A 57073-nucleotide genomic window follows, 5' to 3' on the forward strand; every position below is an offset into this window, starting at 1 on the left:
TGACGCCCGCTGGAAATACCCCGAGGAAATCAACCTGCCCGGCATGACGGCCCTTGGCCTTGGCCTTGGCACCCAGATCCACAAACGCGGGATTGAGCCTGTGATCGCGGTCGGCAACGATTACCGCGACTATTCGCTGGCGATCAAGCAGGCGCTGATCCTGGGCCTGATGCAGGCCGGCATCCGCGTCAAGGACATCGGCCCGGCGGTCTCTCCCATGGCCTATTTCGCGCAGTTCCATCTTGACGTGCCTGCCGTCGCCATGGTCACCGCCAGTCACAACCCGAATGGCTGGACCGGCGTAAAGATGGGCTTTGAGCGCCCGCTGACCCACGGCCCGGATGAAATGGCCGAGCTGCGTGATATCGTCCTCAACGGCGAAGGCGTGGCCCGCGATGGCGGCTCGTATGAATTCGTCGATGGCGTCAAGGAAGCCTACCTTGATGATCTGGTCGGCGACTTCAAGATGACCCGCAAGCTGAAGGTGGTCTGCGCCACCGGCAACGGCACCGCCTCGGCCTTTGGCCCCGAGCTGTTCGAGCGGATCGGCGTCGAGGTGGTCCCCAGCCACAACGAGCTGGACTACACCTTCCCCAACTACAACCCCAACCCCGAAGCCATGGAAATGCTGCACGACATGTCCGACAGCGTCAAAGCCTCGGGTGCGGATTTCGCGCTCGGATTTGATGGCGATGGCGACCGCTGCGGCGTGGTGGATGACGAAGGCGAAGAGATCTTTGCCGACAAGGTTGGCGTCATCATGGCGCGGGACCTCAGCAAGATCTATCCGAACGCGACCTTTGTCGCTGATGTGAAATCCACTGGCCTTTTTGCCTCGGACCCCGAGCTGCAGAAAAACGGCGTTAAAGCCGATTACTGGAAGACTGGCCACAGCCACATGAAACGGCGCGTGAAGGAAATCGGCGCCTTGGCGGGGTTTGAAAAATCCGGCCACTACTTCCTCGCCGAACCGGTGGGTCGCGGCTATGACTGCGGCATGCGCGTGGCGGTCGAGATCTGCAAACTGATGGACCGCAACCCGGACATGAAGATGTCGGATCTCCGCAAGGCGCTGCCCAAGACCTGGTCGACCCCGACAATGTCCCCCTATTGCGCCGATACCGAGAAATACGACGTGTTGGAGCGCCTTGTTGCCAAACTGGTGGCCAAGGCTGAGGCTGGCGAGAAAATCGCAGGTCGCGCCATCAAAGAAGTCGTCACCGTCAACGGCGCCCGCGTGATCCTGGACAATGGATCCTGGGGGCTGGTGCGCGCCTCTTCCAACACGCCGAACCTGGTGGTGGTTTGCGAAAGCAGCGACAGTGACGAAGAGCTGCGCGCGATCTTTGCCGATATCGATGCGGTGATCCGCACCGAACCGCTGGTCGGGGACTACGATCAGACGATCTGATCAAGTTGTTGACTGACTGAAGGTCTTTCGCCCGGGCCATGGCCCGGACGACCGCCGCGCCCAGCTTTGGTGGGCGCGGCTTTTTCATTTCAGCTCAGGAGCGCCTTCCGGCCCGGCTCAGTTACCCTGCAACAGCCGCAGCAGCTGGTCCTTGGCTTCCTGCTCAATCCGGTCCTTGATCACCTCGTTCAGGTCCTGCTCCGGCGCGATCTCGGTCTCCAGCTCCGGCGCGATCTCGGTCTCCAGCTCCTCGCTCAGCTTTTCGCGCACGCGGTCCTTGGCCTCCTGCTCGATCTCGTCGATCTGCGGCTGCAGGGCGGATTTCAGATCGGGCCGGATTTTTGGCGCGCTCCACGGTCCGGTGATGGCAACCGGGATCGACAACCCGGCGCCGCCATCCGCTCCCTGCAGGGTGGGCGTGAAACGGTAATCCAGATCCCGCGCGCCCAGACCGATCCGGCCTGCACCTTCGGCCCGGAGCCCCTTGATGATGACCAACAGATCGTTGTTCTGCAGGTTACCGTTTGCGATCGTGTAGCTGCCAGTCAACTGTTCGAACACCGTGCTGCCGCCATTACCCGAGCCGGAGCGCATCAGGTCCTCAAGGTCGAAACCGGTGAAAAAGCCTTTGCCTGCCTCCAACCAGCCCTTGCCGCTGAGCGAGCGCATGATCGCATCCACCGAATTGCCAACGCCCAGGTATTCGATCTCCCCCAGCGCGGCGCCATGCAAGCGGTCATAGCCCGCCGTCTGCCCAAGCGCCTGTTCCAGCTGGATATCGTTGAAGGACAGCTTGCCGCCCACCGACAGGCCGTTGCGGTTGTTGGCCACGACCTGCCCGGTCACCTGTCCGCCGAACATGGTGGCAGGCTGGGCCTTCAGCACCGCGCGGGCGCGGTCCAGAGTGAATGTCAGCTTGCTTTCGCCAAGGTTATACCCCGCCGCCGACAGGCTCTGGAAGGTCAGGACAGCGGTGCCGTTGAAGGCTGACAGGGCCGAGGCATCAATCTGCTCCTTGGGCCAACCATCGGGCGCACTGCCCGCGACCGATCCACTGCTCTCGACGGGCGAGTCCAGCCCCGGAAAGGACAGCGCACCAGCCGACAGCTGCGCCGTCACCTCTGGCACATCCGCCATGACAAGATCCGCAGCCCCCTGCAGGGTGTTGCCATCCAGATCCAGTGACAGATCGCGCAGCGCCAGACGCCCATCCGGCGTATAGGTGGCATCGGCGCCGACCACAGCAGCCTGCCCCAGCCCCTTGGGGAGAGAGACCTCACCACCGCCCAGCGCCGCGATGAAACCGGCGCTATCCGTGGTTTTCAGCGTCACCCGCCCCGATCCTGCCCCATCGATCCCGGCCCGGCCGTCGAACATCAGCACGCCGCCGGGCCCGCTGACAGTCCCCCCGACCGAAGACACCCGCCCGGTGAGGAATTCCGCAAATGTGCCGATCTCTGCCTTCACCTGAACCGGCGCCTCGACCGGGCGCAACGTCATCTCCATATCCACGGTACCGCCGGGATCCGGCCAGCTGAGCGCCAGATCGATGGCCTTCATCTCAACCGGCGTACCTCCATGCGGCGCATAGCGCAGCGAGGCCCCGGTCAGGGTCAACTTTTCGATCTGAACCGCCAGATCGCTGCCCTCCTGCGGGGAGGCGTCAGTCTCCGCACCCGCGGTTGCCTTGGGCGACATCACCCAGTTCCCGGTGCCATCAGCGCGGGTCGACAGGTTCAAATGCGGCAGCAAGGCGGTCACTTCGGTCACCCGTACCTTGCCGCGCAGCAGGTCAGCGGCAGCGATCCCGATGGACATCCGCGCTGCCCGCAGCATCGGCTCGGGTCCCGCCCACTCGGCATTCGACAGGGTCACGCCTTCGGTTCTGACCCCAAGCACCGGCCAGAGGCTGAAGCCCACCTCGCCCTGAAACTCAAGCTTGCGGCCGGTCTGCGCCTCGAGCTGCTGCGCCGCCAGCGCCGCGACTTTCTCTCCCGGCAGCATGAAGACCACCCCGATCAACACGGCAAGCGTCAGCAATATTGCCGAAAGAACCCGAATGATCAGCCGCATAGCACCCTCCGCTGCCTGTTTCCCCCGAGGATACAGTGCGCCCCGCAAGGCGCAATAGTCGGTTGGCCCGGACAGTGTCGCGGACAGACTTCACCATTGCCGCATCGGAAATTTCATCAGCGGACAGCCCCCGGCACAAGCCACGGAGCCTATTGAACCAAGAAACAGCCTTCAGATGTGAGCGGAGCTTACCCGTCAGCGACCAGTGCCCCCCAAAGGTCGTACTCCCCGGCCTCGTCCACTTCGACGGAGACCAGATCGCCCACCTTCAGACCTTCGGTGCCCTCGTCGATGAACAGGTTGCCGTCGATCTCGGGCGCGTCGGCCTTGGTGCGGCAGGTGGCGATGCCGTCTTCGTCGATGTCGTCCACGATGACTTGCATAGTCTGGCCGACCTTGGCCGCCAGCTTGGCCTCGGAAATCGCCTGCGCCTTTTCCATGAAGCGTTCCCAGCGCTCCTGCTTCACCTCTTCGGCCACGTGATCCGGCAGATCATTGGAGCGCGCGCCGTCGACGTTTTCGTATTTGAAACAGCCAACCCGGTCGAGTTGCGCCTCATCCATCCAGTCGAGAAGATGCTGGAACTCCGCCTCCGTCTCGCCGGGGTAGCCGACGATGAAGGTGGAGCGCAGGGTGATCTCCGGGCAGATCTCGCGCCAGGCGCGGATTTCGTCCAGCGTTTTCGCCGCCGCTGCGGGGCGTGCCATGCGTTTCAGCACATCCGGGTGGGCGTGCTGAAAGGGGATGTCTAGATAGGGCAGAAGCGCGTTGTCCGGGTCCGCCATCAACGGGATCAACTCGCGCACGTGCGGATACGGATAGACATAATGCAGCCGCACCCAAAGGTCCGATGCAGGTGCCAACTGCCCCAGCGCCCGCGACAGATCGGTGATATGGCTGCGTATCTCGCCCTCTTTCCAGGGGTTCACATCGTATTTGCGGTCGAGCCCATAGGCCGAGGTATCCTGACTGATCACCAGAAGTTCGCGCACGCCTGCATCGACCAGCTTCTCCGCCTCGCGCAGCACGGCGTGGGCGGGGCGCGAGACCAGCCGCCCGCGCATGTCCGGGATGATGCAGAACTTGCACTTGTGATTGCAGCCTTCCGAGATCTTCAGATAGCTGAAGTGCCGGGGCGTCAGGCTGACGCCGGTTGCAGGCAGCAGGTCGACAAAGGGATCGGGCGCAGGCGGCACAGCAGCGTGTACGGCATCCAGCACCTGTTCATACTGGTGTGGACCGGTGACGGCCAGAATGCGCGGATGATGTTCGCGGATATAGTCCGGCTCGGCGCCAAGGCAGCCGGTGACGATAACCTTGCCATTTTCCTTCAGCGCCTCACCGATGGCGTCCAGACTTTCGGCCTTGGCACTGTCGAGGAACCCGCAGGTATTGACGATCACCGCATCGGCGCCCGCGTAATCGGCAGAGATGCCGTATCCTTCGGCGCGCAGCCGGGTCAGGATGCGCTCACTGTCCACCAACGCCTTGGGGCAGCCGAGCGACACCATGCCAAGGGTCGGCTGGTCTTTGCGCGGGGCATCACCGAACTGGGCTTTCGGGGCGAGGTCGGGGCGGAGGTCTGGCGGATTGCTGGTCATGGCTGCGCATATAGTACGCGCGTGTGGCTTTGGGAATGGATGTTTTCAGCGGGAGCACCGCCTCTTTGGCCTTGACCAGTGAGCGCCCACAGGCATTCTCCAGCCTTGTCTGCGGCCTCAAACCTCTGCTTTTTCCTTCTCGGCCCGCAGGTGCAGCAGGACCTTGGCATTCTTGCAGCAGCCGGGTGCCTCTTCGGCTTTGTCATGGGCAGCGAGCCAGCGTTCGCAAGTCTCGATACCCTCGCAGGCCCGGCAGCGGTTGACCATATCCGCCCAGTCCTCGGAACTGATGCGGCCTGCCTCAAAGGCCTCGACCAGATCGGCCTCGGTGGTTTTGCCCATTAGCCCCAGAAGCCTCAGGTGATACAGCGCGTCCCCCAATGGATGCATGTCTTGATCCTCCCCAAAGGCTGCCAGATCAGGCAACCGGTTCGCGCAGATACCCCAGCAGATCGCGGTTGCGGCAGTAATCAGGAGTGTCTGCCGCCTCATCTGCACGCGCGGGTGAATGCAACCACTTCTGGCAGGTCTCGGGATGGGCGCAGCGGGTGCAGCGCAGCACCGCTTCGGCGATTTCATCGAAATTCAGCCGCCCCGCGATGGCCTCTTCCTGAAGATCCAGCCCAACCGCCTGCCCCATTTCATCAAAAAGGGCCGCGTGCGTCTTCAGTTTAGCTTTGTCCTTGATCCCGCAATCATCCATCGCGCGTTCTCCTGGCTGCGTGTCACGCCAGAAAATACCACAGGCCCGGCCCCGGACCTTGATGCAGGTCAATCGCGTAACGCGGGCCTAGGCGGGGTTCAGATAGGCGCGCACCGCGTCCTGAACCCGGCGAAAGCGGTCGCCGCCCAGTTTCTTGCCGCCATACCAGCGGGTGACGATGATCAGGTGATCTTGCAGCCCTTCCCGCTCCATCATCCGCAGGATCACCATCCCGGCGCCGCTCTCTCCGTCGTCGGCCTTGAGCGCGCCCGTCGGCAGCATCGCCGCCCAGGTGTTATGGGTGGCCTTGGCGTAGGCGCGGTCGGTTTTCAGTGCCGCCAGCACCGCGTCGACTTCGGCGCGTGACGTAACCCGGGCGCCGGTCACCGCATAGCGTGACCCCCGGTCGGTCAGGACCACGCCCAATTTTTTCATCTCGGGCGCTGCATCTGCAGAGTTTTCCGCCATGATCAATTCAGCCCGTAGCGGGTGATGGTCTGCTGCACCACACGCACCCGGTCCGGATTGGCCGGATGGCTGCCAAGAAATTTGTCGCCAGGATCCGGCAGGCGATAGAAGAACTGCACGCCAACGCTGGGCCGGTATCCGGCCTGATGCGTAATGATGGTGCCGAGCTGATCCGCCTCCAGTTCGAATTCCTTCGAATATCCGCGCGCACCGACAATGGCGCCCAGATCCTGTGCGTTGGAGATATCCGCCGCACTGCCTCCGGCAAGGGTGGCAAGCCCGGCTAGCAACACCGAACCCGCCACCGCATTCTGCTGCTGGCGCGCCAGATGCGCGCGGATATGGTGCGCAGCCTCGTGCGACATGACAAAGGCCAGCTCATCCGCGTTGGCGATCTGCCCCAGCATGGAGCGGGTGAAGGTGATTACCGGGCGGCCGGACTGCGACAGGCTCTGATAGGCATTCGGCGGCGCCTTGGCGTCGGGATCGATCCGGATCAGATAGTCGCAATTCATGCCACTGGTCTGCGTCCGGCAGGTGCGTTCGGCCACCGGTTCAACCCGGCTGGCGACTGTGGCAAAGGTTGCCCGAGCTTCGGCTGGCGAAAGGCCAGATACCTGTGCCCCGGGTGTTGCCGGAGCAACCGCTCCGCCGCCGGGCGGCGGGGCACCGGGAACGCCGCAGGCGCTCAAAACACTGAGTGCGCAAAGCGAGACTGTTTTCAGAATGGAGCGCATCGGCCTGTCCTTGACGTCATCGTCCGATCATAGGCCGGGACCCAACCGAGGTTCAATCGCAGACAGCCGGATTCTGCAGCCGTCAGCGGAGGTTCGCGTCACATTTCTGGTGCGCGCGCAAACACTTGCCAATCACAGCACCAAGGTGGCAACATCGGGATATGTTTACCATCGAACACGAATTCGACTCGACCGTCGTTACCCTGGTGGATGAGGGCGAGCGCCCTTTGCTGGAAGATGTGACCATCAACGCCTTTGCGGAATGCGTGACTGTGGAGCAATTCGATCCTCGCACCGACAGGGTAGAAAAGATCACCCTCTCCTACAGCCAGCTGCGCGATCTGGCCGCTGCGCTTGACCTACCCGAAGGCGTTTATCGCCTGGTTCCGGATGAGGCCACGCCGCAGGATCCCGCATCTGGTTCATGAGCCGCGATAGACGAAAACCTTGTCCCGTGATGTGGCGCCCCGGCGCAGCTCCAGAGCAGAGGGCGCAACGCCCATGGCCCGGGCCAGTAAATCCGCGACTGCGGCATTGGCCTTGCCGTTTTCCGGCGCCACGGTGACCGAGACCTTCAGCCCCGCCTCGGTCCGGGTGATCGCGTTGCGCGCCGCCTTTGGCGTGGCCCGCACCTGGATCTCCAGCCCCGCAACGGCCAGGTCCGCAAGGTCCGGTAGATCTTTCTTCTTTGGTTTTCCCATGTCGATTTGATGCCCTGCCGCCCCTCAAAACACCAGCACCAATTGCAATGCTGCAACGGTCCGAAACAAGCTGCTGTACAGCAAGCCACGATCGCTTCAAAATGCGTGAGGTTAAGTTACGCGGTTCGCACCGCCTGAGATGTGTTTGGTTGGGCCTGCGCGGCTCCTGTGTATTCGGTGTTACCTCCTATGGACAAAAAATCGATCATTCTTGATTTCCTGAATGCCGCCCTCGGAGATCCCGGTGACTTCGATTTGGGTCGGTATTTCACCGAGGAGGCGACCTTTTGCGGACCTGTCACCGGAGGCCAGATCATTCCGATGATGGAATGGGTCGAATTCAAACTCGTTGTACAGGGCTTGGTCGGACCGTCCTCCTTTGAGGTTATGAATGCGATCGAACAGGACGACTGGATCTCGATGCGCATTCGCATTTCAGCCAAGTGCCTTTCGACCGCGGAAATGATTGTCGCCTACGATTGTCTCATGGCGCGGTTTGAAGGGGACCGGATTGCTGAATACATCGGTCACATGGATTACTTCACCTTCTTCCAGGACCTTGGTTTGATCCCGCCCGGCTCGTTGCATGCCTGCCTCAGCGGCCAGCGCATGGTCTGGGAATAATTGCTGCCGCACCGCGCGCCGCGATAATCACCGAACCGCCCCTTGAAAAACACGCGCCAGCCAGCATATAAAACCTTGATGTAAAAAGGTTTCACATATGCCCGAACAGAATGCTGCCGCCCTTGATTTCCTTCTGAACCGCCGCTCCCGCCCCGCGAAGACGTTGGTCGCACCGGTCCCCAGCCGGGACGAGTTGCAGGTTCTGCTGACCGCCGCCGCCCGCACGCCCGATCACGGCAAGCTGGAGCCCTGGCGCTTCATCGTCATCGAAAAACCCGCCATGGGACGGCTTGCAGAGCTGACCACAGCCGCAGGTGAGCGGCTGGGAAAATCGCCCGAGGATATCGCCAAGGGGCGCAGCCAGTTCGAGCTTGGCCAACTGGCCGTCGCGGTGATTGAGGTGCAGACCGACAGCCCCAAGATCCCGGCCATCGAACAAACCTATTCCGCGGGCGCTGTCTGCCTTGCGCTGCTCAATGCGGCGCTGGCGGCCGGATGGGGGGCGAATTGGCTCTCAGGCTGGGTTAGCCACGACCGCCAGTTCTGCGAAGAGGCCCTGTCGCTGGCGCCGCACGAACGCATCGCCGGCTTCATCCATATTGCCACCGAAGGTACCAAGCCGCCGGAACGCCCGCGCCCGGATCTGGAGCGCATCACCAGCTGGATCAGCACATGATCTTTGACGCCTTTTTCAAGTCCCTGGCCCAGACCGGCGATCCGCGCTTTCGCAGGGTTCTTTTTCTGGGTGTCGGGCTGACCTTTGCGCTGCTGATCGCCACATATGTGCTGTTCTTCTTTCTGGTGCAGTGGCTGGTCGGCCCGCAGGTCACACTGCCCCTGTTCGGGGAGGTGACATGGCTGGACGATATCCTGTCCTTCGGGTCGATCCTTCTGATGATGGGGCTGTCGGTCTTTCTGATGGTCCCGGTCGCTTCGGCCATCACTTCGATGTTTCTGGATCAGGTGGCACAGGCGGTTGAGGACAAGCATTTCCCTCAGCTCCCCCCTGCCTCTGATCCAACGATCGTGGAGGCGCTGCGCGACACGGTCAATTTCCTTGGCGTGCTGATCGCCGCGAACCTGCTGGCGCTGGTGCTTTATCTGATGTTCCCGCCCATCGCGATGTTCATTTTCTGGGGGCTGAACGGGTTCTTTCTGGGCCGGGAATACTTCACCCTGGCCGCCGCCAGACGCATCGGAATGCCCGAGGCCCGCAAGATGCGGCGCAAGCACATGGGAACCATTTGGATCGCAGGCACGTTGATGGCGATGCCGCTGTCAGTGCCGCTGGTGAACCTGGTGATCCCGATCCTGGGCGCGGCCACCTTCACCCATATATTCCACAGCCTGTGGCGCAGGGCCTGACGGCGAACAGATCAACTGTCCGGGGGCATCCCCCCGGGCCGCGTTTTCTCAAGAGGCGCTATTTTGGATCGGGCAGCCGGTCGAACCAATCGAAATCATTCACGCTGATCACTCCGGACAGGATTATTCCTGCCACGATGGCCCAGATCACGAAGGCTGCGATGGTGGTGATCACCGCCTTCTGCTTCAGATAATGGTTTTCGGGCGCGCCGGCATGGGTGCCGGGCACGATCTCCCCCTTGTCACCTTGTGTCTCAAGCCGGATCGGAATGACGATCAGGAAGGTCATGAACCAGATCACCGCATAAAGCACCAGTCCCGATGTAATTCCCATAGCGCACCTTTATTGTATATCCGCGCGCCGACGTCCGGCGCTGGCCTCAGGTAGCCTCAAACCTGCTCCAGTTCCACCAGGCAGCCGTTGAAATCTTTGGGGTGCAGGAAAAGAACCGGCTTGCCATGGGCACCGATCTTCGGCTCGCCAGAGCCCAAAACCCGCGCACCCTGCGCCTTCAGGTGATCCCGCGCAGCCAGGATATCCTCAACCTCGTAGCAGACGTGGTGAATGCCACCAGCGGGGTTCTTTTCCAGGAAGCCATTGATGGGCGAGTCATCCCCCAGCGGGTAAAGCAGCTCAATCTTGGTGTTGGGCAGCTCTATGAAGACAACTGTGACACCATGATCGGGCTCATCCTGCGGTGCGCCGACCTTGGCGCCCAACGCATCACGGTACTGAGCCGAGGCCGCCTCAAGGTCGGGCACGGCAATCGCGACATGGTTCAAACGACCGATCATGATGTGTATTCTCCTCTCAAATCCTGTTCGACTTCCTTATGCTGAGACCAGCCAATGGGGGCAAGTGCGCCAATGCGCACGGCGCGCGCTACCGGGCGGCTGCAGAGAACACCGGGCAACCGCAGGCAATCATGGGGAAAACCCGCAGCCTTGGCATCTCCTGCATCGCGTTAACCTCTAATTAGCCTCAAATCCATAGCGTCAGTCAGTATCCCGCAAGGAGTATGAGTAATGGACGATTCGGAACTGTTTGCAGCCGCCCACCGTCTCCCGACGAAACGGCGCCCTCTTCTTGGTCTGACCATTCTGGTGGTCGAGGACAGTCGCTTTGCCTGCGAAGCGCTGCGCCTGCTCTGTTTGCGCAGCGGCGCCCGTATCCGGCGCGCCGATTGCCTGAAATCCGCCCGCCGACACCTGAAGGAATACCGCCCTTCCGTCGTGATTGCCGATGTGGGGCTACCGGATGGCTCCGGCACGGAACTGATCGCCGAGATCAATCAGGGATCACCGCGGGTTTCCGTCATCCTTGGCATTTCCGGCGACGAAAGCCTTGAAGAAGAGACGCTCAAGGCTGGCGCCGACGGCTTCCTCGCCAAGCCGATCACCTCGCTGGCGGCATTCCAGCATGCGATCCTGTCGCGCCTGCCCGCCGACCGGCAGCCCGCCAGCCTGCAGGACCTGTCGGATGAAACCATCGAGCCGGATTTCCTCGCCTTTCAGGACGATATGGCCCATGCGGCAGATGTTCTGAACGAAGACCATGAAGGCAACACGCTGGACTATCTGACGCAGTTCATTGGCGGTGTCGCACGCAGTGCAGGCGACAAGCCGCTCGCCAATGCCGCGGCAAGCCTTGCCCAGGCCCGCATGGCTGGCCGCCCCATTGGCCCGGATACAGCAATGCTGGCCGGAATGGTGCAGGAACGTCTCGAACGGAAAATCGCGATCTGACATGCTCGAAGTGATTCTGATCGGCTCGGCCACGCTGGCCATCGTGCTCTATCTGCAGGCGCGCCAAGCCGCCCGCGAAATCCGCCAGAACCGCGATCGCAACACGCGGGAACCGATGGTTATCTACCGCCACGAGCATTGACCTCTGCACGGCGAAACAGGCCCAGGACCTCGGGGCCGCTATCGCCGCCTGAAGCGGTTCTATCCTTTTGACCCGACCAGCGCGGCGCCCCCTCAGGGTCACCGCAGCAGGCCAAGATCATCCTCCATCCGCAGCCCCGGAAACACGGTTTGCTCCAATTCGGCCACCCCTACCCCGGTCAGGCCGCGCAGGATCCAGGCCGCGGGTGCACGCACGTCCGCCGTCGGCATCAGGTCACGCCGGTCATAGAGCGCGGCTTCCTCCAGCCCCGGCCAGCGCCCGTAGATCCGGCCGCCGCGGATCGCCCCGCCCGCCAGCAGCATCGCGCCACCGGTTCCGTGATCGGTGCCACCGGTGCCGTTCTCCCGCGCTGTGCGACCAAATTCCGTCATCGCGACCACCGCCGTCTTGTCCCAGACATCGGCGCCGACACCGGCCCTCAACTCCAGCACGGTGTCGGACAACCGGCCCAGCGCCGATTTCAACGCCCTGTCCTGCCGGTTGTGGGTATCCCACCCATTAATCGAAAAGGCCGCAATGCGAGTGTCGGCGCGCAATTGCTGCGCCGCATAGGCCGCAATCTTCAGATGAGCCTTGCCCCGAGCCGGTACCGGCATGGTCATTCCACCCGCCATGCCCATCTGCCCGCCCTGCATGTCAACTTGCGTGTCTTCGCCAGACAGCGGCAACCCCGGCGCCTCGCGTGACAAGTCTAGCGCCTCGGACAAGGCACCGTGAAACAGCGCATCATCCTCCATCAGCAGCCCGACCAGACGTTCGGCCTGCGGGCTCATCATCAGAGCGGCATCCGGAGACCAGTCCGCCACAGGCGCCGCACCATTCAGAAGCTTCATCTCCCCCTGCCCCAAGGCAAAAGCGGTGCGCGCCTCGATCCCGCTTTGCTGCTGCAACAAGCGGTTCAGCCAGCCATCGCGCGCCTGTTCCAGCCCCGGCGTACCCGCCTCCAGCAGGTCCTGACCGTCGAAATGGCTGCGCTTGTCCCGGTAAGGTGTCGAAACCGCGTGGACAAAGGCCAACTCCTCGGACCGCCACAGCGGCATCAGCGGCGACAGGGCCGGATGCAGGGCAAAGAACCCATCCAGATCCAAACCGCCGTGGTCCGGGCCGCCGCGCAGTTTCTGCCGCAGAGCGGGATAGGCAGGATCGCCATAGGGCTGCACCACGTCCAGCGCATCCATGCCGCCGCGCAGGATGATCACCACCAGCCGCCGGTTCCAGGGGGCCGAGGCAAAGCTGACCGGCGTCAGCAGCGGGCTGGCGGCCAGCGAACAGCCAAGCGCTGCGCCGCGTGCAAGGAAGCTTCTCCGGGAATGTCTCATGATCAATCCTCCTGCTAACGGCGCTGAAAGGCCGGGGCGCTCAGCACCAGAGCGACCCCTTCGGCCCGGGTTTCGGCTGCCGAGGCGGCAAACAGCACCTTGCCATCGGCAAAACTGCCTAGGGCTATTCCGGCAAATCCGCGTGGATCGGGAAGATCGGCCACTAGCCGCTGCGGCGCCGCAAAAGCCCAGCGCAGGCGGGCCGACAGGCCCTGCGGCGTGATCCAGGCGGCATCATCCTCGCTCCATCCATCCGGCCCGGCAGGATCTTCCCATTTCTGTCCCATCAGCGTCAGCGGCGCCGCAAAAATCCGATTGAGCTGCCCGCGCTTGAACCCCGTCACCCGGTCTGCGTCCACCGGCAGCGCCCGGCAGGCCGACGCCACGAAATCAAAGGGCGGCTTTACATTGCGCAGCTCCGGCGCCCAGGCGGCGGGATGCTCCAGCAAGGCGGCGTAGACATCCGGCAGGTAACCACCAGACTGACGGAACCGCTCTGCCACATGCTCAACCAGATCCGCGTCCGGCTGGTCCGAGGTGAAATGCACCGCCAGTTTGCGGGCAATGTGCCGGGCCGTGGCCGGATGACGCGCGAGATCGCGCAGCGCCTGCAAAACCGGCTCCAACCGCCCTTTCTCTGCGCCATAGGAGCGGCCAAGGACCTGCTCGCTGCCGGGCTCTGCCAGGCCGGGGCGGAAGTTAAACCCTTCTTTGCGATTGAAACTGAGCCCGGTAAAGAGCTCCGCCAATTGCCGCACATCCGTCTGACTATAGGGGCCATCCACCCCCAGCGTGTGCAATTCCAGCACCTCGCGGGCGAGGTTTTCATTGAGACCGGCACTGCGTTTGCGCCGCTGCGCGACAGGACTGTTCGGCCCGACCGAACTGTTCTGATCCAGATAATGCAGCATCAGCGGGCTGGTCACCACCGCGATCAGCAGATCTTCGAACCGGCCCGCAACATGGGGGCGGATCGCGGTCTCGGCATAGGGGGTTGCCAGATGCCGAAAGGCATTACGCCGCCCCTTGGCGGTGAAATGATCGGCCCAGAACAGGGTCAGCCGTTCCCGCAGGCCATCCGATGTATCGGCATAGCGCAGCAGACGCTGGGCAAAATTTTGCAAACGATCCGTTCGTTTCTGCTGCCGAAAGGTGCGGTAGCGCGCGTCCGCCGCCTCATACTCCGGCTGACCGCGCAGCTTGCGCCGTTCTCTTGCGAGCGCCTGAAACGTCACTGAATCGGCAAAGGCCGCATCAAAATCCTGCACCGGATAGGCGCGCGCCATCTCATCGGCGCCGGTCAGGCGCTGCAACATCGCCTCGGGCGATTGCGGCGGTGCCAGCCGGGGTGACAACCCGCAGCCAAACCGGATCTCGGCCAGTTCAGGATCAAACCGCATCTGTCATTGCTCCGGCCCCATTTTCATTTCGGGATCAACAGGTCTCGATCTCCATAGTAGGCCAGAACCTCCGTGGCACCCACACCCATCACTTACTGATACGCGAGGATTTGCCGGTTCCGTCGCAGCAGGAACAAAAAAGCCCGGAGACCATGCTCCGGGCTTTTTGAATTGTCTTGGCAAGGCTCTTAGGCCTTACTGATCCTGCGGAATGACGCGCAGTCCCAGTTCCATCAGCTGCTCCGACATCGGCTCGGACGGGGCCGACATCATCAGATCTTCAGCGCGCTGGTTCATCGGGAACATGATGACCTCGCGAATGTTGGCCTCATCCGCCAGCAGCATCACCATGCGGTCGATACCGGCAGCGCAGCCACCGTGCGGCGGGGCACCATATTGGAAGGCGTTGACCATGCCGCCAAAGCGCTTCTCGACCTCTTCCTTGCCATAGCCGGCAATTTCGAAAGCCTTGAACATGATTTCCGGCTTATGGTTCCGGATCGCGCCCGAGACCAGCTCGTAACCGTTGCAGGCGAGGTCATACTGATAGCCGAGCACCTTGAGCGGGTCGCCCTCCAGTGCTTCCATCCCGCCTTGCGGCATGGAGAAGGGGTTGTGCTCGAAGTCGATCTTGCCAGTTTCCTCGTCTGCCTCGTAGATCGGAAAGTCAACGATCCAGGCAAAGGCGAAACGGTCCTTGTCGATGAGACCCAGTTCTTCGCCGATGACGGTGCGGGCGCGGCCTGCAACGCTTTCAAAGGACTTGGGCTTGCCGCCCAGGAAGAAGGCCGCATCGCCCACGTCGAGACCCAGCTGCTGGCGGATCGCCTCGGTGCGCTCGGGACCGATGTTCTTGGCCAGCGGACCGGCGGCCTCATTGCCCAGAACGATCTCGCCCGCCTTGATCTTGGCGTTGACTTCCTTGACGGAAATGCCCTGCTCCTGCGCGATGGAATCCGCCGACTGCTTGCGCCAGAAGATATAGCCCATGCCCGGCAGACCTTCCTGCTGGGCGAATTTGTTCATGCGGTCGCAGAACTTGCGGCTGCCGCCCGTGGGGGCCGGGATGGCGCGCACTTCGGTGCCTTCCTGCTCCAGCAGTTTGGCGAAGATGGCAAAGCCGGAGCCGCGGAAATGTTCCGAGCAATCCTGCATCTTGATCGGGTTGCGCAGGTCCGGCTTGTCGGTACCATACCACTTGGCGGCATCTTTGTAGGAGATCTGCGGCCATTCGCTGTCGACCTTGCGACCACCGCCGAATTCCTCGAACACGCCCTGCATCACCGGCTGGATGGTGTCAAAGACATCCTGCTGGGTGACAAAGGACATTTCCATATCGAGCTGGTAGAAATCGGTGGGCGAGCGGTCAGCCCGCGGATCCTCGTCCCGGAAACAGGGCGCGATCTGGAAGTATTTGTCAAAGCCCGAGACCATCATCAGCTGCTTGAACTGCTGCGGCGCCTGCGGCAGGGCGTAGAACTTGCCGGGGTGCAGACGGGAGGGCACAAGGAAGTCGCGCGCACCTTCGGGCGACGACGCGGTGATGATCGGGGTCTGGTATTCGTTGAACCCCTTGTCCCACATGCGCTTGCGGATCGACTGGATCATGTTCGAGCGCAGAACCATGTTGTTCTGCATCTTCTCGCGGCGCAGGTCGAGGTAGCGATAGCGCAGGCGAGTTTCCTCGGGGTATTCCTGCTCGCCAAAGACCATAAGCGGCAGTTCCTCGGCTTTGCCGAGAACCTCGATATCGCGGATGAAGACTTCGATCTCGCCGGTCGGGATCTTCGGGTTCACCAGGCTTTCGTCGCGCGCCAGCACATTGCCATCGATGCGGATACACCATTCCGAACGCACTTTTTCGATCTCCGCAAAGACCGGGCTATCGGGGTCAGCCATGACCTGGGTGATGCCATAGTGGTCGCGCAGGTCGATGAACAGCAGGCCGCCGTGGTCGCGGACCCGGTGGACCCAGCCAGACAGGCGCACGGTATCGCCCACGTTGGATTTGTTCAGTTCGGCGCAGGTATGGCTGCGGTATGCGTGCATTGGCTGACCTTTCGTGTCGCGGGTCGTCTCTCGGGGCATCTGTCCGGGCGGACCATCAATCGGGATATGCGCCAAAGCGGCGCGGAATTCGTCCGGGCTGGTACACTAGGTTGCGGCTCTCTTGTCAAGCAAACAGGGCGCATTCGCCCCGTCAGATGCCCGTTTTTGCCCTCTCGCCACGTCGGCGCAAAGGCTCCCGCCCCTTCTGCACCCCATCGCTGCGCGATCCGGCCAGACGTGTTGGGCGTGGCGCCCCGCCTTCGGCGCGGCGCGGGCCGCACTTTGGCGCCACCCCAGCGCGCCGCTCGGCGCGCTGCCGGGCCCAAGGGCAAAGGGCCGCTGGCACTCGCCAGGGGCTCTGGTCCGCGGGAGCGCCCCCGCCCTTTTCAGATCAGTTTCAGACCAGCTTGGCCGGGATCAACCCGCGCAGGGAATTGCCCATATGAATGGATTGCGCCCCCTTCAGGTCCTCAAGGCTCAGCACCGCTTCGGTGCATTGGCCGCGCTCCAACAATTCCTGCCGCAGGATGCCGGGCAGAAGGCCGCAGCCGAGCGGCGGCGTCACCACCTGCCCACCTGCGAGCGTCACAAAAATATTGGTAATGGTGCCTTCGCAAACCTCAGCGCGCTGATTGAGGAAAACCAGCTCGTCGATGCCTGCCGACAGAGCTGCCCGGGCGCTGTCATAAAACGCGCGGCGGGTGGTCTTGTGCCGTAGCCACGGGTCGTCGGCATCAAGCCGGATGTCTGCGATGCCCAGCCGCCACTCTGCTGGGGGTTCCCCCAGTGGCGCAGTGGTCATGTCAAATCGCCCCTCCACGTCGAGCGTCAGCCGACAGCGCAGCGGTGTATCACTGACGATTTCTGCCAACATCGCCTCGGAATGCCCGGGTTCGAAGGGAATGCCAAACGCCGCCGCGCTGCGCCTCATCCGGGCCAGATGGCGCGGCTGGTGCCGCCCACCCTCGCCCGGATGCCAGCCCAGCGTTTCGATCAGGCGGAAAGCGGGATCACCCTTGATGGTGTCACTGATGGTGTCGCAGGTTGCGTCATCTGGGCGAACCGTGCTTTCCATAGCGCTTCCTCATATTCTGATGTGGCGGTGCTGTCCCAGACCACGCCGCCGCCCACGTTCAGTGTTGCGCGGCCGTCCTCCAGCATCACCGTACGGATTGCAACATTGAACGACGAGGCGCCATCCGGGGCGGCCCAGCCGATGGTGCCGCAGTAGATGTCACGCGGCCAGGGTTCCAGATCCGCTAGGATCTCCATCGCGCGGATCTTGGGGGCGCCGGTGATCGACCCGCAGGGGAACAACGCCGCAAAGATCTCGGCCAGCCCGGCATCCGGCCGCAATCGCGCCCGTACCAGCGACACCATCTGATGCACGGTGGCGTAGCTCTCGACCGCGAACAGTTCCGGCACATGCACCGATCCGGTCTCCGCCACGCGGCTGATGTCATTGCGCAGAAGATCAACGATCATCAGGTTCTCGGCCCGGTTCTTTTCGTCCTGACGCAGGAAGTCACGGCAGCGCGCGTCCTCCACCGGATCGTTGCTGCGCGGCTGGGTGCCTTTCATCGGGCGCGTTTCGATGAGGCCCGAGGCGTCGGTGCGGAAGAACAGCTCGGGAGAGCGCGACAGAAGGTCCGGCAGCCCGTCCTGTTCGACCAGCACACCGTGGCCGACCGCCTGCCTTGCCTGCAGCGCGGCATAAAGCGCCTCTGCGCTGCCATGGGCTTCGGCATCGATGGGAAAGGTCAGGTTGGCCTGATAGATGTCGCCCTTGCCGATGTTGCGGTTCACCTCGGCGAAGGCCTCGGCGTAGCGAACATAGCTCCAGCGTGGCGTGATATCCCCAAGCCCAGCTCCACCCGGCAGCACGCCGGGCAGCGCCCGTCCGCCCCCCCGGGCGGGCGCTTCGCTTTCCGCCCGCGGACGAGCGCTGCCCTCAATGTCCTGTTGCCGCGGCTCCTCATAGACCCCGAAACAGATCAACGGCAGCCGCCGCCCGTCCGGCATCCGGTTCGCCAGCTTTGGCTCCAGCGCATAGCCCAGCTCATACGTGGCATAGCCCGCCAGCCAATGCCCGGCCCGCCGCGCCGCGTCGAGCGCCGCCAGCGCCGCGGGCACCTGGTCTGCCTCGTCCGCACGGATCACACGCAGCGGCTGATCGAAACACGTCCCGGCCCCCGTGGGCCCCTGATCAAAGCGAATCCGCACCGGATCTGTCTCCTAAAGCTCTCGCCTCCTCATATATGCGTTCGCAATGCGCACAAAGGGGGTGGATGCGGCATTTTCCGATCCGTTTCCGATCCCCCTTGAACCTTTCGGCGCGGTCCCTATAACGCAGGACAATTTGGGCGCATGGGGGCGCCCGGTGACTCGACCCATATTCCGCACCCACAATCAAAGGAAGCTAGGCCATGCCAAAAAGAACCGACATCCAGTCGATCATGATCATTGGTGCGGGACCGATCATCATCGGCCAGGCCTGCGAATTCGATTATTCCGGCGCACAGGCCTGCAAGGCGCTGCGTGAAGAGGGCTACCGGGTCATCCTGGTGAACTCCAACCCGGCCACCATCATGACCGATCCGGGCCTCGCCGATGCGACCTATATCGAGCCGATCACGCCCGAAGTGGTGGCTAAGATCATCGAAAAAGAACGCCCCGATGCGCTGCTTCCGACCATGGGCGGGCAGACGGGTCTCAACACCTCGCTGGCGCTCGAAGAGATGGGTGTGCTTGAGAAATACGGCGTCGAAATGATCGGCGCCAAGCGCGAAGCCATTGAAATGGCAGAAGACCGCAAGCTGTTCCGCGAAGCGATGGATCGCCTTGGTCTGGAAAACCCGCGCGCCACGATCATCACCGCCCCCACCCGCGACAACGGCTCGGCCGATCTGGAAGCAGGCGTACAGCTGGCGCTTGAGGCGCTCGATGAGGTCGGCCTGCCCGCCATCATCCGCCCCGCCTTTACCCTGGGCGGCACCGGCGGCGGCGTCGCCTATAACCGCGAAGATTACATCCACTACTGCCGCTCGGGCATGGATGCTTCGCCGGTCAATCAGATCCTCGTCGATGAAAGCCTTCTGGGCTGGAAAGAGTACGAGATGGAGGTCGTCCGCGACAAGGCAGACAACGCGATCATCGTCTGCTCGATCGAGAACATCGACCCCATGGGCGTGCACACCGGTGATTCGATCACAGTGGCCCCGGCGCTGACCCTGACCGACAAGGAATACCAGATGATGCGCACCGCCTCGATCGAGGTGCTGCGCGAGATCGGCGTCGAAACCGGCGGCTCCAACGTGCAATGGGCCGTGAACCCCGACGATGGCCGCATGGTGGTGATCGAAATGAACCCGCGGGTGTCGCGCTCCTCAGCGCTGGCTTCCAAGGCGACCGGCTTCCCGATTGCAAAGATCGCCGCGAAACTGGCGGTGGGCTACACGCTGGACGAGTTGGACAACGACATCACCAAGGTGACACCGGCCTCCTTTGAGCCCTCCATCGACTATGTCGTCACCAAGATCCCGAAATTCGCCTTCGAGAAGTTCCCCGGCTCCGAGCCCTACCTCACCACCGCGATGAAATCCGTGGGTGAAACCATGGCCATCGGCCGCACCATCCACGAAAGCATGCAAAAGGCGCTGGCGTCGATGGAATCGGGTCTCACCGGTTTTGACGAGGTTGCCATCCCCGGCATGACCGTCGGCCAGTGGGACGAAGCCACCGGCGACGACAAGGCCGCCGTGATCAAGGCAATCAGCCAGCAGACCCCGGACCGGCTGCGCACCATCGCCCAGGCGATGCGCCATGGGCTGAGCGATGACGAGATCCAGAACGTCACCAAGTTCGACCCCTGGTTCCTGTCCCGCATCCGCGAGATCGTCGACGCCGAGCGCGAGGTGCGTAAAAACGGCCTGCCGATGCGCGAGGACCAGTTGCGGGCGCTGAAGATGCTCGGCTTTACCGATGCCCGCCTTGGCGCGCTGACCGGCCGGGACGAGGACAATGTGCGCCGCGCCCGTCATAATCTGGGCGTCACCGCAGTCTTCAAGCGGATCGACACCTGCGCCGCCGAATTCGAGGCGCAAACCCCCTATATGTACTCCACCTACGAAGCGCCGATGATGGGCGAGATCGAATGCGAATCCCGCCCGTCGGATCGCAAGAAGGTGGTCATCCTTGGCGGCGGTCCGAACCGGATCGGTCAGGGGATCGAGTTCGACTACTGCTGCTGTCACGCCTGTTTTGCGCTGACCGATGTTGGTTATGAAACCATCATGATCAACTGCAACCCGGAAACCGTGTCCACCGACTATGACACCTCGGACCGGCTGTATTTCGAACCGCTCACCTTCGAGCACGTGATGGAAATCCTGCGCGCCGAGCAAGAGAACGGCACCCTGCATGGTGTCATTGTGCAGTTCGGTGGCCAGACCCCGCTGAAACTGGCCAATGCACTGCAGGACGAAGGCATTCCGATCCTCGGCACCACGCCCGACGCCATCGACCTGGCCGAAGACCGCGAACGGTTCCAGGACCTGGTCAACAAGCTGGGCCTGAAACAGCCGCATAACGGCATTGCCTCCACCGACGCACAGGCGCTTGAGATCGCAGAGGAAATCGGCTTCCCGCTGGTGATCCGTCCGTCTTACGTGCTGGGCGGGCGCGCGATGGAGATCGTGCGCGACATGGATCAGCTGAAACGCTACATCGCCGAGGCGGTGGTGGTATCCGGCGACAGCCCGGTGCTGCTCGACAGCTATCTGGCCGGTGCGGTGGAACTTGACGTGGATGCGATCTGCGACGGCACCGACGTGCATGTAGCCGGCATCATGCAGCACATCGAAGAGGCCGGCGTTCACTCCGGCGACAGTGCCTGCTCGCTGCCGCCCTACTCCCTGTCCAAGGACATCATCGAAGAGATCAAGACCCAGACCTACGCACTGGCGAAGGCTCTGAACGTGGTCGGCCTGATGAACATCCAGTTTGCCATCAAGGACGGTGAGATCTTCCTGATCGAAGTGAACCCGCGTGCCAGCCGCACGGTACCCTTCGTCGCCAAGGCCACCGACAGCGCCATCGCCTCGATCGCGGCGCGCGTCATGGCGGGCGAGAAGCTCTCGGCCTTCCCGCAGCGGGCGCCTTATGAACCCGATGCAGGCTATGATGTCGATGTGCCGATGGCCGACCCGATGACTCTGGCCGATCCCGACATGCCCTGGTTCTCGGTCAAAGAGGCCGTTCTGCCCTTTGCCCGTTTCCCGGGTGTCGACACGCTGCTTGGGCCGGAAATGCGCTCCACCGGCGAAGTTATGGGCTGGGACCGCTCCTTTGCCGGCGCCTTCCTCAAGGCGCAGATGGGTGCCGGGATGGTGCTGCCGTCGGAAGGCCGTGCCTTCATCTCGATCAAGGATGCTGACAAAGGCGCCACAATGCTGGAGGCCGCGCGCACCCTGATCGAACAAGGCTTCACCCTGGTCGCCACCGGCGGCACCAAGGCATGGCTGGACGGGCACGGTGTGGCCTGCGAGGCGGTGAACAAGGTCTACGAGGGACGCCCGCACGTGGTGGACCTGCTGAAAGACGGCCATGTGCAGCTGTTGATGAACACGACCGAAGGCGCTCAGGCGGTCGAGGACAGCAAGGAAATGCGCTCGGTCGCGCTGTATGACAAGATTCCCTACTTCACCACCGCCGCCGGTGCCCATGCCGCCGCGCTGGCGATCAAGGCGCAGGCCGAAGGGGACGTTCAGGTCAAAAGCCTGCAGGGATAATCCCACGATCAGATAGAGAATTGTCAAAGCCCCGGGTTTTCCCGGGGCTTTTTCGTTCCATCCCGGACATCGGTGCCACAAGTGCTCTCCCGCCTGTTTGTGCAGGGCTGATTTGCCGGGCGATCCTGTCACCCCGCTAAGCACGGCCCGAAAATCCCGCGCAATCAGGGCGGCCGTGTTGATTCAGATCATAGCCTTTGCTGCATCGCAGCGTACCCTGTGCCAGCAATGACCGGAGCGATCCGGCGCGTTCTTTGGTGCCAGCGGCTGAGGTGTCTGCGATGAACACAGAAAACAAGGCGGTCGATGGCCAGGGAACAGACGTCCCGAACCGCCCCGCTCCCCTGCCCGAGGCCATGCCTGCAGAGGTTTCACAGCAATCGGAGCACGATCCCGCCGCCGAGATTGGCGACTTGCTCGACAAGGAAGCGCGCTCCAAACTGGCAAAGCTGACTGGGGGCCTTTCTCCGGCAGCAATCATGCGGGTTGTCGGCGATTGGTCGATCCATCTTGCCGTGTCCCCGGGCAAGCAGATGAACCTGTGGAACAAGGCCGTATCAGGGGCAGCGGACTATGGTCGCTATTTGTTTGAAACCTCTCTTGGTTCTGACGCGGTCAAACCCTGCGTCCCGCCTGCACGCCGCGACCGGCGCTTCAGCCATGACGCCTGGCAGAAGCAACCCTTCAACGCATTTCAGCAGGCGTTCCTTTTGCAGCAGGAGTGGTGGCAGGAGGCGACCACCGGCGTTCGTGGCGTCAGTTGCGAGGATGAACGCGCCGTGTCCTTCATCGCGCGCCAGATGCTTGACGCAGTCTCGCCTGCCAATTTTCCGCTGACCAATCCCGAAGTGCTGCAAAAGACCAAAGACGAAAACGGCATGAACCTGTTGCGCGGCATGGAAAATCTGCGCGACGACATGCAGGAACTGCTGCTCGGCAAACCTCTCCGCCCGGAAACGGATTTCCATGTGGGGGAAAACGTGGCGGTGACCCCGGGCAAAGTGGTTTTCCGCAACCATCTGATCGAGCTGATCCAATACGCCCCCACCACCGACAAGGTGAAGCCCGAACCCTTGCTGATCGTTCCGGCCTGGATCATGAAATACTACATCCTCGATCTGTCGCCCGAGAACTCGATGGTGAAATACCTGACCGAACAGGGCTACACGGTATTCATGATCTCCTGGCGCAATCCAGGATCCGAAGATGCGGATCTCGGACTGGACGATTACCGCAAGAAGGGACCGATGGCGGCGCTGGATGCGATTCAGGACATCACCGGCGCCAAGAAGATCCACGCGGCGGGCTATTGTCTGGGCGGCACCCTGCTCAGCCTCACCGCTGCGGCCATGGCGCGCGATGACGACGACCGGCTGGCCAGCATGACGCTCTTTGCGACCCAGGTGGATTTCACCGAAGCAGGTGAGCTGATGCTGTTCATCAACGAAAGCCAGGTCGCCTTTCTGGAAGACATGATGTGGCAGCAGGGATACCTGGATGCGGGCCAGATGTCCGGCGCCTTTCAACTGCTACGCTCGAACGATCTGGTCTGGTCGCGGCTTCAGAAGGATTACTTGATGGGGGAGCGGCCCAAGCTCAATGACATGATGGCCTGGAACGCCGATGCGACACGGATGCCTTACCGGATGCATTCGGAATATCTGCGCAAGCTGTTTCTGAACAACGAACTGGCCACCGGAAAATACGAGGTCGGCGGCCATCCGGTGTCGCTTGATGATCTGCGGTTGCCGATCTTTGCCGTCGGCACCGAAACCGATCATGTGGCGCCGTGGAAATCGGCGTTCAAAATCGACGCGCTAACCAGTTCTCCGGTCACATTCGTACTGACCAAAGGCGGGCATAATGCCGGTGTGGTTTCCGAACCCGGTCACCCCCGGCGCCACTATCACGTTCACACCAGCTGCGACCGGGACCGCTATCTGCCCCCCGACGAGTGGCGCGAGGTTGCCGAGCGCAAGGAAGGTTCCTGGTGGCCGGAATGGATGGCCTGGCTTGAAACCCGGTCGGGAGACCTCACTGCGCCCCCCGCGATGGGCGAGGCGCTTTGCCCGGCGCCAGGCACCTACGTGCTCATGGAGTGACGCCACCGCCCCCGACCGGGTTAGCGGGGGGATATTGCGGCACGGCGCGCTTTGCCCGATTGTAGCGGATAATTGATATCACGAGGCACTGATGCAGTATTTCGAGAGCAAGACCTTTGATCAGATCACCCCCGGCGACAGCGCCGAGCTGACCCGCGCTCTGCGTGATGACGATATCGGCCCCTGTGTCGACCTGCCTGAAGGCAGTAACGCGGCTGCGCCGGACGATGGGATTGCGGCGGGCGCCTGGGGCAGTACGCTGATTTCCGAATTGCTGTCCACCGAATTGCCCGGTCCCGGCACGGTCTGCCTGACTCAATCGCTGCGCTTCCTTGCCCCGGCCCGCCTTGGCGAGATGATCACCACGCGCATCACGGTGCGCGAAACCGATCCCGAAACCCGGCATGTGATGCTCGATTGCCTCTGCACCGATAGCGCCGATGCCGCCCTTGTCGAAGGCACGGCAGAGGTGATCGCACCGGACAAGCCCCTGCGCGTGCCACGCTCCGGTCGCCCCTCGGGCCAGCTGAGCAAGCCCGGCGCAGGGTTTGATGCGCTGATTGCCGCCACGCAGCCCCTTGATCCGATCGTGACCGCTGTGGTGCACCCCTGCGATGTCGCCTCGCTGGAGGGCGCGTTGGAGGCACGGGACAAGGCGCTGATCATGCCAGTTCTGATCGGTCCGGCCCCGCGCATAAAGGCGGTCGCCTCCGAGGCTGGTCTGGATCTGGCGGGGATCGAGATCGTGGATGCCCCGCACAGCCACGCTGCAGCTGACATGGCGGTCTCACTGGTGCGAACGGGCAAGGCCGAGGCCCTGATGAAAGGCGCCCTTCACACCGATGAGGTGATGTCGGCAGTCGTCAACAAGGCCACCGGCCTGCGGACCGAACGCAGGATGAGCCATGTTTTTGTTCTGGATGTGCCAAGCTACCCCAAGCCGCTGATGATTACCGATGCGGCCATCAATATCTTTCCCGACCTGCTGACCAAGGCGGATATCCTACAGAACGCCATCGATCTGGCGCAGGCGCTTGGTGTTGCCGCACCAAAGGTTGCCATCCTGTCGGCGGTTGAAACCATCACCCCCAAGATCCCCTCGACGGTCGAGGCGGCGGGCCTGTGCAAGATGGCAGAGCGCGGCCAGATCACCGGCGGGATCCTTGACGGGCCGCTGGCCTTTGACAATGCGATTTCCCGCGCGGCGGCGCAGGCCAAGGGGATTACCTCGGATGTCGCCGGGGACGCGGATATCCTGCTCGCCCCTGATCTGGAGGCCGGCAATATGATTTCCAAGCAATTGCAGTACCTCGCCGGCGCCGAAGCCGCGGGTCTGGTTCTGGGCGCGCGGGTGCCGATCATGCTGACCAGCCGGGCGGATGGCGCACTGGCACGGGTCGCCTCGGCAGCGCTGGCGCAACTGTTTGTGCGCCATCAACAGGCAAGGATCGCACCATGAGCGAAGCAATCCTCACCCTCAACGTCGGTTCCTCCTCGGTCAAATACGCGCTCTACGCTGCCGCAGGCGACGGCCCTGCCATGACCAAGGGCCATATCGACCGCATTGGCCTTGGCCCGGTCCATCATGTCGATGACATCTCAGAGCCGCTCCCCCTGCCTGCCGACGCCGATCACGAGCAGGTGCTGGATTGGCTGGTCCGCCACCTGCAGGAGCAAAGCGCGGGGTTGAAGGTCATCGCCGCCGGGCACCGGGTGGTCCATGGCGGTCAGCGTTTTGCGGATGCCACAAGGGTCACCGCCGACGTGCGGGGTGAGTTGGAGCGGCTGGCACCATTGGTTCCGGCGCATCAGCCGCATAACCTTGCCGGGATCGATGCCTTGCAACGGGCCTGGCCCGGCATCCCGCAGATCGCCTGTTTCGACACCGCCTTTCACCGCACCACGCCGCGGATCGGGCAGATCTTTGCCCTGCCCCGCGCGCTCACAGATGCGGGGGTGCTGCGCTATGGGTTTCACGGACTTTCCTACGAATTCATCGCTTCGCAGCTGCCCACCCACCTTGGGAAGCGTGCCGATGGCCGGGTTCTGGTGCTGCATCTGGGCCATGGCGCCAGCATCTGCGCCATGAAGAACCGCAAAAGCATCGCCACCACCATGGGGTTCACAGCTCTGGACGGGCTGGTGATGGGCAAACGCTGCGGCGAGCTGGACCCCGGCGTGCCGCTCTACCTGATGCGCGAAAAGGGCATGAGCCTTGAGGAGGTCGAGGCGCTATTGGGGGCGCAATCGGGGCTGCTGGGTGTCTCAGGGATCAGCGATGACATGCGCGATTTGTTGGAGAGCGACAGCCCGGATGCAAAAGAGGCGGTGGAGCTTTTTGTCTATCGCGCCTGCAAGCAGATCGGTGCGCTGGCGGCCGCAGCGCAGGGTATCGATGCCTTGGTCTTTACCGGTGGCATGGGCGAAAACGCAGCCGAGATCCGTGCCCGGATCGTTGAGGGCTGCGGCTGGCTGGGGGCCACCCTTGATACAGAGGCCAACGCCCGCAACGACACCCGCATTCACGGTGGGGACAGCACGGTCGGCGCCTATGTCATCGCCACCAATGAAGAGCGCGTTATCGCGGACCATGTCCGCACATTTCTGTCGGACGCACAGGCTGGCGCCGACGCCTGTGGACATGCAGCACAGCCGGGGATGAAAGATGTTTTCTAGCAGATGGATCATAGCCGGTATCGCGGTCCTGGCGGCCGGCGCCGGGCTTTATTACTACACCGCCAACGGCAATGGTGAGCTGCCCTATGGCATTACCTCGGGCAATGGTCGCATCGAAGCGGTTCAGGTCGATATTTCCAGCCGGATCGCCGGGCGGGTCGCCACGGTCGAGGTGAAAGAGGGTGATCTGGTCGAGACCGGCCAACTGGTCGCCACCATTGAACCCCGCGAGTTGGAGGCGCAACTGTCGCGGGCACAGGCGGAATACGCATCGGTGGAAAGCCAGGTCGCAGCCGCCGAGGCCGCCATTGCGCAGGCCGAGGCGCGGTTGCTGCTGGCCGATCAGGAGCTGGAACGCACCCGCGAGCTGGTGTCCCGCGGGGTCGCAACTGCCGAAACCCTCGACGTACGTCTCAGCGATCACAAGGTTGCCGAGGCCAACCTCACCGTGGCCAAGGCATCGCTTCTGTCGCAGCAGCGCGCGGTGGATGCGGCGCGTTTCGCCATTGAGGAAGTGCAGACCTACCTCGACGATGCCCGCCTGACGGCACCGACCCTGGGACGGGTACTCTACCGGCTGACCGAGCCCGGAGAGGTCATCGGCGCAGGCGGACGCGTCCTGACCATGGTCGATCTCACCGAGGTCTATCTGGAGTTTTTCCTGCCCGCCACCGAGGCACATCTCCTGTCTATCGGCAGCGAGGCCCGCATCCGGCTTGATATCGCCGATGTGGTGATCCCGGCCAAGGTCAGTTTTGTCTCACCAGTGTCGCAATTCACGCCCAAACAGGTCGAAACCGCCAGCGAACGGCAGGATCTGATGTTCCGGGTGCGGGTCCGGGTGCCACAACCGCTGGTCGAAGCGAACATCGACCTTGTGAAAACCGGGATCCGCGGCGTGGCCTATGTACGTCTGGCCAGCGAGACCTTGCCGGATTGGCCGGAGTTTCTGAACAACATCCCCCCCGAACTGACCGCGCAAGAGTAAGGACCCGGCCATGGAGGATCAAAGCCAGCCCGTCGTCCGCGCTGCCAATCTGATGCAGCGTTACAAGGACGTGGTCGCGCTTGCGGATGTGACGCTCGACATCCCGGCTGGCAAGGTGGTTGGCCTGATCGGGCCGGACGGGGTTGGAAAATCGACGCTGCTGGACCTGATCGCCGGTGCGCGGGTCATGCAGACCGGCACGCTGCAGGTGCTGGGCGGCGACATGCGTAAGGCGGGTCACCGGCAGCGGATCGGTCCGCGCCTTGCCTATATGCCGCAGGGGCTGGGCAAGAACCTGTATCAGGACCTGAGCGTTCAGGAGAACCTCGATTTCTTTGGCAAGCTGTTTGGACAAAGCCGCGCTGAACGCAACCGCCGGATCGCGCGGCTGACCCGGGCAACCGGGCTTTTTCCCTTTCTGGATCGCCCCGCCGGAAAACTCTCGGGGGGGATGAAACAGAAACTGGGCCTGTGCTGCGCGCTGCTGCATGATCCGGACCTGCTGATCCTGGATGAGCCCACCACCGGGGTCGACCCCCTGTCGCGGCGCCAGTTCTGGGACCTGATTGCCAAGATCCGGCAGGAACATCCCGGTATGAGCCTTCTGGTTTCGACCGCCTATATGGAGGAGGCCGAAGAATTCGACTGGCTGGTGGCGATGGATGCAGGCCTGGTTCTGGCCACCGGCACGGCAGAAGAACTGCGCGCCAGAACCGGCACCGACAGCCTAGAGGCCGCCTTTGTGCGCCTGCGGCCCGGTGGGGAGGGCCGCGAGTTGCCGGAGCTGGTCATTCCGCCGCTGCAAACCGATGGCGAGCGCCCCGCCATCGTGGCCCGCGGCCTGACCCGGAGGTTCGGCGATTTCACCGCCGTGAGCAACGTCAGTTTCGAAATCCGCCCTGGCGAAATCTTCGGCTTCCTCGGCTCCAACGGCTGCGGCAAGACCACCACCATGAAGATGCTGACCGGCCTGTTGCCGATGTCCGAAGGTGAGGCCTATCTTTTTGGTAAGCCGGTGAACGCCAAGGATCTTGCGACCCGTAAACGCGTCGGTTTCATGAGCCAGGCTTTCTCGCTCTATGGCGAACTTACGGTGGCGCAGAACCTCGCCCTGCACGCGCGGCTGTTCCAGATCCCCAGCCAGCAGGCCACGGCGCGCATCGCGGCGCTGGCCGACCGGTTCGAGCTATCGCATGTGATGGATACACGCTCTGGCGGGCTGCCGCTTGGTATCCGGCAACGTCTGTCGCTGGCGGTAGCGGTGCTGCACGAGCCGGAAATCCTGATCCTGGACGAGCCGACCTCGGGCGTCGATCCCGAGGCGCGGGACAGGTTCTGGGAGTTCCTCATCGAGTTGTCCCGCCGCGACAAGGTGACGATCTTCATCTCGACCCATTTTATGAATGAGGCGCTGCGCTGTGATCGCATCTCGCTCATGCATGCGGGCGAAGTGCTGGTCCATGACACGCCGGACAATCTGGTTGAGGCCAAGGGCGCAACCTCGCTTGAGGACGCCTTTGTGGCCTATATAGAAGACGCAACCGGAGAAGGCGAGAGCGCCGACAGCGTGGCCCTGCAGGACGGTGCTGTGCCAGACGCCCATGATCCCCCGGCCAGGCTTGGCCGGTTCAGTCTGTCCAGATTGCTGGCCTACAGCCTGCGCGAAACGGTCGAGGTCATCCGCGACCCGATCCGTCTGGCCTTTGCCTTTCTCGGATCGGTGATCCTTTTGGTGGTGCTGTCCTACGGTGTCTCGATGGATGTGGAGGATCTGACCTTTGCCGCGCTGGATCAGGACCAGTCTCCGGCCAGCCGTAGCTACTTAAGCAGTTTCACCGGGTCACGGTATTTTCTGGAACAGCCGGATCTGTTGAACCGGGAGGATCTGATCCGCCAGATGGCGGCAGGCGAGGTCAGCGTCGCCGTCGAGATCCCACCGAATTTCGGCCGTGATCTGGCACGGGGCAACACGCCCGAAGTTTCGGCCTGGCTGGATGGGGCCAATACGATGCGGGCCGGAACCGTCGAGGGCTATATCACCGGTGGGCACGCCATTTATCTGCGCGATCTGATGCTGGAGGCCGGTGTCGATCCGCAGGAACAGTCCAGTTTCACCATCGAAAACCGCTACCGCTACAATCCGACCTTTGCCAGCATCCGCTCGATGGGGCCGTCGATACCGGCCATGCTGCTGATGCTGTTTCCCGTCATCCTGATGGCCGTCAGCGTGGCGCGGGAAAAGGAGATCGGAACCATCACCAATTTCTATGTCACCCCCACCAATCGCATCGAATTCCTGGTGGGCAAGCAATTGCCCTATGTCGCTATTGCCATGTGCAATTACCTGGTCCTGACGCTGATGGTCATCTTTGTACTGGATGTGCCGCTGAAAGGCTCCTTGTCCGCGATGACGCTCGGGGCCTTGTGCTATGGCTTTGCGGTCACCGCCTATGGCCTTGTCGTGTCCTCGCTGGTCAAAACGCAGGTCGCCGCGGTTTTTGCGGCGGCGCTACTCTCGCTGATGCCGACCATGCAGTATTCCGGCATGATCCAGCCGATTTCGACCCTATCGCCCGAGGCGCAGATGATCGGCTCGGCCTGGCCTGCCTCCTATTTCATGCATCTGAGTGTCGGCGCCTATACAAAGGGGCTGGGCTGGGCGGCGCTGAGCCATGACATTGTGAAACTGAGCCTGTTTTTTCCGGTCTTCCTGGCCATTGCAGTGCTGTTGCTGCGCAAGCAGGAGAAATAACATGAAGGCGCTTCACCATATCTTCTGGCTAGGCACCAAGGAGTTACGCACGGTGCTGATGGATCCGGTGATGGCGGGGCTGATCCTCTTCGTGTTCACCTTCATGGTCTATATGGATGCCACCAGCCTACCGGAGAACGTCAATAACGCCTCTATCGCCATTGCGGACGAGGACAATTCGCAGCTGTCGCGCCAGATCGCCAACGCCTTTTACCCGCCCTATTTCCAAACCCCGATCCCCATAGATGCGGATGAGATCGGTCCCGGACTGGATCAGGCGCGGTTCCTGTTCGCGCTGGTCATCCCCCCCGATTTCGAGGCACAGCTGCGCAAAGGCAGCCAACCCGAAATCCAGCTGCATATCGATGCAACCGCAGTGATGCAGGCGGGGCTGGGCGATGGATACATTCAGGCGATCATCCAGACCGAGGTCAGCCGCTATCTGGCGGGCCGCGATCCGTCCGCCGGTGCGCCGGTCGATCTGGTGCTGCGGCGGGCCTATAACCCCAATGGCAGCCAGGTCTGGTTCAACGCCTTGAATGGCATCCTGAACTACCTGACCATGGTCGCGATCATGCTGACCGGCGCCGCCCTGATCCGCGAACGCGAACACGGTACCATCGAACATCTTCTGGTTATGCCCCTCACCGCTTTTCAGATCGCCCTGGCCAAGATCTGGGCCAATGGGCTGATCATCATCAGCGTCTTTGCCCTATCGATGCTGGTGGTGTTCGAGGGCCTGCTGCAGGTGCCAATGGTCGGCACGCATGCACTGCTTTTTGCGGGCACAGCGGTTTACCTGTTTGCAGCGGCAGCCATCGGGATTTTCCTTGGCACCATCGCCCGGACCATGGCGCAATTCGCCCTGCTGATCATGATGACGATCATGCCGATGATGATGCTCTCCGGCGGCATGACCCCGATCGAAAGCCAGCCTGATATCGTGCAGCCCTTCACCTGGCTGCTGCCCTCGCGCCACTACATGGCCTTTGCCGAGGCCGTGGTGTTCCGCGGGGCGGATCTGTCGATTGTCTGGCCCGAACTGCTGACGATGGCTTGCCTGGGCGCGGTGTTCCTGTCCGGCAGCCTGATGGCCTTTCGCCGGGCACTGGGAACCAGCGTCTGAACCGGAGGGCGTCTGTCCAGCCCCCCTGCTCCTAAACCTTGCGCCCCAATAGCGGGGCAGCGCATGTCAGCGTCCAATCACCGACAGGAGGTCGGGATTGATCACCAGATTGCGCACGCCATGGGCGTGGTCTTCGTCAAAGGTGTTGTAGTCCAGCCATCTGGCGACCGACTGGATGCTGACCTTGGCTACCTTGGGGCGCACCGCCCAGGTGACCTGAAAGGGCGATCCCTTCTCGTTATAGCCAGGCCCGGTGGTTGAACCCGCATAGACGACCGGCCGCCCGGTATCGGTTGGCATGTTTACCGCCTGGGTCAAGCCGTTTTTCTTTTGTAAGCGCGTGACTTTGGTGAAATCGAGCGCGGTCTCATCGTTGACCAGCACAAAGACCTGCGCCTCCACCCGCAGCTGCGGGTTCTTGATGGCCTCGCTAAGGCAGGAGCCAAGCGTCGGGCCGGGATCGACCCGCGCGGTGGTGTGCACGAAATGCACCTCAATCGTGTCGCCGGGCACCAGACTGCCGTGTTCGGTGGCTCCGACCTCTTCATGGTACGGCGCAAGTTCCGTCACGCTCAGCTCACCGGAATATTTGTAGCCGCTGCCATAGCCGTGACCATCGCCGTTGCCAGCATAGGTGGTGAATTCCCCGCCCCGGTGTTCAGCGCTTTCGTGGAAATGAATATTGCAGAGGTTCATTTCATTATAGGGTGGTGCGGCTTCGAAACTGACCTTGTTGCTGCCGCCCATGCTGTCGATATCGCGCGGCGCCTGCGGGCCGAACCCGGCAAACAGCGTGTTTTCCGACAGGGCCTGACGTTGCTCTGCGATCACCGCATCGGGAACCACGTGCATCTCTTCACCGTGCCCGGTCGAGGTTGCATGAACGCCGCCTGCCCACAGGAAAAAGGATGAAACGGTAACCGCACGCAAATATGCTCGTGTCATGAAGAACTCCCTCGCCGATTGCTGGACCTTCGCACGCTTCTGTTCAGAATATCATTCTTAACAAAAGTATTGAACAACGGGTTAGCGGAGCATTTTAAAGACATCATGCCGCAGCACCGTCGGCTCTCTGCGGCACGGAGAAAGGTTTGACCTGTGCGGCGCTTTGGGGTCAGCTGCCGTAATCGAGCAGCAAAACCAAAGGAGCGCCAAAATGCGCGTGATGATCACTCTTCTGACCCTGATGACACTCAGTGCCTGCGATGTGCCCTTCGTGCCGCTGATCTGACGCTGCACAACCGGTGCGATCCGCGCAGATGCAAAAAGGCCCCAGAAATATCCGGGGCCTTTTGAGTTTGGTACCCGACCGTCAGGTCAGGCTGCAGAGGCTTCCCGTTTTTCATCGCGTGCAAAGAAGATCAGGTAGAACACCGGCGCCGCCACCAGCGTCAGCACGGTGGCAAAAGCCAGACCGCCCATAATCGTGATCGCCATCGACACGAAGAAAGCATCGCTCAGCAGGGGCGCCATGCCAAGGATCGTGGTGATCGCGGCCAGCATCACCGGACGCAAACGCGACACCGACGCCTCGACAATCGCCTCGCGCAGCGGCCGCCCTTCGGCGCGCACCAGATCGATTTCCTCGACCAGGACGATGCCGTTCTTGATCAGCATGCCCGACAGGCTGAGGAGCCCAAGAAGCGCGGTAAAGGTAAAGGGCAGACCAGTGCCCAGAAGCCCGATGACCACGCCGTTGACCGACATCGGCACCAGCAACCAGATGATCACCGGCTGACGGATCGCGTTGAACAGCAGGACCGAGATCAGCACCATGATCAGCAGGGACACCGGAAGCTGCGCGCCAAGGCTCTTGTTGGCGTCGGCCGAGCTCTCGTGCTCCCCTCCCCATTCCATCCGGTAGCCCGGCGGCAGGGCGATCTCCTCGATGCTGTTCTGCACCTCCTTGAACACTGTCGCAGCAGTGACGTCCGGCGCGATATCCGCCCCCACGGTCAGGGTAAACACCCGGTCGCGGCGATGCATCAGCGTGTTCTGCACCTTGATCTCGACCCCGTCGATCATCTGTTCCAGAGGCATGAAACGGTTCGACGAGGTGGAGAAGACCAGCTGATCCATGATGTTGAACTGATCCTCCGGCGATCTGCGCAGGATGATCGGGATCTGCCGGTCGCGTTCACGGAACATGCCCGCCGTCACCCCGTCGGTGGAGAACTGCAAGGTGCCCGCGATATCCTCGCGGGTAATCCCCGCCGTCTGTGCCCGGTCTGTAGCATAGATCGGCTCCAGCACCAGTTCCTGTTCACGCCAATTGTGCCGCACGCTCAGGATACTGTCAGAGCCGTCTTTTAGCCGAACCATGGCTTCCTCCCCCAGCTGGCGCAGAACCGCCGGATCGGGACCCGAGAAACGAACCTGAACGGGATCACCGCCGCCTGGGCCAAAGACCAGACGTTTGGTGCGGAATTCCGCCTCGGGGAAATTGCTGCGCCCAAAGGCCTCAAGATCGGCCTGAAGCGCCGGGATTTCCTGCAGGCTGCTCGCGCGGATGATCAGGTGGCCATAGCTGGGGTTCGCCTTTTCCGCCGAATAGGTCAGCATGAAACGGGTCGCCCCCTGCCCCACAAAGGCTGCGGTCGATTCCACGTCGGGACGCTCGGCCAGCCAGTCTTCGACCCGTTGCAGCTGCGCCGAAGTGGTGTGGATCGAGGTGCCCTGCGGCAGTTTCAGATGCACGAAGAACAGAGGCGTGTTGGAGTCGGGAAAGAACGCCTGTTTGACCTGTCCAAAGCCTATGTAACACACGGTCGTCAGGGCGATCAGCCCTACCACCACCAGCCAGCGCAGTTTCAGTGCCAGACGCAGGCTGGCGCCATAGGCGCGGAAAATCAGCCCGCCGTATTCGTCACCACCGCCACCGGTGCCGCGTTTGAAGAAATAATGCCCCAGCAACGGCGTCACCGTCAGCGCCAGAAGCCAGCTCAGCAGCAGTGAAATGCCGATCACCGCAAACAGCGAGAAGAGGAATTCACCGGTGGAATCCGGGCTGAGGCCGATACCTGCAAAGGCCATGATCCCGATGACAGTCGCGCCCAGAAGCGGGATCTGCGTCTTGCTGGCGGCCTCATGCGCGGCCTCGCGCGAGTTCTTGCCTCGCAGCATCGAGATCTGCATGCCCTCGGCAACCACGATGGCATTGTCCACCAGCATCCCCATGGCAATGATCAGCGCGCCCAGGGAAATCCGCTCCATCTCGATGCTGAAAAGGTTCATGAACAAGAGCGTCCCGACCACGGTCAGCAGCAAGGTCACGCCAACGACAATGGCCGCGCGCATGCCCATGAACAGCGCCAGAACCACAACCACGATGGCGACGGACATCGCCAGGTTCACCAGGAAGTCATTCGAGGCTTGCTCGACCACCACGTGCTGCTGATAGATCGGCTGCAGCGACACGCCGTAGGGGATGTCACTGTCCAGCTGCGCCAGCTTGGCATCGACGTTCTTGCCCACATCCACGATGTTTTCCGACGCGATACCGGCCACCCCAAGAGTAAAGGCCTCGGCCCCGTTGTAGCGCACGATCAGATCGGGATCAGCAACCCGGCCGCGGTGGACCTTGGCCATGTCGATCACGTTGATCACCTCGCCCTGTACCCCAACAGAAAGACCGGCGATTTCCGAAACACTGTCCGATCCTTGCGGCGCCAAAAGCCGGGTGTCGGCATCGCCCGCATCCAGTTTGCCCGCCGGGCGAACCGAGTTGGAGGTGGCGATGGCATTGGCAATCGCCGTCAGTGGTACATTCAAGTTGACCGAAATCGGCAGGTCGGGTTCGACATAGATCGCTTCGTCCGGCAGGCCGGAGACATCCACATCGGCAACCCCATCAACCGTTAGCAGCTCCCGCCGCAGGAAAGTTGCCAGTTCATGCTTTTCCGCATCGCTGAACCCGTCTGCGGTGACGGCATAGAACAGGCCGAACACATCGCCGAAGGCATCGTTCACGAAGGGCTGACTGGTGCCTTCGGGCAGGGACAGGGCCGCATCGCGGATCTTCGCGCGTAGTTTGGTCCAGACTGCGGGAAGCTCGCTGCCGTCATAGGTCGATTTGATTTCAACTTCGATCAGGGATTGGCCCGGCTGGTTGATCGAGGTGATGATATCGACCTCGGCCATTTTCTGGATCGCAGACTCCAGCGGTTCAGAGACCTCCAGCGCCACCTGCTCTGCCGTGGCGCCCTGATACTGGGTCACGATGACAGCCTGTTTGATGGTAAAGGCCGGATCCTCAAGCCGTCCCAGCGACAGGAAACCCCAGATGCCCCCGAATAGGGCGATCAACATGATCAGCCATGTATAAAGCGGTTTTTCGATTGAGCCGCGTGCAATATCCATCTGCCCGCCCTCAGTTCGCGAAACCGGCAAAGCGGCGTACCGCCTGCCCGTCCGACAGGGCGGTGCCGCCCGCCAGAACCACCTCTTCACCGCCAGTCAGACCTTCGGTGACGGTGAAATCGCCATCCTGCGTCGGCGTCACAGTGACAGGCCGCCAGGCGACCGTGCCATTGTCGGCCCCGGTGGGGCTAAAGACCATCACACCAGTCTGCCCTTCGGGGGACACCACGATGGCCGTTGCCGGCAGGCGGATCGCCGCAGCACCGGTATTGACCAGCACCCGCACCGAAACCGAGGCCCCGGGCAGGATCTGCCGATCCTTAGGAGGCGCCAGACGGAAGGTCACCCGGTAGGTCTGCCCAACGCTGCTGGCCTCGGCATCGAATTCGAGGATTTCAACCGGATAGGTGGCGTCCCAGCCCGGGAAGGAGGCCGTGATATCGACCTTTTCATCTGCATTTGCCTGCTGAAACAGGATTTCAGGCACATCCACCTTGATGTGCAGTTCAGACATATCGTGCAGCCGGACGATGGGCGTCCCGGCGCTGACCGTGGTGAATTTCTCGACCTCGCGGCTGGAGACCAGCGCATCGAAGGGCGCCGTCAGCGTCGCATGCTGCAAGGCGTATTCCGCATCCCGCAGGGCGACCCCGGCCAGACCAGCCTGGGTTTCCGCATCATCGATGGACACCTGGCTGACCGTCCCGGTCAGTTTCTCCATCCGTGCCACCGTTCGGTCCGCCTGCGCCTTTTGCAGCCGGGCCTGTTCCAGTTTCAGCTCAAAAGGTTCCAGGTCCAGTTGCGCAACAAGCTGCCCTTCGGGCACCACGGTGCCCTGCGCCACCGGAAACTCCAGCACCTGACCGCCCACCTGAAAGGCAAGGTCGACGGATTGTTTCGCCGCCACCTGACCAAAGAACTGGCGCTCAACCAACACGCTGCCCGCCTGCGTTTTCAGCAGCTTGACCGGTTTGGCCGTCTCTTGCGCCGCCAGCGGCCCTGCCTGCACCAGGGCCGAGAGGGCGAGCGCGGGCAGGATCAGCCGTGACACTCGGTGGAAGATTTTCATTCTTTGTCTCCTTTCGGATCCGGGCATCCCAGCGGGGCGCCGTTTCCTGTACTCGTATCATGTATTTTTTCACATAGCGCCGCGAACTGCGCGATCTCGTCCGTTGAAAGGCCAGAGACCTGGCGGAACAGTCGGCGGGCCTCCTCGTCCAGCTGGCTTCGGACGGTGCGGCCCTGGTCGGTCAGATGCAGCAACAGCGCCCGCCGGTCGTCCGGATCGGGCAGCCGCTGCACAAGACCCATCTCCTCAAGCCGATCCGCTGCCGCGGTGACGGACGGGGGGCCAGTCAGCAACAGTTGTGCCAGCGCCCCCATGCGCCGGGGCCGGTCCAGCCGGATCAGGATCCGGCTTTCCAACCGCCCGATCCGTGGCGCCTGATCCATACGCTCAACCGCATCGTCCAGCATCCAGTAGAGCGCATAAACGCCCATCAGAGACCGGATCTCCGGCGATAGCTGCAAGGTGTCATCGGTCATAAGGCCAGGCCCGGTTGCAAAGAGGGTGTGCACCAGCGGATCGCCGTGGTGCGGGATTCGCAGCAGATTACTTCAGCGAATGAACTTTTCATGTGAAGAAGTTCACATTCCCCGAACACTGCCCCACTGTTCCTGCTTGCCCCTGCGGCAGCTTGCGGCTGACCTTGACCTTCCGCACGCAAAATGCCCAGATATACGGCACTTTGCGAACTCGGGATCCGTTACCATGCACACAGCCGCCATAACCGGCACCGGGGTCTTCACCCCGTCTCAGATCATCACCAATGCCGAGCTGGTCGTGGCGTTCAATGCCTACGCCGACCGCATGAACGAAAAGAACGCCGAGGCCATCGCAGCGGGCGAAATGGCCCCGATGCAGCACTCCTCGGAAGAGTTCATCGTCAAGGCCTCTGGCATCGAGCAGCGCTATGTGATGGACAAGACGGGAATTCTCGACCCCGAGGTCATGCACCCGCTGCTGCGCCAGCGCAGCGATGACGAACCGGGCATTATGGCGGAAATGGCCGTCGATGCGGCGACCAAGGCTCTGGCACAGGCTGGCAAGACCGCGGGCGACGTAGACGCCGTGATCTGTGCGGCCTCCAATATGGAACGCCCCTACCCCGCGGTGGCAATCGAGATCCAGAAACTCCTCGGCATCGACGGATTTGCCTTCGACATGAACGTCGCCTGTTCCTCGGCCACGTTTGGCCTGCAGGTGGCCGCGGATATGATCCGCTCTGGCAGCATCCGCTCGGCGCTGGTGGTAAACCCCGAAATCTGCTCGGGGCATCTGGAGTGGCGCGACCGTGACTGCCACTTCATCTTTGGCGATGTGGCGACCGCAACCCTGGTCGAACGGATCGAAGACGCCAAGGGGCCGTATTTCGAAATCCTATCGACCCGCTGTGCCACCGAATTTTCCAACAATATCCGAAACAACAACGGCTTCTTGCGCCGCTCGCGCCCCGACGGGGTCGCGGACCGCCGCGACATGCAGTTCATGCAGAATGGCCGCAAGGTGTTCAAGGAAGTGCTGCCCATGGTCAGCGAGCACATCAGCACCCATCTGGCTGACAGTGGCATCGCCAATGATGACCTGAAGCGCCTGTGGCTGCATCAGGCGAACAAGGCGATGAATGATTTCATCGGCAAAAAGGTTCTGGGCCGCACCCCCGAACCCGGCGAACAGCCCAATATCCTGCAAGACTATGCCAATACATCATCGGCAGGCTCGATCATCGCCTTTGCGCAGAATTCCGATGACATGGCCGACCAGGAAATTGGCCTGATCTGTTCCTTCGGCGCCGGCTATTCGGTCGGCTCGGCGATCCTGCGCCGCCATATGGGCTGAAAACGGAAAAGGCCCCGCAGTCCGTCGGGGCCTACCAGCGGGACTACTGCCCCGCAATGAACGTCCGAGAGCGTCAGTTGCTCTCTTCTTCGAGATGCAATTTCATATCCAGAAGGACCTGCTGCAACAGGACCGTTTCCCGCAGCAAGCGCTTGGCCTCATTGACGGTGATGATGCCATCAGCGATGGCTTCCTGATATTCGCTCATCAGGGTTGCAAACCGCTGGCTCAGCGCGATCACGTCGGCATTCACCCCGCCTGTGCGCCCGACACTTTCCACGCCCGAATCGTCGGAGTGATTATAGGACAGCGTGATATTCTTCAGATCCGCGAGCGCCGAGGTCACATGCGGAAAAGAAGCAGCCCCCTCCAGCTTGGCCACGGAATCTACCGGCATGAACCGTTCCGTATGTTCGGCATTGTCTGAATAGTAACGACCCAATGTCGCCTTGGACTTGCCTGTAATCTGACAGGCGGCCTCTATGCCAACGTCCTTAACCAGCGCTTCGGTATGCTTTTTCAGGTACCTGCCGATCTCTGCCATGTAAATCTTGCCTCATAAGCCGCCGCGGGGCGGGGAATGAACTTGTTAATTTCCCATGAAGTCCTTTTAAACGAATTGCAATACTAGCGCCATCCCTTGGGTTTTCAGGGATTTAACGAGTGGCCCAGATGCTATTGTGCATCTTTGTTTGGGGTTGAAGCAGACTTTGTGAGTGAGGTTGCGCTTCAATATGAGTGGGAGAGGTCAAGCATCCGTTTCGGGTGTACGACATATCCTTCTTTAGGCGTCCTCCCCAGTGGCGCGTGCCTGTATCCATCCCTAGGGTCTATTTCGACCCGGACTGGACGGGCTGCTGTGGGGGGGCGTATTTTAGACATCAGGGTTCGAATCCTGTGATCCGCACTGCCCTCTGCATCCCCACGATCCGGGATTATTTTGCGGTTCACTCAGCCATTGCCAAAGGGTAAACCGCACGCATGGCAAAGCTCTATTTCAACTACTCCACCATGAATGCCGGTAAATCCGCCGTGCTGCTTCAGGCCTCGCACAACTACCGCGAAAACAACATGGACACCTACCTTCTGACCGCACGTGTCGATGATCGGGCAGGCAAGGGCTGGATTGCTTCGCGGATTGGCATCAGCGCCGAGGCCGATGTGTTCAGTGCGGGCGAGGACCTGTTCGCAAAAATCAAATTACGCCTGTCACGAGGCAGCGTTGCCAGTATTTTTGTGGACGAAGCACAATTCCTGTCGCCAGATCAGGTCTGGCAACTGGCCCGTGTGGTCGATGATCTGGGGGTGCCGGTTCTGTGCTACGGGCTGCGGGTAGATTTTCAGGGCAACCTGTTTCCCGGATCCGCCACCCTCTTGGCGCTAGCCGATGAAATGCGCGAGGTGCGAACCATCTGCCATTGCGGCAAGAAGGCCACCATGGTGATCCGACAGGACGATCAGGGCCGTGCGATCACCACGGGTGATCAGGTGCAGATCGGCGGCAATGAAACTTATGTCTCGCTCTGCCGCCGTCACTGGCGCGAAGCGGTTGGGGACGGCTCAAAAGCCTGACCGTCCCCGAGTGGCTCAGACGGGGTTGGGCAGTTTCTGCCCGGCGATGAAGGCCGCGACATTGTCCAGCACCATATGCCCCATGTTGCTGCGCACCTCTTCGGTGGCCGTGCCCAGATGCGGCAGCAGGGTGACGCTATCAAGCGCGCGCAGCGCCTCAGGCACCTCGGGTTCGAATTCATAGACATCTAGGCCTGCCCCGGCGATGCGCTGCTCTTGCAAGGCGGTGATCAGGGCCGCTTCCTTCACGATCTCGCCGCGGGCGATATTGATCAGATGCGCGTGAGGCTGCATCGCCGCAAGCACCGCTTCATCCACCATATGCCGGGTGTCGGCGCCACCGGGCACGGCAACCACCAGGAAATCGACCTGCGCGGCCATCTCTGACAGGTTGGCGCAACGGGAGACAGGGAAACCCGGATCCTTGTCGCTGCGGGCGGTGTAGAGGACCTTCATGCCAAATCCGAAATGGCAGCGCTGCCCGATGGCAGCCCCGATGCGGCCAAGGCCGACGATGCCGACGGTTTTGCCCGTAACATGCTGACCGAGCATCTGGGTCGGGTGCCAGCCTTCCCAGCTGCCATCGCGCACGAGCCGCTCCCCCTCGCCTGCGCGGCGGGCCGACATCAGCAGCAAGGTCATCGCGATATCGGCAGTCGCATCGGTGACCGCGCCCGGCGTGTTTGTCACAGCAACACCGGCGGCCCGGGCGGCCTCTACGTCAATATGGTTGTAGCCAACGCCGAAATTCGCCAGCAGCCGACACCGCGGCGCAGGCACCGCGGCAAAGATCTCGGCATCGAACCGGTCGCCCAGCGTCGGCATGACCACGTCATAATCCCGCAAGGCACGCTGCATTTCCGCGCGGCTAAGCACGCCCGTATCGGGGCGGATATCCACATCGAACTCTTCCCGCGCGCGGGCCTCGACAGCCGCTGTCATCGGCCGGGTAATCCAAAGTTTCATCGCTCAGTGCATCCTTCCGCCCAGCGGCACCGGACCATCCGGCCCGATCAGCCGGATCTCCCCGGCCTCATCCGGCAGGCCAAGCACCAGAACCTCGGACATGAACTTGCCGATCTGGCGCGGCGGGAAATTGACCACCGCCACAACCTGTTTTCCCACAAGCATTTCCGGCGTGTAATGCGCGGTCACCTGGGCCGAGGTTTTCTTCTCACCGATCTCATCGCCGAAATCGATCCACATCTTGATCGCCGGTTTGCGGGCTTCGGGATAGGGTTCGGCCCGCACCACGGTGCCGACGCGGATATCGACCTTCAGGAAATCATCAAAGGAAATCTCAGCCACCGGACAGCTCCTTGGATCGGTTTGCAGCAGCCGCAACAGCCTGGTTCAGCAGGGGCGGGAAACCGCTGTCCTTGTCCATCAGCACCTCAAGCGCCGCCTGGGTGGTGCCATTGGGGCTGGTCACGTTCACCCGCAACTGGGCGGGATCTTCCGCGGCCGCCTCGGCCAGCGCCCCTGCGCCCGCCACGGTGGCCTTGGCCAATTTCATCGCCAGATCGGCGGGCAGCCCCTGCGCCTCACCTGCGGCGGCCAGTGTTTCGATCAGGTGGAACACATAGGCAGGCCCGGAGCCGCTGACGCCGGTGACCGCATCCATCTGATCCTCGGATTGCAGCCGCACCGTCTGACCGATCGCGGACAAGAGGGTTTCGGCCAGATCCATATCGGCGCCGCTGCTGCGCCCGTTGCCGATCAGGGCAGTGATGCCGCGCCCGATGGCGGCGGGTGTGTTGGGCATGGCGCGCACGATGGGGGTCTTCTCTCCCAGCATCGCCTCGTAGCTGGCACATGAGATGCCGGCGGCAACCGAGATGAACAGGGTATCGCCATTGCCCAGCGCCTGAAGCCCCGGCAGCGCATCGCCCATCATCTGTGGCTTTACCGCGATCAATACGATGGCCGGGCTCTGCGGCAGGCCGCCGTTGATGGTCACGCCGGTCCGTTTCAGCCAGTCCGAAGGATAGGGATCCAGAACCCAGACCGACGACGCGGGCAATCCGCCGTCCAACCACCCGGCCAACATCGCCGAGCCCATCTTGCCGCATCCCAAAAGGACCAGCCCGCGATCCGCGATATCCGTCATGTCCATTGTCCCTGCCCCTGTGCTGTTACATCAGTTTCAGGGCACAGGTTTACGCGCGGCCATAAGCCTCTGCAATGGCGACCTGAAGAGATTCCTGAGGCGTGCGCCCGGCCCAGGTGGTCAGCTGAATGGCCGGGTAGTAACGCTCGCAATTCGACACAGCGGCCTGGATCATCGCGTCGATCTGCTCGGCGCTGGCCGATTGGCCGCCCGACAGGATCAGGCCATAACGATAAAGCATCAGCTTGTGCTCGGCCCAATAGGTAAAGGCCCCTGCCCAGCACTGATCGTTCATCCGGTTGAGAAGGTCATACAGCAGCGGCAGCTTGTCCTCAGGCGGATCCATTTCGAAACTACACACCAGCCGCAGGGTTTCCTCGTATCCCGACCAGGCCAAGGTTACCGAATAGGTGCGCCATTGCCCCTCGACGGCCATGGCGATCTGATCATCGCCGATCCGGTCAAAATCCCAGTCATGATGGGAGGCAACGTTCTCAACGATGTCTATGGGGTGGATGTCGTCTTCCAGATGATGCTCGGATAGGGCCATGATGCCACCTCTCTGGTATCTAGCATACGCACCTCTTCGGGTCCGCTAGAGCTAGCTTTGCGCTCAAAGGACCGGGGAGGCATCCCCGCTCCCATACTAGATATGGTGGACACCCGGATAGGCGCTGGCAACCCTTTATTTGGGGATATCTGCAATAAGTTGTGGATGAAGCGGAAAGCCACCCAAAATATCGGCAAAGCTGTGGATAAGGTCCCCGGCGCAAATCAGGCGGCCCAATTAGGGCGCCGCGTTATTTGGCCGTCACTGCCGGGACGTGCCGCCTGCACCGGACCCAAGCGGGCTTTTCGCCCGCGCAGGCACATGCATATTCTGGATGGGTCCGGTCTTTAATCTTCAGTCTTCAGTTTTTGGCAGAGGCCTCAAGCGCATCAAGGCGGGCTTTCAGCGCTTCGTTTTCTTCGCGGGCCTTCTGCGCCATGGCGCGCACCGCGTCAAATTCTTCGCGTGTCACGAAATCACGGTCGGCCAGCCAGCGGTCGATCATGCTCTTCATCGCGGTTTCAGCTTCTTCGCGGGCGCCGTGGGCCACACCCATGGCATTGGTCATCAGCTGGGAAATATCGTCGAGGATCTTGTTGCGGCTCTGCATCGTCTTCTCCGTATCAGGCTTATGCCCTATATGGGCAACCAAAGGGCCGCGGGCAAGCCGTTGACTTCCCTTCCAGAGCAAAGGCATTCAGTCGCACATGCACGCAATGATCCAATTCCCCGACCTGTCGCCCGAAATCTTCTCGATCACCATCGGAACTTTTGAGTTCGCGCTGCGCTGGTACGCGCTGGCCTATATCGTCGGGATCCTGATCGCCTGGCGGCTGGCAGTGGCGGCTCTGCGACAGCCCGCACTCTGGCCCGCGAGCCAGCCACCGCTGCGCCCGCAGCAGGTTGAGGATCTGCTGACTTGGATCATCATTGGCGTGATCCTTGGCGGGCGGCTGGGGTTCGTTTTGTTCTACCAGCCGGGATACTACCTCTCCAACCCGGCCGCGATCCTGCGGATCTGGGAAGGCGGCATGGCCTTTCACGGCGGGCTGATCGGCGTGGTGCTGGCGGCCTGGATCTTTGCGCTGCGCCACGGTGTACCCCGGCTGCAGATGGCCGATCTGGTGGCCGTCAGCGTGCCGCCCGGGCTGATGCTGGGACGGCTGGCCAATTTCATCAATGCGGAACTCTGGGGGCGACCAACGGATCTGCCCTGGGGCGTCGCCTTTCCGGGACAGGCCGCGCAAGACTGTGGGCAGGCCCTGGGCGAGATTTGCGCGCGGCACCCGTCGCAGCTTTATGAGGCGCTACTGGAAGGCGCGCTGCTAGCGACATTGCTGCTCTGGATGGTCTGGCGGTGTAGGGCCTTTCACCGGCCCGGATTGGTGCTGGGGCTGTTTCTGGCGGGCTATGGCATGGCGCGGTTCCTGGTGGAATTCGCCCGTCAGCCCGACGCGCAGTTCGTGACCCCCGGCAATCCGCTCGGCCTTGCCTGGCATGTCGGCGGCTACGGGCTGACCATGGGACAGCTTCTGTCGCTGCCGATGATCGCGCTGGGGCTAGTCTTTGCCATCGCCGCCCTGCGCCGCCAGAGGATCACGGCATGAGCCTGCTGGATCACCTGATTGCCCGCATCGATGTCGACGGGCCGATGAGCCTGGCCGATTACATGGCCGAATGCCTGCTGAATCCCCGTTTTGGCTATTATACCACCCGTGATCCGCTGGGCGCTGCCGGGGATTTCACCACGGCGCCGGAAATCAGCCAGATGTTCGGTGAACTGCTGGGCCTGTGTCTGGCGCAAAGCTGGCTAGATCAGGGCGCGCCCACGCCGTTCACCCTGGCCGAGCTTGGCCCTGGCCGCGGCACCCTGATGGCGGATCTGTTGCGCGCCACCCGCGCGGTGCCCGGTTTCCACGCCGCGCTGGAGCTGCATCTGGTAGAGGCCTCCCCCACCCTGCGCGAGGCGCAGGCCAAGGCGCTGACAGGGTTTGAACCAATCTGGCACGACACCATCGACACCTTGTCACAGCAGCCGTTGTTTCTGGTGGCCAATGAGTTCTTTGACGCCCTGCCCGTGCGCCAGTTCCTGCGCGACGGCAGCGGCTGGCGCGAAAAACGCATCGGCATGCAGAACGGCACGCTGACCTTTGGCCTTGGCCCGGTGACCGAACAGCCCGCGCTCAGCCACCGGCTTGAGGACACCCGCGAGGGCGACCTTGTCGAACTCTGCGAAGGCGCGGCCCCTATCACCGCTGCAATTGCTACACGTATCGCAGCGCATGGTGGCGCGGCGCTGATCGTGGACTATGGCGATTGGCGCTCGCTTGGCGACACGCTGCAAGCGCTGCGCGATCATGCGCCCTGTGATCCGCTGGAGGCACCCGGCAGCGCAGACCTGACCACCCATGTGGATTTTGAGGTTCTGACACAGGCGGCGCAGGTGCACGGCTGCGCGGCCACGCGGCTGACCCCGCAGGGCGTGTTTCTGGAGCGGCTGGGCATCACCGACCGCGCCCGCGCCCTTGCCGCACCGCTAGAGGGCGATGCGCTCGACAATTTGATCGCCGCACATCGGCGGTTGACGCACCCCGAGGAAATGGGAAACCTGTTCAAGGTGCTGGGTCTCTACCCCGGCAACGCGACACCACCACCGGGGCTTCAGTCATGACGCTGGAAATACTGACATCGGATCTTCTTGGCCCCGTGCGGCACGGGTTTTTCACCCGCCGGGGCGGTGCGTCCTCCGGCATTTTCGAGGGACTGAACTGCGGGCTTGGATCTTCGGACCAGCGTGAAGCGGTCGAACTGAACCGCGCCCGCGTCGCCGCCGCAATGGAGGTCGCCCCGGAGAAGCTGGCCCGGGTCAATCAGGTGCATTCCCCCGACGTCGCGGTAATCGAAGAGGTTGGCGACAGCCCGGACAGAGCCGATGCCATGGTTACCCGCACACCCGGGGTCGCCCTGTCGATCCTGACAGCAGATTGCCAGCCGGTGTTGTTTGCTGACCCCGAGGCCGGAGTGATCGGCGCCGCCCATGCCGGCTGGCGCGGGGCGCTGGACGGGGTGCTCTCTGCGACGGTGGAGGCGATGGTGGATCTGGGCGCAACCTGCAGCAATATCCTTGCCGTCATCGGCCCGACCATTTCGCAGCGCGCCTATGAGGTTGGCCCCGAGTTCTTCGACGACTTCATGGCCGAGGACCCGGAGAACGCGCGCTTCTTTGCCAATGGCGAAGGCGACCGCTTGCTGTTCGACCTGCCCGGTCTTGGCCTGCATAAACTGCGCAGCGCCGGGGTTGCGGAGGCGGAATGGACCGGCCACTGCACCTATAGCGATCCAAAGCGATTTTATTCCTATCGGCGTGCCACCCACGAAAAACAGGCTGATTATGGCAGGCTGATTGCTTGTATCCGCCTGTAGGAAAAAGAAAACACACGCGTCCCCGATCCCTTTTGAAAATTCCCGGAGATCCCCGGCAGCCGGATTGTGACCGCTCAGGCCCCGCTTTGCCGGGGCTTTTCCATGCCCGCGCCACAATAACGTCGCATTGATTACCGATACCTGCGCTCAGACAGACATCGTTCAGAATGGACCCCGCAGGAGCAATAATGACAGCACGAACCCGTTTTATCGCTTCCATTGTTGCAACTGCCAAAAGCGAGAAAAGCAAATTGCCCTGGCACCGCGGCGTGGCGCGACGTGCGTCAATAGAGCGCCGCCGCAGCACCCGCAGTGGCCCGAAGGCGCTGAAAAGCGCCTGAGTTAGGGCGGAAAACTTGCCTTTACTTCCTGGCGGATTGCAGCCTCTGGACGTCTTCACTGTGTTCAGAAAATGCAAAGAAAGACCGGCCTGGGCAGGATGCGCGGCGCGGGGTTCTTCCGTGTAGAGGTTTGCTTAAACTCTTGCGGTCACCCTCCCGCCCAGTCCGGCACTCCGGTCCGGCGCAGGTGCAAAAAAACGACGGTGCCTGATCAAACAGTCCGAATGCCCCGCAGCCGCGGGGCTGTGGTTCCGAAGTCGAATTGAGAAAGGCCCTGACGCTATGAACACGCCTCACTCGCTGCACCAGGCCGCTGCATCGGCAGCCGAAGCCACTGCCCTGCTTCAGGATCCCGCCGCGCTGCGCATGGTCACCAAACCGCAGTTGCGCCGGTTCGAGGTCAGCGCCCTTTTGTCCAACGGAACCGTCGCGGAAACCCGTCACATCGCGCCAGCCCTGCCACTGTTCGAAAACGCCTTTTGTGCTTTTACCCGCGGAACGCTGGTGCAGACCGATATGGGCCCCGTCGCCATTGAGGACCTCTGGCCCGGTGACATGATCGCAACGCAAACCGGGGAATATCAGCCGTTGATCTGGAAAGGTTCCACCAGCCTGGTTCCAGCGCGCGCTGATTCCAAGGGACAGACCCATCCGCTGACCAGCTTCATGGCTGACAGTTTTGGAATGCAAAAACCCATGTCCTGCGTCGTGGCCGGTCCTGCCGCGCGGCTGCTGTGCACGCCGCCGCATATGCGCCGGGATGCAAGTGACAAGAAGTTGCTGACTCCGGTTCAGGATTTTCAGGACGGCATGAATATCTTTGAAACCTCACCGCCGACCGTGGTTGATATGTTCCATCTCTGCCTGCCGCAGCACGCGGTCATTCAGGTGGGGGGGCTGGAATTTGAAACCTATCATCCCGGGCCGAATGCGTTGAAACTGGTCAGCTATCCGATCAAGACGCTGTTCCTCAACCTTTTCAGCCACGCAGATGCGATTGCGGATTTCGGCCCGCTGGCCTTTGAGCGCGCGGACGCAGCCATCTGAACAACCCGCCGACGTCCCTGCTCGCGACCCGGCGCAGGTCCGGTCAGGGTTCCAGCGCCAGACGGTCTTCGAGAACGTCGAACGGCACGCCCGGCTCGTCCTTGGCACCGCGGATCACCAACGATGTCTTGACGCTTGCCACGTTCGGCGTGGTCAGCAACTCTCCGGTCAGGAAACTCTGAAAAGTGCTGAGATCGGGTGAGACGCATTTGAGGATGAAATCCACCTCGCCATTCAGCATGTGACACTCGCGCACCAGCGGCCAACCGCGGCATTTCTCCTCGAATGCGCTCAGCTCTGCCTCGGCCTGGCTTTCCAACCCCACCATGGCAAAGACCTGAACCTCAAAGCCAAGCTCCCGGCTGTTGACCTCGGCATGATAGCCCCGGATCAGGCCTGCTTCCTCCAATGCACGCACCCGGCGCAAGCAGGGCGGCGCCGAAATTCCGACGCGTTTGGCCAGTTCTACGTTGGTCATGCGCCCATCGGCCTGCAGTTCCGACAAAATCTTGCGATCGATCGGATCAAGGCGTGTAGTGACCATTGTGGAAGCTCCCGTCAGTTTGCGTTTCTTATATCAGCGCCGCGAAAGCGCGCAATATTATTTCACTGCGCCGCAATAATCTTTGCCCTCCGCAAGATCAAGCTGCCTCGGATAACAGCTGCGTCACGAAGGTGATGCCGGGGGTTTAAGCGCCTCTGGTCTGTCGCTATATCCTGTGGCTGACGGCGGATTGCCCGCCAACCTGCGGATTTGGGGATATGAGATGAGCGAGACGCGTCACACCAAGGTACTGATCATCGGGTCGGGTCCGGCCGGATATACTGCGGGGGTCTATGCCTCCCGCGCGATGCTGGAACCCATTCTGGTGCAGGGCATCGAACCGGGCGGCCAGCTGACCACCACCACCGAAGTGGAAAACTGGCCCGGCGACACCGAGGTTCAGGGACCGGACCTGATGGTGCGCATGCAGGATCATGCCAAGGAAATGGGCTGCGAGATCATCGGCGACATCATCACCGATCTGGACCTCAGCCAGCGTCCCTTTACCGCCAAGGGCGACAGCGGCACCACCTACACCGCCGATGCCGTGATCCTGGCAACCGGCGCCCGCGCGAAATGGCTGGGCCTGCCGACCGAGGACAAATTCAAGGGCTTTGGCGTCTCTGCCTGCGCGACCTGCGACGGCTTTTTCTACCGGGGTCAGGAAATCGTGGTGATCGGCGGCGGCAATACCGCCGTTGAAGAGGCGCTTTTCCTGACCAATTTCGCCTCCAAGGTCACGCTGATCCACCGCCGTGATGAGCTGCGCGCCGAAAAGATCCTGCAGGACCGGCTCTTGAAGAACCCCAAGATCGAACCGCTGTGGTTCCACCAGCTGGAAGAGGTCGTCGGCACCGATGCGCCGCTCGGCGTTGAAGGCGTCAAGGTCAAGAACGTGCAGACCGGCGAAATCTCGGAAATCCCCTGTAAGGGCGTCTTTGTCGCCATCGGCCACGCCCCGGCAACCGAACTGGTCAAGGATGTGCTGGAACTGCACAATGGCGGCTATGTGAAGGTCAAGCCCGGCTCCACCGAAACCTCGGTCCCCGGTGTTTTCGCAGCCGGCGATCTGACCGACCATAAATACCGTCAGGCCGTGACCTCTGCCGGGATGGGCTGCATGGCGGCCCTTGATGCCGAACGGTTCCTGGCCGAACAGGAATAAGCCAATCCCGGCATCCGGCGGCCCATACTGCCGCAGGCCGGAGCCGATGCCGAAAACAGCCGCACGCCCCCACAGGGCGCGCGGCTTTCCTGTTGCAGAGCCTTGACCCGCATCGCGGCATCCCGTCACAGTCACCGCAGGCTACACGGGGGAGAGCAGCCGGTGACGCATGTGCTGTGGCAGGGCAACTGGATAATCCGCACCCGGATGGTGACCGGGCTGGTCCTGTTCACCTATGTGTTCTTCCACTTCATCAACCTGGGCCTGGCGCTATTCTCTCCTGCGGCGGTGGAGGCCATGCAGAGCGCTCGCCAGATCATCACCCGCAGTGTGCTGGGCGGTGTCATTCTCTATAGCGCGCTGATCCTGCATGCCGGGCTAGCCCTGTGGCAACTGACCCGGCGACGCAGCTGGCGGATGACCTGGAACGAGGCGGTGCAGCTGGGGCTTGGCCTTCTAATCCCATTGCAGCTGTTGCGGCACATTACCTACACCCGCTACGCGCATGAGCTTCACAACGTCAACGATGAGATGGGCTTCATCCTTGTCCTGATGTGGAACTCGCCATCGATCTGGTGGCAGGCGCTGCTGTTGCTGGCCGTATGGATCCATGGCTGCATGGGGCTGCACTACTGGCTGCGGCTGACGCGCTGGTGGCGCCGGACACAGACTTATATGATCGGGCTCGCGGTCTTCATCCCCACCTTTGCCCTGGCCGGCGCGTTGAGCGAGGGACGCCGGATCTACGATCTGTTTGTCGAGGGCAGTCAGCGGGCGGCGCTGATGGCAAGTTACAACTGGCCCGACCAGCCGACGTTCATAAGCCTCCGAGAGAATGAAAATCTCTGGATCGGCCTGTTTCTGGCGCTTCTTGTGCTGACCGGAACCGCCGTGCTGCTGCAAAAGGCATTGCGCAAGCGCCGGGCGGTGCGGATCACCTATGTGAACGGTCCTGTGGTGAGCGCCGAAAAGGGGCTGACCCTCTTGGAAATGTCCCGCGCCAGCGGCGTGCCTCATACCTCTCTCTGCGGCGGCAAAGGGCGTTGCACCACCTGCCGGGTGGTTGTCGAAGACGGATTGGATGCGCTGCATCCACCTTCTGATTCTGAGGCGCGCAGCCTTGCCGCCGTGCGGGCCAGCAGTACCATGCGGCTGGCCTGCCAGATCCGGCCTACCGCACCGCTGACCGTATGCCGCATGTTCCGGCCCGACGGGCGGACCACACGGGCCCACGCCAGCCAGGGGCAAGAACGCAGGCTCGCCATCCTGTTTCTCGACATCCGCGGCTTTACCAGCCGTACCGAAGGTCAGTTGCCTTATGATGTAGTGTTCCTGCTGAACCGGTTCTTCGATGCCATCGTACCCGCGATCACGGGGGCCGGCGGCCACGTGGACAAATACCTCGGCGATGGGCTGCTGGCGGTCTTCGATGCCCCCTCCCCGGCTCATTCCGCCCGCGCGGCGCTGAATGCAGCGGCCGCGATTGGTACGGCGCTGCGGACATTCAATGCGCGACTGGAAGAAGAAGACAGCCCGCCGGTCCGGATCGGCATTGGCCTGCATCTGGGCGATCTTGTTCAGGGCGAAATTGGCTCTGCCGATCACGCCCCGCGCACCATCATCGGCGACAGCGTCAATGCTGCCAGCAGGCTTGAGGCCGAGACCAAAGCCCTGGGCGTTGAACTGCTGGTCTCTGCCGCCGTGCTGGACGCAGCTGGTTTTACCGCCCCCGAGAGCGCGCTGCAATCGTTCCAGCTGCGCGGCGTCGCCGAACCGGTATCGGCGATTGCGACCCTGCGGGCGGAGGATCTGTTTACAGTGCTCGACACGCAAACGAATTGATTCCAATCCGGAGCTTCAGACACCGGAACGATGTTCCATGATTGCCCACGCGCGGCGAAACAGCATCCATTTGTGAAGGAATAGGCACACATCGTCCTTTTTTCCCCAGCTCGCTAGACATTCAAGAAACCTTTGGGCTATTGCGCGGCCTTAAGCCGTCCGCGACACGGGCGCCCCCTCCCGCGCAAGTGAAGAGAGAATTCACATGACTATGTTGAGTAATTTGGCTCCGATCCCCGAGCTCTATGTATCTTATGACTCTGCCCAGAAGCTGAAGGTCGAGGCCGGTGAGCTGAAAAGCCACGATCTGAGCCCGCGCCAGATCTGTGACCTGGAGCTGCTGATGAACGGCGGTTTCAACCCGCTGAAAGGCTTCCTGACCGAGGAAGACTATGACGGCGTTGTCGAAAACATGCGCCTGGCGGACGGCACGCTTTGGCCGATGCCGATCACCCTGGACGTGAGCGAAGATTTCGCAAGCTCTCTGGAAGTGGGCGAAGACATCGCCCTGCGCGATCAGGAAGGCGTCATCCTGGCCACCATGACGGTCACCGACCGCTGGGAGCCCAACAAATCTCGCGAGGCAGAAAAGGTCTTTGGCGCCGATGACGAGGCGCACCCGGCCGTGAACTACCTGCACAACCACGCAGGCAAGATCTACCTCGGCGGTCCGGTCACCGGTATCCAGCAGCCCGTGCACTATGATTTCCGTGGCCGCCGCGACACTCCGAACGAGCTGCGCGCCTACTTTCGCAAGCTGGGCTGGCGCAAGGTTGTCGCCTTCCAGACCCGCAACCCGCTGCACCGTGCGCACCAGGAACTGACCTTCCGCGCTGCCAAGGAAGCGCAGGCCAACCTGCTGATCCACCCGGTTGTTGGCCTGACCAAACCGGGCGATGTCGACCACTTCACCCGCGTGCGCTGCTACGAGGCGGTGCTGGACAAATATCCGGCTTCGACCACGACTATGTCGCTCTTGAACCTGGCCATGCGCATGGCTGGCCCGCGTGAAGCCGTCTGGCACGGTCTGATTCGCGCCAACCACGGCTGCACCCACTTCATCGTGGGCCGCGACCACGCCGGCCCCGGCAAGAACTCTGCCGGTGAAGATTTCTACGGCCCCTATGACGCGCAGGAACTCTACCGTACGCATCAATCGGAAATCGGCTGTGAAATGGTCGACTTCAAGCACATGGTCTATGTGCAGGAGCGTGCCCAGTACGAACCCAATGACGAGATCGCCGACAAGGATGACGTCACCATCCTGAACATCTCGGGCACCGAACTGCGTCGCCGTCTGGCCGAAGGTCTGGAAATCCCCGAGTGGTTCTCCTTCCCCGAGGTGGTGAAAGAACTGCGCCGCACCAAGCCGCCGCGCAGCCAGCAGGGCTTTACCGTTTTCTTCACCGGCTTCTCCGGTTCCGGCAAGTCCACCATCGCCAACGCGCTGATGGTCAAGCTGATGGAAATGGGTGGCCGCCCGGTGACGCTGCTGGATGGCGATATCGTGCGCAAGAACCTGTCTTCGGAACTCGGCTTCTCGAAAGAGCACCGTGACCTCAACATCCGCCGTATCGGCTATGTTGCCTCCGAGATCACCAAGAACGGCGGCATCGCCATCTGTGCGCCGATCGCGCCTTATGCAGCGACCCGCCGCGCCGTCCGCGAGGACATCGAACAGTTCGGTGCCTTCATCGAAGTGCACGTCGCGACCTCGATCGAGGAATGCGAACGCCGTGACCGCAAGGGGCTCTACAAGCTGGCGCGCGAAGGCAAGATCAAGGAATTCACCGGCATTTCAGATCCCTATGACGTGCCCGCGAACCCCGAGCTGAGCGTCGAGACGGAAAACGTCGATGTCGACAACTGTGCCCACCAGGTTCTTCTGAAGCTGGAAAGCATGGGTCTGATCACCGGTTGATCCCTGACTGACCCCACTCTGATTTCTGTTGAAACGGCCCGCCCTTTGGCGGGCCGTTTTGTTTTACCTGAACGTCGCGACCAAAATGGATCTTTTTTGCAAGTAAATTTATCCCTACACAGGTTCAAGATTTCGTGTTCTGGAGCCCAAGTATGGTTACACCCGTTAAGGCACATGTGTTTACCGACACCACAGCGCAGTCTTTTCTGAAGCAGGCGCCGGGGCAGCAGCCCTGCATTGGTTCGGTAGCCTTTACCTTTGGCACCGAGGTTCCGGACGACACCGATGTGCTCATCGCTTTCAACCGGTCTTCCTACACCATCAAGACGCAGGTTCCGAAAGAGCGGACGATTTTCATCGCTGCCGAACCAGATGTCATCCACCCCTATAGCTGCCGGTTCCTAAACCAGTTCGGATTGGTTCTGACGACGACGCAAAAACCGCTGGATACGGAAAAACGCAACCGGGCGGTCTGCTGGTACTGGTGGGCAGGCTTTGATTTCTCGGACAACGGCAATCATCGTGGCTATGACTGGTTCAAGACGCTGACCCCGCCGCCGAAACAGGACAAGATTGCCATCGTCACCTCAACCAAGGTGCACACCGAATATCACCGCAAACGGATGCGGTTTGTGGAAACCCTGATCGACGAGATTCCCGAGCATATCGAACTCTTCGGGCGTGGTTTCAAACCCATTGGCGACAAGGCAGACGCCCTGCTGCCCAACAAGTACAACCTCGCCATCGAGAATGGCGAAGGGCCGCATGTCTGGACCGAGAAACTGACCGACCCCTGGCTGTGCTGGTCCTTCCCCTTCTACGCAGGCTGTTCCAACGTGGACGATTATTTCCCGGTGGACAGTTATGAGACTCTGAATCTGGACGATCCGGTGGCCGAGGCCCGGCGCATGGTCCAGGAAATCCAGAACGGCCGCTGGGAAGCCGCACAGGACACCATCGCAAGGGCGCGTGAAAAGGTGCTGGAGCAGGAAAACATCATGGTGCTAATGGCCAATCTCGCAACCGAGACCGCGGCCCGTCCAGTTAGCGTACAGCCTAACCGCCCCCGCTATATCTGGTCCGAACGTTCCCTCTGGCCAGAGAAAGGCTGCCGGGGCAGTCTGACGGACTGGACCCTGCGCAACGCGATCCTGCTGTTCGAACCGCAAGCCGAGCTGAAGAGCAAGGGCCTGCGCCACTGGTACGAAAAGAAAAAATCCACCCGAAGGGCCCGCAAGGAAGCTAGAGCCGCAAACGCGCGCTAAGGAGCATTGCCGCCTTAGAGGCTGTCGCGCAATGCCTCGGCCGCGCGGAGGAACAGATCGCCATAATGCGCCGCCGCAGGTTTGGCGGCGCGCAGGGCAGGCAGACGCCGGGCATAATCCTCCGCACTGATACTGCGGACCGCCCGCTCCATATCCGCCAGATCATTACAGAGGATCATGCCCTCAGTGTCGAAGAAATCCCCGATATTCGGACAGCCCCAGTAGATCGGCACAGTCTCGCAGAGGATCGCATCGATCAATTTCTCGGTGAAGCAATTCGGCTCCTGCACATTTTCGATGACCACTGAATAGCGGAAGGGGGCAAGACCCTCTGATTTATGCTCGAAAGGCGCGTAACCACGGCCCAAAATGCGCGCATCGGGCACGTTTTGCTGCAGGTATTCAACCAGTTGATGCCGCAGCTTGTGCCCCGGATGGTCGCGTTTGGCCGAGGCGATCAACGACAGATCTAAGGTCTTTTCAAGATCCAGATCCTGCCATTCCGGCACCCAGGTGGTTCCAAAGGGCAGGAACAGCCCGTTGGGCAATCGCGCGAGAAGATCCGGATCATAGGTAAAAACGCGGAAGAACCGCCGATGGCTGAGCCGCAGCAGACGGTGGTGGGACGCCGACATGATCTTCGGCTCCATCACCATCAGCGACAGCTGCGCGCGGCAATACCAGTTTAGCTGAAAATGCATCGCCGTCTTGGCAAAGACGATCAAATGATCCGCCGCGGTCAGATCGCCAACGCTGCCGCCCTGCAGCCGGTCGGGGCAGCCCAGTGGCAAGTGCAACTGCGCCAGCGGCATCTGCGGCAGCCCCCGATCAAGTTTCTGGCCGTAAGGTAGGATAGCAATCGCAGGCTCAGTCATGGCAACCGCTCCAGCATGGGAGGCAAGAGAACTCAGAACTCAATCACATGCTCCCATTTACAAATGCAGCGGAAGATCGACCTCTCCCCGCATGAGAACAAATCCCTCTCCGGCAACTTTTACCCCTGTCAGCGCCTCTGCCGATCCCACGCGGGTCACACGCGCCTGCCCCGGCCGCCCCAGCCCGTGCCCCTGTTCAGCCACGAAACTGTCCTTAGGCATCAGCCCGTGCTTCCACAGATAGGCCGCCATCGCGCCGGTGGCAGAGCCGGTAAAGGGATCCTCCGGCGGGCTCGGCGGCGCCATCAGCAGGCGGGAAAAGGTATCCCCTGCCTCTGTGGCGCCATCCAGTGTCACCAGAAAAGGCTCCATCATGTCGATCCCATCGGCGCCCAGCTGTGCCGTCAGCCGGGCAAGGGCATCAAGATCCAGCCTTGCCGCCTCTAGCGCGGCGCGGTCCTTCAGCACGGTGACGCAAAAGGGCAAGCCGGTCGACACTTTCTGCGGCTCACCGATAATGGCTTCGGGCGGCAGGGACACTGCTGCCGCAACCAGGGCCGGATCCGGCTGCGGGCCGAACTCTGGCGCCACCTGCGTCATCTCGATCAGGTCGCCCTCGATCTGCACCGGAACAATTCCCGCGCCGGTTTCCAGCGTCACCGAGGTGCCGTTGATCAGCCCGCGATCCTTGAGCGCGGCAACGGTGGCGATGGTAGGATGGCCGGCAAAAGGGATTTCGCGGCTTGCCAGGAAATAGCGCACTTTGAAATCCGCCACCTGGGACGGCCCGGTAAAGGTGCATTCGACCAGAGAAGTCTCCCGCACGAAGGCGGTGCAGACCTCCACCGGCAGGCTGGCCCCCTCATGCACGACCGCGCAGCCATTGCCGCCAAAGGGGCGATCCGAAAACGCATCCACCCAGTCAAAAGAAAACGATGCCATGATATCAAACGCCCCAAACCGCTGTTTTACCGGGACGTTACCGGCGCAGAGAGCAATGATCCAGCCGCGAAAGCCCGTCGGGGACACGACTTGCGCCTCAACAGCCGTTTTGGACGATTATTCTCCCGCTCTCTCGCGGGAGGTTTCTGGAAGCTATCCAAAGGCATGACTGCCCCGCCACAGCGGGGCAATCCGGGGGCACATTTGCGCTCCTAAAGGATTTGTTCAGTGCACCGTCACCGGCGACAGGTCATTCTGGCGGGCCAGAACAAAGGCCATGCGGCGGTCTGCCACCAGCGCCAGCTGTTCGCCTTCGGCGTCATGTACCGCGTAAAGCTGCTTGTGACCCTTGGCACCGGCCTGCACATCCTCGGGCAGGTCCGCAACATCAACCGCCTTGACGTAGACGATCCGCTTGCCGGTTT

Annotated in this window: 52 protein-coding genes (2 of these 52 running past the window's edge); 24 read left to right on the forward strand and 28 right to left on the reverse strand. The window is 61.9% G+C overall.

Annotated elements, in window-relative coordinates:
* Nucleotides 1-1411, forward strand: partial view of a phosphomannomutase/phosphoglucomutase gene (locus SM765_RS10545; RefSeq protein WP_274837768.1) — the 3' portion only. The gene continues 86 nt to the left of window position 1, outside the view; only the last 1411 of its 1497 coding nucleotides appear in the window; its start codon lies beyond the left edge, outside the window; the stop codon is at nucleotides 1409-1411.
* Between the two features lie 117 nt (nucleotides 1412-1528).
* Here the strand turns inward: SM765_RS10545 and SM765_RS10550 are convergent, their stop codons facing one another.
* From SM765_RS10550 to SM765_RS10575, 6 genes are all read right to left on the reverse strand, one after another.
* Nucleotides 1529-3484, reverse strand: coding sequence for an AsmA family protein (locus tag SM765_RS10550; protein ID WP_368981503.1), 1956 nt, complete (start codon nucleotides 3482-3484; stop codon nucleotides 1529-1531).
* A 188-nt stretch (nucleotides 3485-3672) separates the two neighbouring features.
* Nucleotides 3673-5085 (reverse strand): 30S ribosomal protein S12 methylthiotransferase RimO, encoded by a 1413-nt coding sequence (gene rimO, locus SM765_RS10555; RefSeq protein WP_274837770.1) that lies wholly within the window; start codon nucleotides 5083-5085, stop codon nucleotides 3673-3675.
* A gap of 117 nt (nucleotides 5086-5202) precedes the next feature.
* Nucleotides 5203-5475 (reverse strand): DUF6455 family protein, encoded by a 273-nt coding sequence (locus SM765_RS10560; protein ID WP_274835031.1) that lies wholly within the window; start codon nucleotides 5473-5475, stop codon nucleotides 5203-5205.
* Nucleotides 5476-5503: 28 nt separating this feature from the next.
* Nucleotides 5504-5773: a DUF6455 family protein gene (locus tag SM765_RS10565; RefSeq protein WP_065273766.1), complete on the reverse strand. Its 270-nt coding sequence runs from the start codon at nucleotides 5771-5773 to the stop codon at nucleotides 5504-5506.
* 102 nt (nucleotides 5774-5875) lie between these two features.
* Complete coding sequence (locus SM765_RS10570; RefSeq protein ID WP_065272941.1) at nucleotides 5876-6256, reverse strand: YigZ family protein; 381 nt, start codon at nucleotides 6254-6256, stop codon at nucleotides 5876-5878.
* A 2-nt stretch (nucleotides 6257-6258) separates the two neighbouring features.
* The gene (locus SM765_RS10575; RefSeq protein ID WP_274835032.1) at nucleotides 6259-6993 is read right to left on the reverse strand and encodes a M48 family metalloprotease; all 735 of its coding nucleotides are present in this window, start codon (nucleotides 6991-6993) and stop codon (nucleotides 6259-6261) included.
* A gap of 161 nt (nucleotides 6994-7154) precedes the next feature.
* Between SM765_RS10575 and SM765_RS10580 the strand changes: the two genes are divergently transcribed.
* Nucleotides 7155-7421, forward strand: a complete 267-nt coding sequence (locus SM765_RS10580) for a DUF8831 family protein (RefSeq protein WP_065272939.1) — start codon at nucleotides 7155-7157, stop codon at nucleotides 7419-7421.
* Here SM765_RS10580 and SM765_RS10585 read toward each other — a convergent pair.
* The gene (locus SM765_RS10585; RefSeq protein ID WP_065272938.1) at nucleotides 7416-7694 is read right to left on the reverse strand and encodes a DUF167 domain-containing protein; all 279 of its coding nucleotides are present in this window, start codon (nucleotides 7692-7694) and stop codon (nucleotides 7416-7418) included. The genes SM765_RS10580 and SM765_RS10585 overlap by 6 nt on opposite strands.
* 189 nt (nucleotides 7695-7883) lie before the next feature.
* Between SM765_RS10585 and SM765_RS10590 the strand changes: the two genes are divergently transcribed.
* From SM765_RS10590 to SM765_RS10600, 3 genes are all read left to right on the forward strand, one after another.
* Nucleotides 7884-8318, forward strand: coding sequence for a hypothetical protein (locus SM765_RS10590; protein ID WP_065272937.1), 435 nt, complete (start codon nucleotides 7884-7886; stop codon nucleotides 8316-8318).
* Nucleotides 8319-8415: 97 nt separating this feature from the next.
* Nucleotides 8416-8994, forward strand: a complete 579-nt coding sequence (locus SM765_RS10595; RefSeq protein ID WP_065272936.1) for a nitroreductase family protein — start codon at nucleotides 8416-8418, stop codon at nucleotides 8992-8994.
* Nucleotides 8991-9683: an EI24 domain-containing protein gene (locus SM765_RS10600; RefSeq protein ID WP_274837771.1), complete on the forward strand. Its 693-nt coding sequence runs from the start codon at nucleotides 8991-8993 to the stop codon at nucleotides 9681-9683. The genes SM765_RS10595 and SM765_RS10600 overlap by 4 nt, the downstream gene beginning before the upstream one ends.
* Nucleotides 9684-9741: 58 nt before the next feature.
* Here SM765_RS10600 and SM765_RS10605 read toward each other — a convergent pair whose 3' ends face one another.
* The gene (locus SM765_RS10605; RefSeq protein WP_065272934.1) at nucleotides 9742-10017 is read right to left on the reverse strand and encodes a DUF1467 family protein; all 276 of its coding nucleotides are present in this window, start codon (nucleotides 10015-10017) and stop codon (nucleotides 9742-9744) included.
* Between the two features lie 56 nt (nucleotides 10018-10073).
* A complete protein-coding gene (gene mce / locus SM765_RS10610) occupies nucleotides 10074-10478 on the reverse strand; it encodes a methylmalonyl-CoA epimerase (protein WP_065272933.1) in 405 nt (134 codons plus the stop codon).
* Nucleotides 10479-10709: 231 nt separating this feature from the next.
* Between mce and SM765_RS10615 the strand changes: the two genes are divergently transcribed.
* Together SM765_RS10615 and SM765_RS10620 are read left to right on the forward strand one after the other, a co-directional pair.
* Nucleotides 10710-11429 carry a response regulator gene (locus SM765_RS10615; protein WP_065272932.1) on the forward strand — a complete coding sequence of 240 codons (720 nt, stop codon included), beginning with the start codon at nucleotides 10710-10712 and terminating at the stop codon, nucleotides 11427-11429.
* 1 nt (nucleotide 11430) lies between these two features.
* Complete coding sequence (locus SM765_RS10620) at nucleotides 11431-11571, forward strand: hypothetical protein (protein ID WP_156767926.1); 141 nt, start codon at nucleotides 11431-11433, stop codon at nucleotides 11569-11571.
* Between the two features lie 98 nt (nucleotides 11572-11669).
* On the opposite strand, the gene SM765_RS10625 is transcribed toward SM765_RS10620, so the two are convergent.
* The 5 genes from SM765_RS10625 to SM765_RS10645 all read right to left on the reverse strand — a co-directional run bounded on the left by SM765_RS10625 (nucleotide 11670) and on the right by SM765_RS10645 (nucleotide 18583).
* Nucleotides 11670-12911: a DUF1501 domain-containing protein gene (locus SM765_RS10625; protein ID WP_274837772.1), complete on the reverse strand. Its 1242-nt coding sequence runs from the start codon at nucleotides 12909-12911 to the stop codon at nucleotides 11670-11672.
* A 14-nt stretch (nucleotides 12912-12925) separates the two neighbouring features.
* On the reverse strand, nucleotides 12926-14311 hold the full coding sequence (locus tag SM765_RS10630) for a DUF1800 domain-containing protein (protein WP_274837773.1): 1386 nt from the start codon (nucleotides 14309-14311) through the stop codon (nucleotides 12926-12928).
* 195 nt (nucleotides 14312-14506) lie between these two features.
* Nucleotides 14507-16360: an aspartate--tRNA ligase gene (gene aspS / locus SM765_RS10635; protein ID WP_065273765.1), complete on the reverse strand. Its 1854-nt coding sequence runs from the start codon at nucleotides 16358-16360 to the stop codon at nucleotides 14507-14509.
* Between the two features lie 397 nt (nucleotides 16361-16757).
* Nucleotides 16758-17435, reverse strand: a complete 678-nt coding sequence (locus tag SM765_RS10640) for an aminotransferase class IV family protein (protein WP_274837774.1) — start codon at nucleotides 17433-17435, stop codon at nucleotides 16758-16760.
* On the reverse strand, nucleotides 17354-18583 hold the full coding sequence (locus SM765_RS10645) for an aminodeoxychorismate synthase component I (protein WP_274837775.1): 1230 nt from the start codon (nucleotides 18581-18583) through the stop codon (nucleotides 17354-17356). Before SM765_RS10645 ends, SM765_RS10640 begins: the two co-directional genes overlap by 82 nt.
* Before the next feature lie 203 nt (nucleotides 18584-18786).
* On the opposite strand from SM765_RS10645, the gene carB reads away from it, so the two are divergent.
* The 7 genes from carB (at nucleotide 18787) to SM765_RS10680 (ending at nucleotide 31793) form a co-directional block, all read left to right on the forward strand.
* Nucleotides 18787-22149, forward strand: a complete 3363-nt coding sequence (carB, locus tag SM765_RS10650; protein ID WP_274837776.1) for a carbamoyl-phosphate synthase large subunit — start codon at nucleotides 18787-18789, stop codon at nucleotides 22147-22149.
* Nucleotides 22150-22505: 356 nt separating this feature from the next.
* Nucleotides 22506-24251 carry a PHA/PHB synthase family protein gene (locus tag SM765_RS10655; RefSeq protein ID WP_425537308.1) on the forward strand — a complete coding sequence of 582 codons (1746 nt, stop codon included), beginning with the start codon at nucleotides 22506-22508 and terminating at the stop codon, nucleotides 24249-24251.
* A gap of 91 nt (nucleotides 24252-24342) precedes the next feature.
* Nucleotides 24343-25710: a bifunctional enoyl-CoA hydratase/phosphate acetyltransferase gene (locus SM765_RS10660; RefSeq protein WP_274837778.1), complete on the forward strand. Its 1368-nt coding sequence runs from the start codon at nucleotides 24343-24345 to the stop codon at nucleotides 25708-25710.
* The gene (locus SM765_RS10665; protein ID WP_274837779.1) at nucleotides 25707-26927 is read left to right on the forward strand and encodes an acetate/propionate family kinase; all 1221 of its coding nucleotides are present in this window, start codon (nucleotides 25707-25709) and stop codon (nucleotides 26925-26927) included. Before SM765_RS10660 ends, SM765_RS10665 begins: the two co-directional genes overlap by 4 nt.
* Nucleotides 26917-27915, forward strand: coding sequence for an HlyD family secretion protein (locus SM765_RS10670; RefSeq protein WP_274837780.1), 999 nt, complete (start codon nucleotides 26917-26919; stop codon nucleotides 27913-27915). Before SM765_RS10665 ends, SM765_RS10670 begins: the two co-directional genes overlap by 11 nt.
* Before the next feature lie 10 nt (nucleotides 27916-27925).
* Nucleotides 27926-30667: a ribosome-associated ATPase/putative transporter RbbA gene (rbbA, locus tag SM765_RS10675; protein WP_065272923.1), complete on the forward strand. Its 2742-nt coding sequence runs from the start codon at nucleotides 27926-27928 to the stop codon at nucleotides 30665-30667.
* A 1-nt stretch (nucleotide 30668) separates the two neighbouring features.
* On the forward strand, nucleotides 30669-31793 hold the full coding sequence (locus SM765_RS10680) for an ABC transporter permease (RefSeq protein ID WP_274837782.1): 1125 nt from the start codon (nucleotides 30669-30671) through the stop codon (nucleotides 31791-31793).
* 66 nt (nucleotides 31794-31859) lie between these two features.
* Here SM765_RS10680 and SM765_RS10685 read toward each other — a convergent pair whose 3' ends face one another.
* The 4 genes from SM765_RS10685 to SM765_RS10700 form a co-directional block, all read right to left on the reverse strand.
* A complete protein-coding gene (locus SM765_RS10685; protein ID WP_274837783.1) occupies nucleotides 31860-32738 on the reverse strand; it encodes a delta-class carbonic anhydrase in 879 nt (292 codons plus the stop codon).
* A 372-nt stretch (nucleotides 32739-33110) separates the two neighbouring features.
* A complete protein-coding gene (locus SM765_RS10690) occupies nucleotides 33111-36152 on the reverse strand; it encodes an efflux RND transporter permease subunit (protein WP_065272920.1) in 3042 nt (1013 codons plus the stop codon).
* A 10-nt stretch (nucleotides 36153-36162) separates the two neighbouring features.
* A complete protein-coding gene (locus tag SM765_RS10695) occupies nucleotides 36163-37221 on the reverse strand; it encodes an efflux RND transporter periplasmic adaptor subunit (RefSeq protein WP_274832922.1) in 1059 nt (352 codons plus the stop codon).
* Nucleotides 37218-37697 (reverse strand): MarR family winged helix-turn-helix transcriptional regulator, encoded by a 480-nt coding sequence (locus SM765_RS10700; protein WP_274832921.1) that lies wholly within the window; start codon nucleotides 37695-37697, stop codon nucleotides 37218-37220. The genes SM765_RS10695 and SM765_RS10700 overlap by 4 nt, the downstream gene beginning before the upstream one ends.
* Nucleotides 37698-37923: 226 nt before the next feature.
* Here SM765_RS10700 and SM765_RS10705 point away from each other — a divergent pair, with 226 nt between their 5' ends.
* Nucleotides 37924-39051, forward strand: a complete 1128-nt coding sequence (locus SM765_RS10705) for a beta-ketoacyl-ACP synthase III (RefSeq protein WP_274832920.1) — start codon at nucleotides 37924-37926, stop codon at nucleotides 39049-39051.
* Nucleotides 39052-39124: 73 nt separating this feature from the next.
* Here the strand turns inward: SM765_RS10705 and SM765_RS10710 are convergent, their stop codons facing one another.
* Nucleotides 39125-39595, reverse strand: a complete 471-nt coding sequence (locus SM765_RS10710) for a hypothetical protein (RefSeq protein ID WP_065272916.1) — start codon at nucleotides 39593-39595, stop codon at nucleotides 39125-39127.
* A gap of 437 nt (nucleotides 39596-40032) precedes the next feature.
* Between SM765_RS10710 and SM765_RS10715 the strand changes: the two genes are divergently transcribed.
* A complete protein-coding gene (locus tag SM765_RS10715; protein ID WP_274832919.1) occupies nucleotides 40033-40623 on the forward strand; it encodes a thymidine kinase in 591 nt (196 codons plus the stop codon).
* A gap of 15 nt (nucleotides 40624-40638) precedes the next feature.
* Here the strand turns inward: SM765_RS10715 and SM765_RS10720 are convergent, their stop codons facing one another.
* From SM765_RS10720 to SM765_RS10740, 5 genes are all read right to left on the reverse strand, one after another.
* Nucleotides 40639-41589, reverse strand: coding sequence for a 2-hydroxyacid dehydrogenase (locus tag SM765_RS10720; RefSeq protein ID WP_274837784.1), 951 nt, complete (start codon nucleotides 41587-41589; stop codon nucleotides 40639-40641).
* Nucleotides 41590-41592: 3 nt separating this feature from the next.
* Entirely contained in the window at nucleotides 41593-41931 is a 339-nt protein-coding gene (locus SM765_RS10725) for a tRNA-binding protein (RefSeq protein ID WP_274832917.1), read from the reverse strand.
* A complete protein-coding gene (gene proC / locus SM765_RS10730) occupies nucleotides 41924-42739 on the reverse strand; it encodes a pyrroline-5-carboxylate reductase (protein WP_274835051.1) in 816 nt (271 codons plus the stop codon). The genes SM765_RS10725 and proC overlap by 8 nt, the downstream gene beginning before the upstream one ends.
* Before the next feature lie 43 nt (nucleotides 42740-42782).
* Nucleotides 42783-43283, reverse strand: a complete 501-nt coding sequence (locus SM765_RS10735) for a type III secretion system chaperone family protein (RefSeq protein ID WP_065272911.1) — start codon at nucleotides 43281-43283, stop codon at nucleotides 42783-42785.
* 361 nt (nucleotides 43284-43644) lie between these two features.
* Nucleotides 43645-43893 carry an accessory factor UbiK family protein gene (locus SM765_RS10740; protein WP_065272910.1) on the reverse strand — a complete coding sequence of 83 codons (249 nt, stop codon included), beginning with the start codon at nucleotides 43891-43893 and terminating at the stop codon, nucleotides 43645-43647.
* A gap of 97 nt (nucleotides 43894-43990) precedes the next feature.
* Between SM765_RS10740 and lgt the strand changes: the two genes are divergently transcribed.
* The 4 genes from lgt to SM765_RS10760 all read left to right on the forward strand — a co-directional run bounded on the left by lgt (nucleotide 43991) and on the right by SM765_RS10760 (nucleotide 48094).
* Nucleotides 43991-44890 carry a prolipoprotein diacylglyceryl transferase gene (gene lgt / locus SM765_RS10745; protein WP_274837785.1) on the forward strand — a complete coding sequence of 300 codons (900 nt, stop codon included), beginning with the start codon at nucleotides 43991-43993 and terminating at the stop codon, nucleotides 44888-44890.
* Nucleotides 44887-45954, forward strand: coding sequence for a class I SAM-dependent methyltransferase (locus SM765_RS10750; protein ID WP_274837786.1), 1068 nt, complete (start codon nucleotides 44887-44889; stop codon nucleotides 45952-45954). Before lgt ends, SM765_RS10750 begins: the two co-directional genes overlap by 4 nt.
* Complete coding sequence (gene pgeF, locus SM765_RS10755) at nucleotides 45951-46706, forward strand: peptidoglycan editing factor PgeF (protein ID WP_274837787.1); 756 nt, start codon at nucleotides 45951-45953, stop codon at nucleotides 46704-46706. Before SM765_RS10750 ends, pgeF begins: the two co-directional genes overlap by 4 nt.
* Nucleotides 46707-47329: 623 nt before the next feature.
* The gene (locus SM765_RS10760) at nucleotides 47330-48094 is read left to right on the forward strand and encodes a Hint domain-containing protein (RefSeq protein WP_065272906.1); all 765 of its coding nucleotides are present in this window, start codon (nucleotides 47330-47332) and stop codon (nucleotides 48092-48094) included.
* 43 nt (nucleotides 48095-48137) lie between these two features.
* Here SM765_RS10760 and SM765_RS10765 read toward each other — a convergent pair whose 3' ends face one another.
* Nucleotides 48138-48638: an Lrp/AsnC family transcriptional regulator gene (locus SM765_RS10765; protein ID WP_065272905.1), complete on the reverse strand. Its 501-nt coding sequence runs from the start codon at nucleotides 48636-48638 to the stop codon at nucleotides 48138-48140.
* Nucleotides 48639-48861: 223 nt separating this feature from the next.
* On the opposite strand from SM765_RS10765, the gene trxB reads away from it, so the two are divergent.
* From trxB to SM765_RS10785, 4 genes are all read left to right on the forward strand, one after another.
* On the forward strand, nucleotides 48862-49803 hold the full coding sequence (gene trxB, locus SM765_RS10770) for a thioredoxin-disulfide reductase (protein ID WP_274837789.1): 942 nt from the start codon (nucleotides 48862-48864) through the stop codon (nucleotides 49801-49803).
* 162 nt (nucleotides 49804-49965) lie between these two features.
* A complete protein-coding gene (locus SM765_RS10775; RefSeq protein ID WP_274835056.1) occupies nucleotides 49966-51645 on the forward strand; it encodes an adenylate/guanylate cyclase domain-containing protein in 1680 nt (559 codons plus the stop codon).
* A 205-nt stretch (nucleotides 51646-51850) separates the two neighbouring features.
* The gene (locus SM765_RS10780; protein ID WP_274835057.1) at nucleotides 51851-53566 is read left to right on the forward strand and encodes a bifunctional sulfate adenylyltransferase/adenylylsulfate kinase; all 1716 of its coding nucleotides are present in this window, start codon (nucleotides 51851-51853) and stop codon (nucleotides 53564-53566) included.
* Nucleotides 53567-53718: 152 nt separating this feature from the next.
* Nucleotides 53719-54831: a hypothetical protein gene (locus SM765_RS10785; RefSeq protein WP_274837791.1), complete on the forward strand. Its 1113-nt coding sequence runs from the start codon at nucleotides 53719-53721 to the stop codon at nucleotides 54829-54831.
* Between the two features lie 14 nt (nucleotides 54832-54845).
* Here the strand turns inward: SM765_RS10785 and SM765_RS10790 are convergent, their stop codons facing one another.
* The 3 genes from SM765_RS10790 to SM765_RS10800 form a co-directional block, all read right to left on the reverse strand.
* Nucleotides 54846-55706, reverse strand: a complete 861-nt coding sequence (locus SM765_RS10790) for a hypothetical protein (RefSeq protein ID WP_274837792.1) — start codon at nucleotides 55704-55706, stop codon at nucleotides 54846-54848.
* 57 nt (nucleotides 55707-55763) lie between these two features.
* Nucleotides 55764-56648 carry a PhzF family phenazine biosynthesis protein gene (locus SM765_RS10795; protein WP_274837793.1) on the reverse strand — a complete coding sequence of 295 codons (885 nt, stop codon included), beginning with the start codon at nucleotides 56646-56648 and terminating at the stop codon, nucleotides 55764-55766.
* A gap of 225 nt (nucleotides 56649-56873) precedes the next feature.
* Nucleotides 56874-57073, reverse strand: partial view of a DUF1150 family protein gene (locus SM765_RS10800; protein WP_274830142.1) — the 3' portion only. The gene runs 25 nt beyond the window's last position; 200 of the gene's 225 nt are visible here — the last part of the coding sequence; its start codon lies beyond the right edge, outside the window; it ends in the stop codon at nucleotides 56874-56876.

The organism is Pseudophaeobacter sp. 1A09344 (assembly GCF_041008745.1).
Taxonomy (GTDB): domain Bacteria; phylum Pseudomonadota; class Alphaproteobacteria; order Rhodobacterales; family Rhodobacteraceae; genus Phycobacter; species Phycobacter gallaeciensis_A.

Excerpts from the sequence above, each read along its gene's own strand:
- SM765_RS10550 (WP_368981503.1), bottom strand. The coding sequence starts at position 3,484 with ATGCGGCTGATCATTCGGGTTCTTTCGGCAATATTGCTGACGCTTGCC.
- rimO (WP_274837770.1), bottom strand. The coding sequence starts at position 5,085 with ATGACCAGCAATCCGCCAGACCTCCGCCCCGACCTCGCCCCGAAAGCC.
- SM765_RS10560 (WP_274835031.1), bottom strand. The coding sequence starts at position 5,475 with ATGCATCCATTGGGGGACGCGCTGTATCACCTGAGGCTTCTGGGGCTA.
- SM765_RS10570 (WP_065272941.1), bottom strand. The coding sequence starts at position 6,256 with ATGGCGGAAAACTCTGCAGATGCAGCGCCCGAGATGAAAAAATTGGGC.
- SM765_RS10575 (WP_274835032.1), bottom strand. The coding sequence starts at position 6,993 with ATGCGCTCCATTCTGAAAACAGTCTCGCTTTGCGCACTCAGTGTTTTG.
- SM765_RS10580 (WP_065272939.1), top strand. The coding sequence starts at position 7,155 with ATGTTTACCATCGAACACGAATTCGACTCGACCGTCGTTACCCTGGTG.
- SM765_RS10585 (WP_065272938.1), bottom strand. The coding sequence starts at position 7,694 with ATGGGAAAACCAAAGAAGAAAGATCTACCGGACCTTGCGGACCTGGCC.
- SM765_RS10590 (WP_065272937.1), top strand. The coding sequence starts at position 7,884 with ATGGACAAAAAATCGATCATTCTTGATTTCCTGAATGCCGCCCTCGGA.
- SM765_RS10595 (WP_065272936.1), top strand. The coding sequence starts at position 8,416 with ATGCCCGAACAGAATGCTGCCGCCCTTGATTTCCTTCTGAACCGCCGC.
- SM765_RS10600 (WP_274837771.1), top strand. The coding sequence starts at position 8,991 with ATGATCTTTGACGCCTTTTTCAAGTCCCTGGCCCAGACCGGCGATCCG.
- SM765_RS10605 (WP_065272934.1), bottom strand. The coding sequence starts at position 10,017 with ATGGGAATTACATCGGGACTGGTGCTTTATGCGGTGATCTGGTTCATG.
- mce (WP_065272933.1), bottom strand. The coding sequence starts at position 10,478 with ATGATCGGTCGTTTGAACCATGTCGCGATTGCCGTGCCCGACCTTGAG.
- SM765_RS10615 (WP_065272932.1), top strand. The coding sequence starts at position 10,710 with ATGGACGATTCGGAACTGTTTGCAGCCGCCCACCGTCTCCCGACGAAA.
- SM765_RS10620 (WP_156767926.1), top strand. The coding sequence starts at position 11,431 with ATGCTCGAAGTGATTCTGATCGGCTCGGCCACGCTGGCCATCGTGCTC.
- SM765_RS10625 (WP_274837772.1), bottom strand. The coding sequence starts at position 12,911 with ATGAGACATTCCCGGAGAAGCTTCCTTGCACGCGGCGCAGCGCTTGGC.
- SM765_RS10630 (WP_274837773.1), bottom strand. The coding sequence starts at position 14,311 with ATGCGGTTTGATCCTGAACTGGCCGAGATCCGGTTTGGCTGCGGGTTG.
- aspS (WP_065273765.1), bottom strand. The coding sequence starts at position 16,360 with ATGCACGCATACCGCAGCCATACCTGCGCCGAACTGAACAAATCCAAC.
- SM765_RS10640 (WP_274837774.1), bottom strand. The coding sequence starts at position 17,435 with ATGGAAAGCACGGTTCGCCCAGATGACGCAACCTGCGACACCATCAGT.
- carB (WP_274837776.1), top strand. The coding sequence starts at position 18,787 with ATGCCAAAAAGAACCGACATCCAGTCGATCATGATCATTGGTGCGGGA.
- SM765_RS10655 (WP_425537308.1), top strand. The coding sequence starts at position 22,506 with ATGCCTGCAGAGGTTTCACAGCAATCGGAGCACGATCCCGCCGCCGAG.
- SM765_RS10660 (WP_274837778.1), top strand. The coding sequence starts at position 24,343 with ATGCAGTATTTCGAGAGCAAGACCTTTGATCAGATCACCCCCGGCGAC.
- SM765_RS10665 (WP_274837779.1), top strand. The coding sequence starts at position 25,707 with ATGAGCGAAGCAATCCTCACCCTCAACGTCGGTTCCTCCTCGGTCAAA.
- SM765_RS10670 (WP_274837780.1), top strand. The coding sequence starts at position 26,917 with ATGTTTTCTAGCAGATGGATCATAGCCGGTATCGCGGTCCTGGCGGCC.
- rbbA (WP_065272923.1), top strand. The coding sequence starts at position 27,926 with ATGGAGGATCAAAGCCAGCCCGTCGTCCGCGCTGCCAATCTGATGCAG.
- SM765_RS10680 (WP_274837782.1), top strand. The coding sequence starts at position 30,669 with ATGAAGGCGCTTCACCATATCTTCTGGCTAGGCACCAAGGAGTTACGC.
- SM765_RS10685 (WP_274837783.1), bottom strand. The coding sequence starts at position 32,738 with ATGACACGAGCATATTTGCGTGCGGTTACCGTTTCATCCTTTTTCCTG.
- SM765_RS10690 (WP_065272920.1), bottom strand. The coding sequence starts at position 36,152 with ATGGATATTGCACGCGGCTCAATCGAAAAACCGCTTTATACATGGCTG.
- SM765_RS10695 (WP_274832922.1), bottom strand. The coding sequence starts at position 37,221 with ATGAAAATCTTCCACCGAGTGTCACGGCTGATCCTGCCCGCGCTCGCC.
- SM765_RS10700 (WP_274832921.1), bottom strand. The coding sequence starts at position 37,697 with ATGACCGATGACACCTTGCAGCTATCGCCGGAGATCCGGTCTCTGATG.
- SM765_RS10705 (WP_274832920.1), top strand. The coding sequence starts at position 37,924 with ATGCACACAGCCGCCATAACCGGCACCGGGGTCTTCACCCCGTCTCAG.
- SM765_RS10710 (WP_065272916.1), bottom strand. The coding sequence starts at position 39,595 with ATGGCAGAGATCGGCAGGTACCTGAAAAAGCATACCGAAGCGCTGGTT.
- SM765_RS10715 (WP_274832919.1), top strand. The coding sequence starts at position 40,033 with ATGGCAAAGCTCTATTTCAACTACTCCACCATGAATGCCGGTAAATCC.
- SM765_RS10720 (WP_274837784.1), bottom strand. The coding sequence starts at position 41,589 with ATGAAACTTTGGATTACCCGGCCGATGACAGCGGCTGTCGAGGCCCGC.
- proC (WP_274835051.1), bottom strand. The coding sequence starts at position 42,739 with ATGGACATGACGGATATCGCGGATCGCGGGCTGGTCCTTTTGGGATGC.
- SM765_RS10735 (WP_065272911.1), bottom strand. The coding sequence starts at position 43,283 with ATGGCCCTATCCGAGCATCATCTGGAAGACGACATCCACCCCATAGAC.
- SM765_RS10740 (WP_065272910.1), bottom strand. The coding sequence starts at position 43,893 with ATGCAGAGCCGCAACAAGATCCTCGACGATATTTCCCAGCTGATGACC.
- lgt (WP_274837785.1), top strand. The coding sequence starts at position 43,991 with ATGCACGCAATGATCCAATTCCCCGACCTGTCGCCCGAAATCTTCTCG.
- SM765_RS10750 (WP_274837786.1), top strand. The coding sequence starts at position 44,887 with ATGAGCCTGCTGGATCACCTGATTGCCCGCATCGATGTCGACGGGCCG.
- pgeF (WP_274837787.1), top strand. The coding sequence starts at position 45,951 with ATGACGCTGGAAATACTGACATCGGATCTTCTTGGCCCCGTGCGGCAC.
- SM765_RS10760 (WP_065272906.1), top strand. The coding sequence starts at position 47,330 with ATGAACACGCCTCACTCGCTGCACCAGGCCGCTGCATCGGCAGCCGAA.
- SM765_RS10765 (WP_065272905.1), bottom strand. The coding sequence starts at position 48,638 with ATGGTCACTACACGCCTTGATCCGATCGATCGCAAGATTTTGTCGGAA.
- trxB (WP_274837789.1), top strand. The coding sequence starts at position 48,862 with ATGAGCGAGACGCGTCACACCAAGGTACTGATCATCGGGTCGGGTCCG.
- SM765_RS10780 (WP_274835057.1), top strand. The coding sequence starts at position 51,851 with ATGACTATGTTGAGTAATTTGGCTCCGATCCCCGAGCTCTATGTATCT.
- SM765_RS10785 (WP_274837791.1), top strand. The coding sequence starts at position 53,719 with ATGGTTACACCCGTTAAGGCACATGTGTTTACCGACACCACAGCGCAG.
- SM765_RS10790 (WP_274837792.1), bottom strand. The coding sequence starts at position 55,706 with ATGACTGAGCCTGCGATTGCTATCCTACCTTACGGCCAGAAACTTGAT.
- SM765_RS10795 (WP_274837793.1), bottom strand. The coding sequence starts at position 56,648 with ATGGCATCGTTTTCTTTTGACTGGGTGGATGCGTTTTCGGATCGCCCC.